The organism is Pseudoalteromonas sp. NJ631 (assembly GCF_000276645.1).
GTDB lineage: Bacteria > Pseudomonadota > Gammaproteobacteria > Enterobacterales > Alteromonadaceae > Pseudoalteromonas > Pseudoalteromonas piscicida.
In genome coordinates, this window is sequence record NZ_AKXJ01000001.1 from 922,745 (window position 1) to 970,668 (window position 47,924).

Annotated in this window: 38 protein-coding genes (1 of these 38 cut by a window edge); 21 read left to right on the forward strand and 17 right to left on the reverse strand. The window is 42.5% G+C overall.

The window, feature by feature from the left end; genetic code table 11:
• The 6 genes from gpmM to A587_RS25385 all read left to right on the forward strand — a co-directional run.
• Positions 1–252, forward strand: partial view of a 2,3-bisphosphoglycerate-independent phosphoglycerate mutase gene (gene gpmM, locus A587_RS0104355; RefSeq protein WP_017216556.1) — the final stretch only. 1,290 nt of this gene lie to the left of the window's left edge; the window shows 252 of its 1,542 coding nt (coding positions 1,291–1,542); the start codon falls outside the window, past its left edge; it ends in the stop codon at positions 250–252.
• Between the two features lie 12 nt (positions 253–264).
• Positions 265–1,410: a murein hydrolase activator EnvC family protein gene (locus tag A587_RS0104360; RefSeq protein WP_017216557.1), complete on the forward strand. Its 1,146-nt coding sequence runs from the start codon at positions 265–267 to the stop codon at positions 1,408–1,410.
• Between the two features lie 38 nt (positions 1,411–1,448).
• Positions 1,449–2,660, forward strand: coding sequence for a S41 family peptidase (locus tag A587_RS0104365; RefSeq protein ID WP_017216558.1), 1,212 nt, complete (start codon positions 1,449–1,451; stop codon positions 2,658–2,660).
• 81 nt (positions 2,661–2,741) lie between these two features.
• The gene (locus A587_RS0104370; protein WP_017216559.1) at positions 2,742–3,485 is read left to right on the forward strand and encodes a divergent polysaccharide deacetylase family protein; all 744 of its coding nucleotides are present in this window, start codon (positions 2,742–2,744) and stop codon (positions 3,483–3,485) included.
• A 9-nt stretch (positions 3,486–3,494) separates the two neighbouring features.
• Positions 3,495–3,968: a GNAT family N-acetyltransferase gene (locus tag A587_RS0104375; protein ID WP_017216560.1), complete on the forward strand. Its 474-nt coding sequence runs from the start codon at positions 3,495–3,497 to the stop codon at positions 3,966–3,968.
• Between the two features lie 111 nt (positions 3,969–4,079).
• Positions 4,080–4,292, forward strand: a complete 213-nt coding sequence (locus A587_RS25385; RefSeq protein ID WP_083838431.1) for a hypothetical protein — start codon at positions 4,080–4,082, stop codon at positions 4,290–4,292.
• Here the strand turns inward: A587_RS25385 and A587_RS0104380 are convergent.
• Positions 4,255–4,908 (reverse strand): DUF2987 domain-containing protein, encoded by a 654-nt coding sequence (locus A587_RS0104380; protein WP_017216561.1) that lies wholly within the window; start codon positions 4,906–4,908, stop codon positions 4,255–4,257. The genes A587_RS25385 and A587_RS0104380 overlap by 38 nt on opposite strands.
• 137 nt (positions 4,909–5,045) lie before the next feature.
• Between A587_RS0104380 and A587_RS0104385 the strand changes: the two genes are divergently transcribed.
• Positions 5,046–5,465 (forward strand): CBS domain-containing protein, encoded by a 420-nt coding sequence (locus tag A587_RS0104385; RefSeq protein ID WP_010378791.1) that lies wholly within the window; start codon positions 5,046–5,048, stop codon positions 5,463–5,465.
• Positions 5,466–5,525: 60 nt separating this feature from the next.
• On the opposite strand, the gene pepB is transcribed toward A587_RS0104385, so the two are convergent.
• Entirely contained in the window at positions 5,526–6,821 is a 1,296-nt protein-coding gene (gene pepB / locus A587_RS0104390) for an aminopeptidase PepB (protein WP_017216562.1), read from the reverse strand.
• Positions 6,822–6,897: 76 nt separating this feature from the next.
• Between pepB and sfsA the strand changes: the two genes are divergently transcribed.
• The 10 genes from sfsA (at position 6,898) to A587_RS0104440 (ending at position 15,098) form a co-directional block, all read left to right on the forward strand.
• Positions 6,898–7,617 (forward strand): DNA/RNA nuclease SfsA, encoded by a 720-nt coding sequence (sfsA, locus tag A587_RS0104395; protein ID WP_017216563.1) that lies wholly within the window; start codon positions 6,898–6,900, stop codon positions 7,615–7,617.
• A gap of 174 nt (positions 7,618–7,791) precedes the next feature.
• Positions 7,792–8,235 carry an RNA polymerase-binding protein DksA gene (gene dksA / locus A587_RS0104400; protein WP_017216564.1) on the forward strand — a complete coding sequence of 148 codons (444 nt, stop codon included), beginning with the start codon at positions 7,792–7,794 and terminating at the stop codon, positions 8,233–8,235.
• A gap of 10 nt (positions 8,236–8,245) precedes the next feature.
• Positions 8,246–9,193, forward strand: coding sequence for a tRNA glutamyl-Q(34) synthetase GluQRS (gene gluQRS / locus A587_RS0104405; RefSeq protein WP_017216565.1), 948 nt, complete (start codon positions 8,246–8,248; stop codon positions 9,191–9,193).
• A 173-nt stretch (positions 9,194–9,366) separates the two neighbouring features.
• The gene (gene pcnB / locus A587_RS0104410; RefSeq protein ID WP_017216566.1) at positions 9,367–10,683 is read left to right on the forward strand and encodes a polynucleotide adenylyltransferase PcnB; all 1,317 of its coding nucleotides are present in this window, start codon (positions 9,367–9,369) and stop codon (positions 10,681–10,683) included.
• Positions 10,684–11,166, forward strand: a complete 483-nt coding sequence (gene folK / locus A587_RS0104415) for a 2-amino-4-hydroxy-6-hydroxymethyldihydropteridine diphosphokinase (protein WP_017216567.1) — start codon at positions 10,684–10,686, stop codon at positions 11,164–11,166.
• 20 nt (positions 11,167–11,186) lie between these two features.
• The gene (gene panB, locus A587_RS0104420) at positions 11,187–11,981 is read left to right on the forward strand and encodes a 3-methyl-2-oxobutanoate hydroxymethyltransferase (protein WP_017216568.1); all 795 of its coding nucleotides are present in this window, start codon (positions 11,187–11,189) and stop codon (positions 11,979–11,981) included.
• An 85-nt stretch (positions 11,982–12,066) separates the two neighbouring features.
• Positions 12,067–12,915, forward strand: a complete 849-nt coding sequence (panC, locus tag A587_RS0104425) for a pantoate--beta-alanine ligase (protein ID WP_017216569.1) — start codon at positions 12,067–12,069, stop codon at positions 12,913–12,915.
• Positions 12,916–12,924: 9 nt separating this feature from the next.
• A complete protein-coding gene (locus A587_RS0104430) occupies positions 12,925–13,155 on the forward strand; it encodes a hypothetical protein (protein ID WP_017216570.1) in 231 nt (76 codons plus the stop codon).
• Positions 13,156–13,485: 330 nt separating this feature from the next.
• Complete coding sequence (locus A587_RS0104435; RefSeq protein WP_017216571.1) at positions 13,486–14,679, forward strand: porin; 1,194 nt, start codon at positions 13,486–13,488, stop codon at positions 14,677–14,679.
• 11 nt (positions 14,680–14,690) lie between these two features.
• Positions 14,691–15,098, forward strand: coding sequence for a phosphate ABC transporter substrate-binding protein (locus tag A587_RS0104440; protein WP_010378767.1), 408 nt, complete (start codon positions 14,691–14,693; stop codon positions 15,096–15,098).
• On the opposite strand, the gene A587_RS25435 is transcribed toward A587_RS0104440, so the two are convergent.
• The 13 genes from A587_RS25435 to A587_RS0104500 all read right to left on the reverse strand — a co-directional run bounded on the left by A587_RS25435 (position 14,988) and on the right by A587_RS0104500 (position 30,410).
• Positions 14,988–15,248 (reverse strand): hypothetical protein, encoded by a 261-nt coding sequence (locus tag A587_RS25435; RefSeq protein WP_083838432.1) that lies wholly within the window; start codon positions 15,246–15,248, stop codon positions 14,988–14,990. The genes A587_RS0104440 and A587_RS25435 overlap by 111 nt on opposite strands.
• A 192-nt stretch (positions 15,249–15,440) precedes the next feature.
• The gene (locus tag A587_RS0104445; RefSeq protein WP_017216572.1) at positions 15,441–17,063 is read right to left on the reverse strand and encodes a methyl-accepting chemotaxis protein; all 1,623 of its coding nucleotides are present in this window, start codon (positions 17,061–17,063) and stop codon (positions 15,441–15,443) included.
• Positions 17,064–17,272: 209 nt separating this feature from the next.
• Positions 17,273–18,241, reverse strand: a complete 969-nt coding sequence (locus tag A587_RS0104450) for a PstS family phosphate ABC transporter substrate-binding protein (RefSeq protein ID WP_017216573.1) — start codon at positions 18,239–18,241, stop codon at positions 17,273–17,275.
• Positions 18,242–18,318: 77 nt separating this feature from the next.
• On the reverse strand, positions 18,319–19,647 hold the full coding sequence (gene phoR / locus A587_RS0104455; RefSeq protein ID WP_010378759.1) for a phosphate regulon sensor histidine kinase PhoR: 1,329 nt from the start codon (positions 19,645–19,647) through the stop codon (positions 18,319–18,321).
• Positions 19,648–19,698: 51 nt separating this feature from the next.
• Positions 19,699–20,388 (reverse strand): phosphate regulon transcriptional regulator PhoB, encoded by a 690-nt coding sequence (gene phoB, locus A587_RS0104460; protein ID WP_010378755.1) that lies wholly within the window; start codon positions 20,386–20,388, stop codon positions 19,699–19,701.
• A gap of 300 nt (positions 20,389–20,688) precedes the next feature.
• Positions 20,689–21,642, reverse strand: a complete 954-nt coding sequence (locus A587_RS0104465) for a porin (protein WP_017216574.1) — start codon at positions 21,640–21,642, stop codon at positions 20,689–20,691.
• A 529-nt stretch (positions 21,643–22,171) separates the two neighbouring features.
• On the reverse strand, positions 22,172–23,236 hold the full coding sequence (gene fba, locus A587_RS0104470; protein WP_017216575.1) for a class II fructose-bisphosphate aldolase: 1,065 nt from the start codon (positions 23,234–23,236) through the stop codon (positions 22,172–22,174).
• A 198-nt stretch (positions 23,237–23,434) separates the two neighbouring features.
• A complete protein-coding gene (locus A587_RS0104475; protein ID WP_017216576.1) occupies positions 23,435–24,613 on the reverse strand; it encodes a phosphoglycerate kinase in 1,179 nt (392 codons plus the stop codon).
• Positions 24,614–24,740: 127 nt separating this feature from the next.
• Positions 24,741–25,751 carry an erythrose-4-phosphate dehydrogenase gene (gene epd / locus A587_RS0104480; RefSeq protein WP_017216577.1) on the reverse strand — a complete coding sequence of 337 codons (1,011 nt, stop codon included), beginning with the start codon at positions 25,749–25,751 and terminating at the stop codon, positions 24,741–24,743.
• Positions 25,752–25,860: 109 nt separating this feature from the next.
• On the reverse strand, positions 25,861–26,478 hold the full coding sequence (locus A587_RS0104485) for a 3'-5' exonuclease (RefSeq protein ID WP_017216578.1): 618 nt from the start codon (positions 26,476–26,478) through the stop codon (positions 25,861–25,863).
• A 3-nt stretch (positions 26,479–26,481) separates the two neighbouring features.
• The gene (locus A587_RS0104490) at positions 26,482–28,320 is read right to left on the reverse strand and encodes a DUF294 nucleotidyltransferase-like domain-containing protein (protein WP_017216579.1); all 1,839 of its coding nucleotides are present in this window, start codon (positions 28,318–28,320) and stop codon (positions 26,482–26,484) included.
• A 90-nt stretch (positions 28,321–28,410) separates the two neighbouring features.
• Entirely contained in the window at positions 28,411–30,135 is a 1,725-nt protein-coding gene (locus A587_RS0104495; protein ID WP_017216580.1) for a sodium:solute symporter family protein, read from the reverse strand.
• Positions 30,136–30,146: 11 nt separating this feature from the next.
• Positions 30,147–30,410 (reverse strand): DUF4212 domain-containing protein, encoded by a 264-nt coding sequence (locus A587_RS0104500; protein ID WP_010607553.1) that lies wholly within the window; start codon positions 30,408–30,410, stop codon positions 30,147–30,149.
• 410 nt (positions 30,411–30,820) lie between these two features.
• On the opposite strand from A587_RS0104500, the gene A587_RS0104505 reads away from it, so the two are divergent.
• On the forward strand, positions 30,821–34,246 hold the full coding sequence (locus tag A587_RS0104505) for a PAS domain-containing hybrid sensor histidine kinase/response regulator (RefSeq protein ID WP_017216581.1): 3,426 nt from the start codon (positions 30,821–30,823) through the stop codon (positions 34,244–34,246).
• 76 nt (positions 34,247–34,322) lie between these two features.
• On the opposite strand, the gene A587_RS0104510 is transcribed toward A587_RS0104505, so the two are convergent.
• Entirely contained in the window at positions 34,323–37,244 is a 2,922-nt protein-coding gene (locus tag A587_RS0104510) for a PKD domain-containing protein (RefSeq protein ID WP_017216582.1), read from the reverse strand.
• A 221-nt stretch (positions 37,245–37,465) separates the two neighbouring features.
• Between A587_RS0104510 and A587_RS0104515 the strand changes: the two genes are divergently transcribed.
• Both A587_RS0104515 and A587_RS0104520 read left to right on the forward strand, forming a co-directional pair.
• Positions 37,466–38,014, forward strand: coding sequence for an ECF-type sigma factor (locus A587_RS0104515; protein ID WP_017216583.1), 549 nt, complete (start codon positions 37,466–37,468; stop codon positions 38,012–38,014).
• A gap of 18 nt (positions 38,015–38,032) precedes the next feature.
• The gene (locus tag A587_RS0104520) at positions 38,033–40,813 is read left to right on the forward strand and encodes a serine/threonine-protein kinase (RefSeq protein ID WP_017216584.1); all 2,781 of its coding nucleotides are present in this window, start codon (positions 38,033–38,035) and stop codon (positions 40,811–40,813) included.
• A gap of 169 nt (positions 40,814–40,982) precedes the next feature.
• Here A587_RS0104520 and A587_RS0104525 read toward each other — a convergent pair whose 3' ends face one another.
• A complete protein-coding gene (locus A587_RS0104525) occupies positions 40,983–46,574 on the reverse strand; it encodes a choice-of-anchor U domain-containing protein (protein WP_017216585.1) in 5,592 nt (1,863 codons plus the stop codon).
• 258 nt (positions 46,575–46,832) lie between these two features.
• On the opposite strand from A587_RS0104525, the gene purU reads away from it, so the two are divergent.
• Complete coding sequence (gene purU / locus A587_RS0104530; protein ID WP_017216586.1) at positions 46,833–47,663, forward strand: formyltetrahydrofolate deformylase; 831 nt, start codon at positions 46,833–46,835, stop codon at positions 47,661–47,663.
• Positions 47,664–47,924 lie beyond the last annotated feature (261 nt).

Below are 47,924 nucleotides of genomic sequence, written 5' to 3' on the forward strand. Positions count from 1 at the left end.
GCGTTAAAAGAAACCGGTGGTGAAGCTCTGATCACAGCAGACCACGGCAATGCTGAGCAAATGCAAAACCCGAAAACGGGCCAAGCTCACACAGCACACACTAGTGAGCCTGTACCATTTATTTATGTAGGTCGTGATGCAGAGCCACAAGCAGGAAAAGCACTAAGCGATGTTGCACCAACGATGCTGCATTTACTTGGTATGGAGCAGCCTAGCGAGATGACAGGCACTCCAATTATGCGTTTAAAATAACGGCCTGCCTGTATGCCGTTAAAAACGACATTTCACTATGCCGCACTTCTCGGTGCGGCATTACTCATGCCAACAGCGCCCGCTGTTGCCAACGAATCTAGAACCAAACAAGACTTAAGCGAAGTTCAGCAACAGCTTAAAGCTAGCCAACAAGCGTTAGAAAAGCAGCGCGGTGAAATTAACAGTCACGAAGCCAAGCTCAAAGCCTTCGAACTTGATATCGCCAAAAGTGCCAAAGCTATCTCACTCACAGAAGTAGGGATCAAAGAAAACCAAACCGAACAGGCCAAACTCAAAAAGCAAGAAAGCACGCTGTTAAACGACAAGAAAAAATTTGAAAAGATCCTTGCGGCTCAGCTAAAAAGTGCCTACATGACAGGCTCTCATGATTATTCCAGAATGTTACTTAATCAAGAGCATGCAACAAAGCTCGAGCGCACCATTGCCTATTATGATTACCTAAATAAAGCACGCATTAAACAACTCGAACAGCTCAAATCTATCGGCCAAGAATTAGCACAGACTCAAGCTGAGTTAGCACGAACACAAGCACGCTTAGAAGCGCTACAAAACCATCAAAATGAACGCTTGGAAGCGCTCAAAAAGGCGCAGAAAGAACGCCAAAACCAGCTTGCAAACCTAAATAACAAACTCAGTGAAACACGCTCTGCTATCGCATATTTAAAAGAAAATGAGCAAACCTTAATCCAAACTTTAGAAGAGCTTGCCAAGGCACAAAGAGAAGCCGAAATACGCTTAGATGGACTAGCCAGACTCAAAGGCAAAATGAGTTTACCGGCCAAAGGTAGAATTAAGCATAAATTCGGCCAAAGCAAGCATGCAGGCATGAATTGGAAGGGCGTCCTCATTGGCGCAAAAGAAGGGGCTGAAATTGCGAGTGTCGCTCCCGGTCAAGTTGTGTATGCAGATTGGTTAAATGGCTTTGGCTGGGTTATTGTGCTTGATCATGGGCATGGTTTTATGAGCCTATACGGCCACGCTCAAACACTGCTTCGCGATGTTGGCGATCAAGTTCGCAGTGGTGAAGTGATCGCTTTGGTAGGACAAAGCGGCGGACAAAGAGATCCTGGTCTATACTTTGAAATACGGCATAAGGGAAGCGCTGTAGATCCGATAAAATGGTGCAGATCCAGTTAACTGAATAACCCGTGCTGCACCTTGATGAGGAGCAGCACATGAATAGACAAACCCGTTTTTACGCGCTTGCAGCGCGCTATGTTGCATTATTAAGCTTCCTGCTTTTGTTAAGCTTTAGCGCTTTTAGTCACGCGTCTACACAAAAGTTTTCGGCTCAAGAAATCGATGAAATCCTGTATCATATCCACACCTATTATGTTGAAGACTTACCTCTCAGTCGCTATAACGCAGGCAACTTGTCGAGTCTCTTTGATAATTTAGACCCCTACTCTAAATACCTCAACGAGGAAGACTTGGAATCCATCTTCAGTGCAGCAAATGGGCGCTACACAGGGCTTGGTATTGAAGTCGAAGAGCAAGATAATTACGTGATTATCTTGGATACCCTGCCCAACTCACCTGCGGCTCAAGCAGGAATAGAGAGCGGTGATAAACTCCACGCAATCAATGGCGCTAATGTCACGGGCAAATCGATAGAAGAAGTGTCTGCCCTACTCAAAGCTGCAAATAAAAACCTCATCAATTTAGTGGTATTAAGACAAGACGAGTTAGTTGCACTTGAGCTTAAACGCCAAGAGATAGTCATTGAAAGTGTCGCCAGTAAACTCTTAAACGACGGTACCGGTTTTTTGAGCGTCAACAGTTTTAACCACCACACCTATCATGATGTTGCAAGACACATAAACCGACTACAAGTACAGTTAGGCAGTCCATTGAAAAAGCTGGTTATTGATTTACGTGACAACCCCGGCGGTACACTTAATAGTGCAGTGGCAATCTCAGATCTTTTTTTAGATAGTGGCACAATCGTCACGACCAAAGGCCGCTTCTATGACGCCAATCAGGCTTACATTGCAAAGCGGGGAGATATTTTAAATGGTGCGCCTATTTTGGTATTAATCAACAATAATTCCGCTTCAGCGGCCGAGATTTTAGCCGCCGCACTCAAGGATAATAAACGTGCCTTAGTCGTTGGCTTACGTTCCTATGGTAAAGGCTCGGTTCAATCCTTGATCCCGATTGGCAATGGTACTACTGCATTAAAGTTAACGACAGCGAGATACTACACACCAGCAGGTACATCAATTGAAGGTAAAGGCATAGAGCCCGATGTATATTTTACCAAACAAGCGCTTTCCCTGTTGGATAAAAGCGCTATAATCACTGGTGAAGAATCAATCAAAACAACAGGTATTGAACAGCTAGCATCGCATTGGCCTAAGGCGCTGGCGTTAGTTCAATCACAGTAAATAAAAAACAGCCCTGTAGGGCTGTAAACTATAATAATAATTTGTGTGCTAAAAAAAATAATCGGGATAATACTGGCCTGCATGACTTTTGCAGTGCCAGCAAAACAGTTTGCCATTGTTATAGACGACATTGGCAATCACCAACGTGACTTAGAGTTGCTGTCTTTACCGGGTGGGATCACCTTTTCGATCCTGCCCCACACCCCTTTTTCTCAACAATTTGCCTTTGCAGCCAGCCGCCAACAACGCGAGCTTTTATTACATGTGCCAATGCAGGCACAAGACACGGAAAAGGCCCTTGGCCCGGGCGCATTAACTATCGATATGGAAAAGTGGCAGTTGCAAATGACACTTGGCAATGCGCTATCAACACTGCCTCAGGTTAAAGGCGTAAACAATCACATGGGCTCAGCATTAACAGAACAAATAGAGCCAATGAAATGGACAATGGAAATACTAAAAAAGCGCGGATTATACTTTTTAGATAGCCGTACCACTAGCCACAGCCAAGCCCAATATGCTGCCAACCTTTACGGCGTAAAAAACGTCGCTCGTCAGGTCTTTCTAGACAATGACATATCCACAAAGGCACTCAACAAGCAGTGGCAACATATGCTTAAGCTACTTGATAATCACGAGCATGTTATTATCATTGCGCACCCATATAAGGAAACCGCCGCCTTTCTTGCAGCCAAGTTAGCTGAGCTTGAAAGTATTGATGCCAAACTTGTTCCCGTGTCTCAACTGGTTGAACAAAAATACGTACGACTTGCAGAGATTGCCGAGCAACACGCTATTTCCGGACAATTAAGACTCCAAGAATAAAGATTAACAATGATTATCATCAGACAATTTCAAAGCGGCGAAGAAGCCGTGTTACGCAAGCTTATGTTTGACACAATACGCTCGGTAAATATACAGCATTACTCAAATAGCCAAGTTAATGCATGGGCACATAGCGACGTTGTCGATAAAGGCTGGCAAGACCGATTAAGGAGCAATCAACCCCTCGTCGCCGTGCTAAATGGTAAAATTGTTGGCTTTGCCGATATCCAAGCTGACGGTCTTATTGATCACTTTTTTTGCCATGCAGAACATCAAGGGCAAGGCATAGGTAAAGCACTTATGCTCGCACTCTTAGAACACAGCAAAATAACCAACACAACGCGTTTATTTTCCCATGTTAGTAAAACGGCTAAACCTTTCTTTGAACATTTTGGCTTCCAAGTGATAAAGGAACAACAAGTGAACGTTCGCGGCGAAGTATTAACCAATTACCTGATGGAAAAGGATATGCCCGCCTACTAGGGCCTGTTGATCTTTCAAGTTTGTTTTTGCAGCAGTTTGATTGGTATTTATACAAGGCTGAGCCAGCGTAGCATAGTCATTCTATGTAAGTCTGGCGATAATACAGTAGAAATGCTAATCAAGCGCTGCCCTTTGGGTTCATCTGAGTGCGCTTTGTTCATTGTTGCTCAACTTTTGCCTAGATTACTAGGCGGCAAGTCGAGCGTCGCGACCAAAACACACTCAGAAGAACAAAAATCAAACAGCAAAGGTCAACAGGCCCTAGCAGGCATACGGACTATCTCCCCTAGTCTATGGGCGCAAACTGCGTTGGTAAGGCACTAAATTGCAAGGATGGATTTTGCTTCATCCACTTTTTCTTATTAGGGATTTGGATCTTAAACTCATCATCCGTCACAAACTTTTGAGTTTTACCCTTCTCATCCACAAACTGAATTGATGCAGGCTCGGTAAATGTAAACTCTAGTTCATCAAAGCTTGGAGCAAACCAAGACAAGCTACCTGCCATCAACTCAACAAAAGCGTCCATATCCTCTAAAAGGATAAACAAATCGCGATACATAACCTGCTGCTTAGTCAACGGCGCTATATCCGTATTGACCATAATCGCAACGGCATCTTTTTCTTGATTGATCACTAAATTAACTTGATCAGCACGTGACTGCGGGAGAATAGGTAAATTAATATTGCCGTCTTTGTCTATGATACCACTGGCAATGATCTTGCCATCTTGCTCCAGCCAAAGTTTAACATCCTCTAGCGCGATATCAGGCTGCTTCACTTCCACTGTAAATTTAGACAAGATATATTGCGACTGCGCTTTGTTGGCGATTAAATCTAGAATTTGATTAATCTCACCATATTCAACACTTCGCTCAGCAGCGAAAACCGAATTGCAAAATAAGCTCGCAACAGCACCTAACATCAGTAACTTTTTCATTGGGTTATCCTTTCTTATTGTTGTCTTCATAAGAGGAGTTCTTCGAGAAATAGTTCAAAACTTGATCTCAATTCCATACATGCCAAATAGATCAGGCTAAACTCAACATAAGCATATGGAGTGAAAAGGAGTAGCAGATGACCCAAACCGTAGCTGATTTAATGACCCCAGATCCGTTCGCAGTGATTGCTGAAAATACCTTGCAAGATGCGCACAATTTAATGAAAGAAAAAAATGTTCGTCACATTCCAGTGATTGACGAAGCAGGAGCCTTGGTTGGTATGCTCACGCAAAAGATTATGATCGCCAAGGTAATGGGAATAATGGCAACCTATGGCGCAAATGCGCTTGCAAGAAAAGAAAAGCAAACAAAAGTACAAGATATTATGGCGACCGATTTTGCGAGCGTGCGCCCAAGCCAATCACTACAAGATGTGGTGCGCTTTTTTGTCGATAATCGCCATGGCTGTATGCCTGTGGTAGACGAGCAAAACAAATTGGTTGGAATACTAACATCATCGGACTTTGTGCGACTCGCTGCTGCACTTTTGTCTTAAACGTGGTAACAAGCGAGTGTATTCCACTGTCTCGCGGAATACACTCAGCTAACGGCATGATTAGGCTTTTTCTTGAAGCGTTCTCGCTACGGTTCTCATACCTAACGTCGTTGCACCTGCAGCCCATTGACCACTAGCGCTATTTTGGAAAGAAGCCGCAAGATCAATATGCACCCAGCCTTGACCTTCATTTGGTACAAAGCGAGACAGGAAACCCGCTGCATTTGATGCACCACCAAAGCCGCCACCTTTTTGGGCTCGGCTGTTAGCTGTATCCGCATAAGGCGATGGACAGTTATTTTGATGCCACTTTTCTAGAGGCAGTGGCCACGCGGCTTCAAATTCGTCACTCGCGAACTGCTGTACATCACCGACAAGCGCTTTGTCTAAACCAAATAGCGCATTGTACTCTTGGCCTACAGCAACGAGCGCAGCGCCCGTTAATGTCGCGGCATCAATAATAAGCTCTGCGCCTGTTTCACCGGCAGCCATCAAGCCATCAGCAAGCACTAAGCGACCCTCTGCATCGGTATTTACGATTTCCACTGTGGTACCATTTTTGTAGGTAAGAATATCACCTAACTTATAGGCATGGCCTGAGATAAGGTTTTCAGCACAACATAGGAACAACTTAACACGACGGTCAAAACCACGTTGAATAGCCAGCGCTAAACCAGCCGTTACGGTTGCCGCACCACCCATATCACACTTCATCGTAAGCATGCCTTCGCTTGGCTTAATCGAGTACCCACCTGAGTCAAACGTGATCCCTTTACCCACAAGTGCCGCACTAACTGGTGCGTCATCATTACCTGTTGGGTTGTAGTCAAGCTCAAGCAACACAGGAGGACGCTCACTGCCGCGTCCCACTTCGTGGATACCAATCCATTGCTGCTCCAACAGCGCGTCGCCTTTAATGATTTGATAGCTAACATGCTCAGGTGCCAATGACTGAATAAACTCAGCCGCTTTTCCAGCAAGGCTTTCAGGATAAATATCTTCGGCCGTCCCGTTGATCATCTGACGCATCCATGTTGCCGACGCTTTTAATGCATCAAGCTCTTTTAGATCTGACTGGTCGTTGTCAACAAACACCACACCATCTAATGCCTTTGGTGACACAAAACCTTGATAAAAAGCCCATTGAGATTCAGTACACCACAAGTCACCTTCTAGATGAACTTGTTTAATCCCTTGTTGTGCGATGCTACGAGCCGCTTTTTGAATATTTTTCAGCGTTTCGTCTTGTTGTAAATGGATAAAAGCACCGTCCTTTTCAAACGACAATGCAGCACCAGCAGATAAATACTCTGGTTTTGCGTCTTCACTCAGTCGTACAATAAATTTCTCTGACATTCTCTTTTCACTCTTGTGCTTGTAAGTGTGGTTAAGTGTACACTAGCCACTAAATACACCCAACCTAAAGCGACCAATGAAGTTTTCTAGGCAATTACAACAAGCAACCTTGCTCAAACGATATAAACGCTTTCTTGTCGACTTACGCGCCCCAAGTGGTGACGAATTCACCGTTCACTGCGCTAATACTGGTAGAATGACCAATTGTGCAGACCCAGGATTTACGGCCTATTACTCCACCAGCGATAACCCTAAACGGAAGTACATTCATTCGTTGGAGCTGACGCAAGATAATGATGGTCATTTTATTTGTGTAAATACAGCGGTGGCCAATAAAGTGTCTGTTGAGGCCATAGAGCAAGGAAGAATAACGCAACTGCAAGGCTACAAAACACTTCAAACTGAGGTGAAATACGGGGCTGAAAATAGCCGAATTGATATTTTGTTGAGCAGCCTCGAAAATGGACAATCCTCGCAATTCTGCTACGTTGAAGTAAAGTCGGTGACTTTGCTCGAGCAACAGCAAGGTTTTTTCCCTGATGCAGAAACCTTAAGAGGTCAAAAACATCTTAGAGAATTAATCCACATTAAACAGCAAGGTCATCGTGCGGTGTTACTGTTTGCCGCGCTCCATACAGGGATCAATTGTGTCAAACCAGCCAGTCATATCGATCAAAAATATGCAGCGTTAGTAAAAGAAGCAATTTCTCATGGAGTAGAAATCATTGCTTACCGAGCACATATTGACGACAACCAAGTACAATTAATTGAAGAAATTCCTTTTGATTACGCTTGACTTTTTTCATGCTGCCCACATATAGCCGTGATAGTTTTCTCCCCCAAATAGTTAAACATTGAAAAAAGTGGCTGACATTTGCAGTAAAAAAGTGTTTGCTAAGGGGTAAAGATTTTGCTATTTATACCCGCCGGCGAAAGCTGGGGTTATGTATTAAGGATTTAGGAGAATGGTATGCCAGACCAGAAAAAACTAGGGTTATTGGCTCAAGCCGGTGTAGAACCTTATCAAGAAAAGCCAGGCGAAGAATACATGAATGAAGCACAACGTGCTCATTTCAAAGCGATATTAGAAGCATGGCGTGCCGATCTACGTAATGAAGTAGATCGTACTAAGACACACATGCAAGACGAAGCGGCAAACTTTCCTGATCCTGTGGACCGTGCAGCGCAAGAAGAAGAGTTTTCTCTTGAACTGCGTACTCGCGACCGCGAGCGTAAGCTAATCAAGAAAATTGAGAAAACACTTCAACTTATCGAAGATGATGACTTCGGCTTTTGTGAGTCGTGCGGTATTGAAATCGGCATTCGCCGTTTAGAAGCGCGTCCAACAGCTGATCTTTGTGTTGATTGTAAATCTCTCGCAGAAATCAAAGAAAAACAACAAGGCAGAGGATAATCTCAGCCCTGTGTCCCCAAGCTTAAAGCAAACTGGGAGCTATCGCGGTCGATTTGCTCCCTCGCCTTCCGGACCGCTTCATTTCGGCTCTCTTGTGGCCGCTTTGAGTAGCTATTTAGATGCAAAAGTCAATCAAGGTAAATGGCTCGTTCGCATCGAAGACATTGATACACCGCGCGTAGTTGTGGGTGCTGCCGACAATATATTAACCACACTTGAAGCATATGGCCTTTACTGGGATGAAGACGTTGTCTATCAATCGCAGCGCCATGCCCTATACCAAGCCTATTTGACGACACTAAAATCAGACTCTCTTGTGTATGCGTGTCAATGTACTAGAAAGCAAATTAAAGCAATGGGTGGGTTTTATAACAATCATTGCCGAGCTTTAGCGCTAAGTTGGCAAGATAATGCTTTGCGCCTACAGCAGCGCTTTCCAGTTACTGAATTTAATGATGCAATACAAGGCATGGTTGTCATTCCCCCTGCAATTGCGCATGAAGATTACATCGTTAAACGCCGCGACGGCTTATTTGCTTATCAATTGGTGGTGGTCGTTGACGACATAGAACAAAAGATTAGTCATATCGTGCGTGGTGCCGATCTGCTAGAACCCACAGCAAGACAAATTAGTTTATTTCGGCAACTCAATCAGCCATCACCTGAGTACGCTCACGTGCCACTGGCTGTCGCAGAGCCCGGATTTAAGTTGTCTAAGCAGAATCATGCTCCAGCTATTGATAATCGCAACCCGTTACCAACCCTTTATGCCGCGCTGCGTTATTTGCATGTGCCAGTTGATTCTCTCCATAATTATCAAGATGTTGACGCATTACTGACTCACGCTATTGATATTTTTAGTCTAGATAGCGTTCCTAAAGTACAGGAAATTCAACTAGACTCTCTAGAAAATGGTGATTTTGCTTTTCGCCCACTGTTTTCAAGTACTTCAATTTAGTCTCATTTGAGTATATGATAGCGAGCCTTAAATGCGACCTGTTTTAAGACAAAAGCAGTGGTTCACAACGACTAGAATAGAAAACTTGATTGCTCAGGAGACGAGTTATTATTTCCAAGCTTGTAAACTTTTGCCGCCAGTTTGTAACTGGAAAAGGCGATGAGACGGTGAAAATGGCCAGCCCGACACCTGCGATAATTCCTCGCAGCGAGCATGGTATATCTCGTAAACAATTTAGCCCTAACGCTATCAAAGTGCTCTATCGCTTAAAAGACGGTGGCTATGATGCCTACCTAGTTGGTGGTTGTATCCGCGATATCATGCTAGGAATTGAACCTAAAGACTTTGATGTCGTTACCAATGCAACACCTGAACAAATCAAAAAGCTCTTCCGTAACTGTCGCTTAATAGGTCGTCGCTTCCGCCTTGCGCACATTGTTTTTGGACGGGAAATTATTGAAGTTGCCACCATGCGTGGCCATCACCAAAGTGATGACTCTTGTGCCACGACAAGTCAAGCCAGCGAACACGGGCAGCTATTACGCGACAATGTCTACGGCAGTATTGAAGAAGACGCCGAGCGCCGCGACTTTACTATCAATGCGCTATATTATTCGATCAATGACTTTACCTTACGCGACTTTGCAGGTGGTGTTGCTGACATTAAAGCGCGTAAAATTGAGCTGATTGGCGATCCTGAAACTCGCTATCGCGAAGATCCGGTACGTATGCTGAGAGCTATCCGCTTTGCAACTAAACTGGATATGGAGATTGCTACCCCGACCCGCACTCCAATTAAAGCATTAGCGCCGTTACTTGGGCACATCCCAGCTGCACGCTTGTTCGAAGAAACGCTAAAGCTATTTTTAAATGGTAAAGCGGAAGAAAATTTTCTTCAAATGCGTGAATACGGCTTATTTGCACAATTATTCCCCGCGCTCGATAAAATCCTAGCACAGCCTGATAATGACTTTGAACGTCGCTTTATTCAGCAAATGTTTGCCAATACGGATAGCCGTATCAACGCGGATAAAAAAGTAACCCCTGCATTTATCTATGCAGCACTTTTATGGTTCCCTATTTTAGCTAAAAGCGAAGCGCTCGCGGCCGAAGGTATGAATGAATATGATGCCTTTATGCAAGCCATTAATCACGTCCTTGCTGAAAATGCTAAACACGTTGCAGTGCCTAAACGCTTTACTTTAGGTGCCCGAGATATCTGGCATATTCAACAACGCCTAGATAAACGTTCAGGCCAGCGTGCATATCGCCTAAGCTTGCAGCCGAGATTCAAAGCCGCATATGATTTCCTATTATTGCGTGTAGAAAGTGGTGAGCAAGAGCAAGAAGAACTTGCAGCTTGGTGGACTGATTACCTAAAGAGTGACGTCACCGGCCAAAAAGACATGGTGCGCAACTTAGGTAACCAAAGCAAACCTAAGCGTCGTTATAATAGACGTAAGCCAAAAAGAAAACCAAAAGAAGATTAAATGAATATTGCGTACATTGGATTGGGTGCAAACCTATCCGAACCGATGGCACAAATACAGCGAGCACTCGATGTGCTCGCCGCCCATCCAGACCTCTCGCTTGTCCAGCACTCTAGCCTGTATGGCTCAAAACCTATGGGCCCTCAAGATCAACCTGATTATGTGAATACCGTAGCAAAACTGGCGACATCATTAACAGCAGAGTCTTTACTCGATGTGTTGCAACAAATAGAGCTTGAACATGGTCGTGTACGCAAAGCTGAGCGCTGGGGACCGCGCACGCTCGATTTAGATATTCTGCTTTTTAATACCGACACCATTAACAGTGATAGACTTACGGTGCCACATTACGGCTTGAAAGAAAGAGAATTTGTCGTCTATCCACTATTAGAGATAACGCCAGAACTCAAATTACCTGATGGCACTGAGCTTGACTCTTTAACACAAAAGTTACCACTTAACGGATTAGCAATCCTCAAATAAACCAATCCAAGGGGTTTACCATGGCAAAAATTTCCGTCTCAACACTTGCCAAAATGAAGCGTGAAGGAACAAAAATAACAGCCCTCACCGCATACGATGCAAGTTTTGCAAAGTTATTTCACGACAATGGCGTAGATGTCATCTTAGTGGGTGATTCTCTGGGTATGGTTTTACAAGGTGGTGAAGACACTTTAGCCGTTACCACGGATGACATTGCCTATCACACCCGTTGTGTCAGAGCTGGTAGTAAAGAGCTATTCGTTATCGCCGATATGCCTTTTATGAGCTATTCAGATCCGCAGTCAGCCTGTCAGAATGCAGCTACCTTGATGCGCTCTGGTGCTAATATGGTTAAGCTTGAAGGTGGTGAATGGCTTTACGACAGCATTGCACTGCTTACTCAGCAAGGGATCCCTGTTTGTGGTCATTTAGGTTTAACACCACAATCAGTGCACGTGTTTGGCGGCTTTAAAATTCAAGGTCGTGAAGAAGCACAGGCGCAAAAAATGATAGCCGATGCACAAGCGTTAGAACGTGCTGGTGCACAAATGATTGTGATTGAATGTGTGCCTTCAGCATTGGCTAAACGTATTACCGATGCCGTGGCAATTCCGGTCATTGGTATTGGCGCTGGTAAAGAGACCGATGGCCAAATTTTGGTTATGCACGACTTAGTTGGTATTTCCGCAGGCTATATTCCTAAGTTTTCAAAGAACTTCCTGCTCGAAACCGGCAACATGCCAGATGCGGTGAAAAAGTTTTGTGCAGACGTGCAATCAGGTGACTTCCCGGGGCCTGATCACGAATTTAATTAAATTTGCGATGAGCAATACTTATCGCTAAGTCCGATTCAAGCGTTTTGTTTGAGTTGGTATTGTTATTATTGAGTTAGAGTACAACATGCAATCAGTTACTGAGATTAAATCGTTACGAAGCCAGATTAAAGCTTGGCGCCAACAAGGATTAAGCATTGCCTTCGTACCAACGATGGGCAACCTTCACCGCGGTCATTTTTCCTTAGTAGAAAAAGCAAAAACCCTAGCGGATAAAGTCGTTGTCAGTATCTTTGTAAACCCAATGCAATTTGGTGCGAACGAAGACCTCGACAGCTACCCACGTACACTTGAGCAAGACAAGCAAGGCCTTGCAGAACTAGAAACCGATATTGTGTTTACGCCTACCGTTGAAACCATATATCCAAACGGACTAAATGCGCAAAGTTTTGTTGATGTACCGGGAGTATCCGAAGGACACTGCGGTGGCACACGCCCTGGGCACTTTCGTGGCGTTGCAACGGTTGTCACAAAACTGTTTAACTTAGTACAACCTGATTTTGCCTGCTTTGGTGAGAAAGACTTTCAACAGTTACAGGTCATCAAAACAATGGTGAAAGACCTGTCTATTCCCGTTGAAGTGATTGGTGTTGCGACTCAAAGAGAAGTTTCTGGACTGGCGATGAGTTCACGTAATGGTTACCTCTCTGAATCTGAAAAAGATACTGCTAAAGTACTCTTTCAAGCGCTAAAAACAGCAGCTGGCGCTTTAGAAAATGGCGAAAAAGATTTTTCGAAGGTAACAAAAAATGCAACAGAAATGCTGCATAATGCCGGTTTAAAGTTGGATTATTTTAACATTTGTCAAAAAGATAGCTTGAAACCTGCTACACTCGAAGATAATCAACTCGTCATTCTTGCCGCAGCTTTTCTCGGTAAAGTCAGACTGATTGATAATATTCAAGTCACAGTCTAAGGAATAATAATGAAAAATGCGTTCGCCTTGTTAGTACTTTCTACCACCCTATTGGGGTGCAGTAACTCTATCTCACCTGAGTTGAATCAGTGCGCACAACAGAATTATCAATGCGAACGCAGCTGTGAGATGCAAAACACACCAGAGACAATGTCTTTACAGATATGCACTGATAAATGTATTGAGCAGTATAATGCCTGCAAAGTACAGGCTGAAAAAATTACCGAGAGCAAACGATAGTTTGCTCTTTTTTAGCAACTTGACCCCTTAATATTCTTTTAAATACAAACACTTTCTAACTCCCGCTGTTATTTTTTATTCACCTTTTTAGAATATTTTGCGATACAATAAACTGGTCTGATGAGATAGACGTACAGCACCAGCTTAACTTGGCTCAATACTTGGTTTACTAAATAATGTAAGCAGTGAGCACTAACTTTTCTTAATAACTTGTTATTTCTGGTTTTTATTCTAATCTCTAAGACAAAAGTAACGCTATTTTTGTGCTCATATCAGCGCTTTGAATTAGCGTTACCGACACGACTCTTTGCAAAGAAAATGGGGATCAATATGAAAAAGTCAGCAATTGCATTAGCGATAGCGCTTGGGACAGTGAGTTTTCACAGCGCCGCTGAAATCAGAATTAATGGTTTTGCTTCCATTATTGGTGGTCAAACGCTAGATAGTGATGACACACTATATGGCTATAACAATGATTTTGATATGGAAAACCGTAGCTTATTCGCCCTACAACTTTCCGCCGATCTACAAGAAAGTCTAACTGCCACAGCACAGATCGTGGGCCGTGGTCAGAATGACTTTGATGCCGAGTTTGAATGGGCATACTTAACCTATGCGATTTCAGATTCTTCACAGATAAGCGCAGGTAAAATGCGTATACCATTCTATCGCTATTCTGACTTTTTAGATGTGGGTTATGCATATCGTTGGGTTAAACCACCTCAATCTGTATATAACCTAAGCTTTAGCACCTATAACGGATTGAGCTATATCCACAACTCAACATTAGGCGAATGGGAAAGCACAGTACAGCTGGCTTTAGGTAGCGTAGATGACGACATTGTTGCTATCACCTACTCAGATGAAGCAGAGTTAAACAACACAGTAGGTATTAACTGGACACTGAGCAGAGATTGGTTTAGTGCACGTGCGGCCTACTTTGCTACCGAAGCGAGCATTAGCGCAGCTAATAGTCCTGAACTCTCTGGATTGTTAGCGGGGTTGACTGGTTATGGACTAACTCAACAAGCGGATGACATCGCAGTCGACAAAGATGATGCTTACTTTGCCGCAATTGGTATTTCTATCGACTATAATGATATCTTGTTCGATGCAGAATACACTCAGTTCGACGTAGACAACAGCATACTTGCTAAACAGCAACAGTACTATGCATCTATCGGTTATCGGATTGATACGTGGACACTCCACCTAACCTACGAACACAATGAAGATAAGAATGAGAACGACGAGTTTAACTCTGTCCCACTCACCATCACCGCTCCAAATGGTGTAACCATTCCTGTCACGACCGATCCAACCAATCCAAATGCACCTTATTTAAGAACACTTGTTAATGGTGCGCTTGCAGGCGCTCGTGCAGAATCAGAAACGTGGAGTATTGGTGCTCGTTATGACTTCCATCCATCAGCTGCGTTCAAAATTGAACTAAACCAATTCGATAACACGCTAACAGATCAAAAAGTTGAGCTGTTGAGCTTCGGTATCGATTTAGTATTCTAACGGAGGCTAATATGATCAAAAAAATAATGACCTTAGGGCTACTGTTAGCCAGCCAGGCAACTTTAGCAGATGTTGCTGTTATCGTGAACTCAGCAAATGCATCGACTGTGGATGACGGTACTATCAAAAAGTTATTCCTTGGCAAAAGCAAATCATTTGCCGATGGTAGTAGTGCGACCCCTGTGAATCAGGATGGCAATGCTGTATTTGACGAATTTAACGACAAAGTGATTGGTAAATCGAGCTCTCAGCTAAATGCTCATTGGTCTAAATTAGTATTCACCGGAAAGGGAACACCTCCGAAGAAGCTAGATAGCGACCAAGCGGTAATCGATTTCGTTTCGAGCAATGCAGACGCAATTGGTTATATTGATGCAAGTAAAGTAACCAGTGCCGTCAAAGTGATTGGTAAATACTAGGGCCAGTTGACCTTTGCAGTTTGATTTTTGTTCTTCTGAGTGGGTTTTGGTCGCGACGCTCGACTTGCCGCCTAGTGATCTAGGCAAAAGTTGAGCAACAATGAACAAAGCGCACTCAGGTGTACCCAAAGGGCAGCGCTTGATTGGCATTTCTACTGTGTTCTCGCCTGACTCACATAGAATGACTATGCTACGCAGGCTCTGCCTTGTATAAATACCAATCAAACTGCTGCAAAAACAAACTTGGAAGATAAACAGGCCCTAATATTCCTTATCAAATAAAAACAGCCACTTAATGTGGCTGTTTTTATTTATCGTTTATGATTTCTCTTTGATAAAGTCCTAGACTCTAAATTTTGAGGTTGCATCTTTCAAGTTGTCGGACAATACATGGAGATTCTCTGCAACGTCTTGTACTTCATTCAACGCTTGCATTGTGTCTTGGAAAGACTGGTGCATAGATGTCACATTATTTACTACCATAGCCGCCACAGAAGTCTGCTCTTCCGTTGCCGCAGCAATTTGACCATTCATGCTATTAATTGACAAGATTTGTGCTGCTATCTGCTCAATCGACTGCCCGGTTTGTGCTGCAGCTTCAGCATTATTAATTGCCATACTGCTTGCACTTGTCATTGCTTTCACCGCTTGATTTGCCGCTTCTGTTAGCACATTTAAAAGCTCTCTTATCTCGTTGGTCGACTTTGCTGTTCTTGAGGCTAATTCGCGGACTTCATCGGCAACCACCGCAAAACCTCGACCTTGCTCACCAGCACGAGCCGCCTCAATCGCAGCATTCAAAGCAAGTAAATTGGTTTGCTCAGCGATTGATGTGATCACATTTAAGATTTGCGTCACGTTCTGCGTATCATCAGCTAGCTTATTGATCGTCTCTGCTGCATGATTAATTTCTTCACTTAATGCTTGTGATTCGCTAACTGACACCTGAATCTGGCGCTTACTCTGTTCAACTTCCTGTTCGGCCAGCTGCGCAGCATCAGACGCCTGTGACGCCGAGTGAGAGATATCACCCACACTTAACCGCATTTCTTCCATAGATTGACGTACCACTTCCGCGTCGTGCGTTTGTTGATTCGTTGCCCCTTCAGCTTTTTCCATCCCCTGAATAAGACGACTTGAGTCTTTCATCAAAGGCTCGACGACACTCATCACCTCGACAACCGCCCCTTTTAGTAACGCAACAAATTCATTGAAGTTTATGGATACTTGGCCAATTTCATCGTGAGAGCGCACATTGAGCGTGGTGGACAAGGAACCCTGTCCTTGCGCTAATAGTTTCAGATTTTGCGCCGCATCCTTAGCTGAGTTACCAATACCTCTTGCAATCACAACCGCTAAGAAAACCAAAACAAGTAAAGAAATAACGGCCACAATCAACATTATCGTGAGCGCGTTTGCTGAGCGCTCTTCGGTATTTTGCAGTAATTCAACAAAACGATCATTCGCATTCGTTTTAGCCTTGGTAAAATCTGCGACTAAGCCTTCGTAGATCTCGGTTTTCTTTTTGGCATCTTCTTGGATACGGGAAAAATCAGCTGTACCATCTATCATTCCTCCAGCAATTTGTTGCGCAATTTTGCCGTATTGTGCAAGTTCGTCGCTATTATCTGAGGGCATAAAGCCACTTTGTACCGACTCAATTTTTTGCAAGTTAGCTTGGATTTGCTGTTGATATTCTTTTGCTTTATCTAGTAATTCAGCATCCCCGAAGGTTACAGCTTGAGTGAATAGCTCATCTAAATTCTGCAGCTTATTTGCGTTTTCTGTGGCGAGGTTAAGAATTTTGTATGTCTGCTCCTCTAATTCGTTTAAGGCCCTTTGGTTAGAACTAATAGCGTTGTAATTAACAAACACGATAACCACAAAAGCGACAACCGCAACGAGCGTAATTGCGTGGATCTTTTTGGTGATACTAAGATCAGCAAAAGCAGTACCTAGACTCATATATACACCTTTTGAAGTAAGACGAGTTCATTATCGACTGATTTATTATAAATTTTAACTAAATATAGAATATTTCCAGCTTTTTTGCCGCTTGAGGATGAAGATTTAAACAAATTATTCAATCTGGGAACATAGAAGTGTGAAAATAAAAAATGCCGCTCAATGAGCGGCATCAATAACAACAAGTAATTAGCGGGTTGAGTAATTGATTAAAGTAAACCTAACTTTTTCAATTCGCGTGTCGCCATTTCGCTAGAAAGAGGGACATAACCGTCTTTCTCAACAATCTTTTGACCTTCTTTAGACAACACCATCTTCAAGAATTCAGCCTCGATAGGTGCTAATTCTTTATTAGGGTGCTTGTTCACATATAGGTATAGGAATCGAGACAGTGGGTATTTACCCTGTGCCACATTTTCTAATGTTGCATCAACGTAGTTCGTGCCTTTTTTCGCTAGTGGTACGGTACGTACGCCTGACGTTTTATAACCGATACCAGAGTAACCAATCGCATTCACTGAAGACGAGATAGACTGTACTACAGACGCAGAACCTGGCTGCTCATTAACATTATTGCGGAAGTCGCCTTTGCACAGTGCTTTTTTCTTGAAGTAACCATAAGTACCAGATACTGAGTTACGACCATAAAGCTGAATATCTTTTGCAGCCCAATCACCCGTTAGACCAACATCACTCCAGCGATTTGCCTGTGCTGCCGAACCACATTTGCGCGTCGAAGAGAAGATTGAATCAACCTGTTCAATTGTTAAGCCTTCAATTGGGTTATCTTTGTGTACAAATACCGCTAGCGCATCAATTGCTACGCGGATTTCTGTTGGCTTATAACCATAACGCTTTTCAAAAGCTTCAATTTCTTTTGACTTCATCTTACGGCTCATTGGGCCGAAGTTTGCCGTTGCTTCCGTTAGTGCTGGTGGCGCAGTAGAAGAACCAGCAGCTTGGATTTGGATATTTACGTTAGGGTAAATTCTTTTATATTCTTCTGCCCAAAACGTCATCATGTTAGCAAGCGTATCAGAACCTACAGAAGAGAAGTTTCCTGAGATACCGCTGGTTTTATTATACTCTGGTAACTTTTCGTCTAAAGCAGATACTTGAGTAGAAACTAATGTAGTAATAGCCACACCCATTGCGGCAACTAAGCTTTTAAATTTCATTGGGGTCACTCCAGTTGTTGGTCCCAGTTATTTTACGCAGCTCATTGTGCAGCGATAAAATGACAATAAAATTACCCTTAAATTACACTTTTATGACTTTCATCGTTTGTCATAAAAATTCGCTTTTGTTTGGGGAAAGCAAACCAAAAACGAGAGCCTTCACCCACTTTGCTTTCAATATGTAAAGCTGAGTCATGGCGAGACAACACATGTTTAGTAATTGCTAAACCAAGGCCCGAGCCACCTGTTTTTCGACTTCGTGCTTTATCCACACGGTAAAAACGTTCAGTTAGTCTGTTAATGTGTTCAGGCGCGATACCATCGCCATTATCGACAACACTAAACGTCGGCAAGTCGTTTTCTAAATACCAACGTACATGAATGTGCCCACCGGGTTTGGTGTAATGAATAGCATTAAAAATTAAATTTGAGTAAGCACTACGTAACTCATCCCCAGCCCCTTTGATATCCAAAGTCGGATCAATATCAAAAATGAGCTCATGGCCCTTTTCCTGATTAAGTGACTTCGCTTCGGTATGAATGAGATCAAGCATGGCAGGTATATTCACGGCTTTGTCATTGTCTTGCTTTCTCGCCCCTTCGATTCGAGACAAGGAAAGAAGTTGATTTACCAGACTATCCATCCGTTTACACTGATCTATCATAGTGCCATGTGCTTTAGCCCACATAGCGGGGGGTGGCATATTATCGCTATCCATCATCTCTAGGTAGCCAGCCATGACGGTTAGGGGCGTCCTTAGTTCATGAGATACGTTTGCGACAAAGTCTTTGCGCATCTGCTCTAATTGCTTTAGTCGGCTAACATCACGCGCCACTAGCATAAGCTGTTCGGCATAAGGCATGACTCGTATTTCCAACACTTGCTCATGTGCAAGCCCAGTCTCAAGCTCTAATGCTTCATCAAAGCGATGTTCATGCATGTATTTTACAAATTTAGGATCGCGGATAAGGTTATCTAATCTTTGACCATGATCTGTAGGCCATTGCAAACCTAACACTTTCAAGGCTAATTGGTTACACCACACAATACTGAGATCTTGTTGCAGTACAACGACAGCGTCAGGGATAGCTTCAGCCCCCTCACGAAAGCGTCGGATCAGTTCAGCGAGTTCATTACGCTTTTTGCGATTACGTTGCTGAAGTTGATAGATCCCTTCAAACACTTGTTCCCAAGCGCCCTTACCTTCAGGTGGATTAAAACTACGTTGGTTGAGCAGCCAGTCGCTCAAACGATAGAGTTGTTTGTAATGCCAAACTAATAAGACGAAAGCACCGATAAAAAGAAACAGAAAAGGTGCACTGACTAAATAGCCAATTAAGGCTAGTGGTAGGAAATACAAAAACAGGCGTCTTGTTAACGCCTGTTTATCAATCACTCGATACATAGACTAAATCCATTTAGGAACCAAATAATTCAGTTCCTCTTGGAATACTAATTACAGTTTACTCGAAAAGCGGTAACCTGCACCACGTACGGTTTGCACTAAGCGATCGTGACCAAGCGGTGCGATAGCTTTACGTAAGCGACGAATATGAACGTCTACAGTGCGATCTTCAACGTACACGTTAGTGCCCCATACGTGATCTAACAGCTGTTCACGGCTATAAACACGTTCAGGGTGTGTCATGAAGAAATGTAATAAACGAAACTCTGTTGGCCCCATATCTAACTCAGTGCCCGCAGATGTCACTCGGTGAGAAATAGGGTCTAGACGTAATCCGTGAACTTCTATCGCTTCTTCTAGCGACGTCGGTGAAACTCGGCGCATTACCGCTTTGATACGAGCCATTAGCTCTTTGGGAGAGAAAGGCTTTGTCACATAATCGTCCGCACCAACCTCTAATCCTTTAACTTTGTCTTCCTCTTCACCTCTTGCCGTTAGCATGATGATTGGGATCTGACGGGTATATTCACTTTGCTTAAACTTTTTAGCAATTTGAATACCACTGCCTCCTGGCAGCATCCAGTCTAGTAGCACCATATCTGGATAAGGCTCTACCATAGCAGCAACTGCTGAATCATAGTCTTCCGCTTCAATTGCTTGAAAACCATTTTGCTCTAGTACGAACACCAACATTTCTCTGATAGGTGCTTCATCATCAACTACAAGTACTTTACGTGACATTCCCAATGTTCTCTCGTTACCGACGTTGTTGATGTCATTATTATGACTAACTGTGACATTTTTATGAAAGTGTAACGTGTAAACGCAAAACAAGCCAAAAAAATCTCTTTTTTGGCTACAAAGGGAATACCTTATTTATTTATAGTCATATGATTTTAAAAATATTTTATGCTAAATATTGGTTTCAAAATAGTGTTTTCGAAATATGGACTAAGACCTCCAAGCCATACAATAAAAGCGACGCTGCAATTCACCGCAAAATCAGCACGCCTTTTGTAAATCGCCTTACGCCTTTGTAAATTAAAAGTCATATCTCAATGTGACCGCCATCGTGTTGTGATCTTCGTTGTTATCCAAAGAAAATTTCGAATACCAAAGATACATACGAGCTTGTTTACTTAAACTTTTTTCCACACCCACAGAGGCTGCATTGCCAGAGTCTTTCAGCTTACCTGCAGCCCCATCCGAATCTTGATACTGGGCAAGTAAGGTATATGACTCAATCTGGTAAGCAGCGCTCACCATAAAACTATCTACTTCCTCATCACTATCTATTGCTTCATTCTGTTGATACATACCACCGAGTTTAAAGTCCCCCAGCTTTCCTTGTACCGTCACGCGATTAATGTCTTGTCCCGCCACTTTATTATCATGGGCAACAGCAACATATACATTGGTTTTCTTGAGTTTGCTATCACCGTAACTTGCCGACAAAGATAAGCCATCTTCGCCGTTTTGTTTGCTGTTGTCTTCGGCAATATAACTCACCGTAAACTGCAAATGATTGATCGCTGGAGTCGTATATTGCACGGTGTCACCAAGGCGATTTTCACCAACAAAGAACGAATTAATATCACCAGAAAAGTCATTCATTAAGTCCACTTTGCCTTGCGACTTTTTCATCGGTGTATCATCACGGCCGATCAGGAGCTGACCATAGCTACCTTTAACCCCAAGATACTGAGAGCGTGCGGTAAGGTTATCACCTGATTTACCATCTTTGTCTTGATCCGTGATCTCTACTTGGAATTCATATTTATAAAAAATCTCAAGTCCTTCTTGCAGCTTTGCAGCTCCCTTTAATCCCATGCGAGAGTTGTAGCTTTCAATTGAAGTATCGCTGTCACCATCTTTATCAGAATTCTGTACACCGACATGAGCTCTACCGTATAGAGATACAGCTTCGTTTGCATAACTGCAGACACTCATAGAGCAAAGGCTTAGAGCAACAAATGGTAGGTATTTCATTTTCATCTTTGATCACCTTGGATAGTATTTGGGCGCAGTACAACAAGGTTTGAGATGCTGAAGCCAGACAGAGAGGAGGTAGCGAACAGATCTCGTATTTTTAAAGTTAGACACTTTTAGCTGGAGATCAAGAAACTGACTCCGGGATCAGTATTTTATTAACTGATAGGGTTCATCCAGTATCAGGATCAGGTTTTTACTAACAAGATCGTCCCAAAGATCATTTTCTTACTAACCTATTGCTGCTTCACGCTGGATCAAGTTGGTATAAAAATGATCTAAGCGAAGCTAACTTATTGATCTGAGTTTTTGAAATATACCTACTTAGTCAAACAATGATCTTTGTTAGTAAAGATCTGATCCCTATTTACCTCGCTAGTAAAATGGCGATCTAAGTATATTTTCACCTTGCAAGCCCTATTGAACATTGGCTTCCAATCAAGGATCAGATACAAAAAAGCCTCTATTTCAGAGGCTTTTTGAAGTATCAAAGTGCGATGCACAATTTTACTTAGTCAAATTTTGATCCGGTAAGTTATTTCACTTTAGGATCTAACTCACCTGTTAGATATCTCAAGTGCATATCATCAAGTGAAATTGGCTTGATCTTAGCTGCTTGACCTGCTGTACCGAACGCTTCGTAGCGCGCAATACAGATCTCAGTCATCGCTTTCGTCGCTTCCGCTAAGAATTTGCGTGGATCGAAATTGCTTGGGTTTTGCGCAAGGTGGCGACGAATAGCACCTGTTGATGCTAAACGTAGATCGGTATCGATATTAACTTTACGAACACCGAATTTAATACCTTCAACAATTTGCTCAACCGGTACACCGTAAGTCTCAGGGATTTCACCACCAAACTCATTGATGATTGCTAACCAGTCCTGCGGAACTGAAGACGAACCATGCATTACTAAGTGAGTATCAGGAATACGAGCGTGGATTTCTTTGATGCGGTTAATTGCTAAGATATCGCCCGTTGGTGGACGAGTAAATTTATAAGCACCGTGTGATGTACCACATGCAATAGCAAGCGCATCTACATTGGTTTTCTTGACGAAGTCTGCAGCTTCTTCAGGATCTGTTAGTAGCTGATCTTCTGTTAATTTACCTTCAGCGCCAATACCGTCTTCTTCACCAGCTTCACCAGTTTCAAGAGAACCAAGTACACCTAGTTCACCCTCAACAGACACGCCACACGCGTGCGCCATTTCAACGGTACGGCGAGTAACGTCCACATTATACTCGTAGCTTGAAGGCGTTTTACCGTCTTCCATTAGAGAGCCGTCCATCATGACTGATGAGAAACCAAGTTGAATAGAACGCTGACATACAGCAGGTGAAGTACCATGATCTTGGTGCATTACAACTGGAATATGAGGCCATTCTTCTGCAGCCGCTAAAATCATGTGGCGGATAAATGGTGCACCAGCATATTTGCGTGCACCAGCAGAACCTTGCACGATAACCGGACTATTTGTCTTGTCCGCAGCTTCCATGATCGCACGCATTTGCTCTTGGTTATTCACGTTAAATGCCGGAACGCCATAACCATGCTCAGCTGCATGATCGAGAAGTTGACGCATACTGATTAAAGCCATATTGCTTTTCTCCAATTGTTGATAGCCACCGCTATCGGTTTGAACGGATAATATGTTTACACCAGCCAATGCTGATAAGGTTAACCACTTTATTTGTTGGCTAACCGGACGCTACGCGTCGTCAAGCAAACATCAAGTATGTGAGAGAGTGATGTTTACCTGATATTAAGAGGCAGCTTAACGCTACCTCAATCAATTTTAGTGTCTAGCTCGCTGCTCAAGCATGGCGACCGCAGGAAGCGTTTTACCTTCTAAGAATTCAAGGAAAGCACCACCACCTGTAGAAATATAAGAGATATCTTGCTCAACACCATACTTATCGATAGCAGCTAACGTATCACCACCACCAGCAATTGAGAATGCTGACGACTTAGCGATGGCATTGGCAATCGCTTCAGTACCATTACCAAATTGGTCAAATTCGAATACGCCCACAGGGCCATTCCAAACCACAGTGCCAGCATTTGCAATGATATCAGCAAGTTGAGTTGCTGTATCAGGACCGATGTCGAAGATCATGTCTTCGTCTGAAACTTCGCTTACATCTTTAATGGTAGCAACTGCAGATTCTGAAAACTCATTACCTACAACCACATCAGTCGGAACAGGAATATCGCCGTCATTCGCTCTGGCAGCAGCCACTAGCTTGTTCGCTTCAGGGATCAAATCCGCTTCATACAACGACTTACCAACAGGGTTACCCGCTGCAGCTATGAAAGTATTCGCGATACCGCCACCAGTCACGAGTTGATCAACAACCTTAGACAATGAATCAAGCACGGTTAGTTTGGTTGATACTTTAGAGCCGCCAACGATGGCCACCAAAGGACGAGCTGGATTATCTAGTGCTTTGCCAAGCGCGTCGAGTTCAGCTGCAAGCAATGGACCTGCACAAGCTACCTCAGCGTACAAGCCAACACCATGTGTTGAAGCCTGTGCGCGGTGCGCAGTACCAAAGGCATCCATCACGTAGACATCACAAAGCGCTGCTAGTTTTTTCGCAAGTACTTCATCATCTTTCTTCTCGCCAACGTTAAAACGCACGTTTTCGAATACGATAACTTCATTGTCTTGTACATCCACGCCGTCAAGATAGTCAGTCACTAAACGTACATCTTGAGATAACGCATCATTAAGATAATCCACAACCGGCTGCATAGAGTATTGTGCATCATACTCACCCTCGGTTGGACGACCAAGGTGAGACATCACCATCACTTTAGCGCCTTTTTCTAGTGCTAATTTGATACTAGGTAGTGCAGCACGGATCCGCGCGTCCGACGCGACTTTGCCATCTTTAATTGGCACATTTAGGTCTTCGCGGATCAACACACGCTTGCCGTTTAAATCTAAATCCGCCATCTTAATGACTGACATTGGACATCTCCTTAAAGAACGATACATTTTGTTATCTACAAGGCAGCAATCGTTTGCCACCTCGGTTTGAATTATTGTTTTAATTTTGTGCAGACAATTTGATTATAACAGCGTCTGAAACAAATGATTAGCCACGCATCATCACGCAAGCGGTATCAAGCATACGATTAGCAAAACCCCACTCGTTATCACACCAAACTAGCAGCTTAACTAAGCGCTTGTGACTCACTCGAGTTTGCGTACCATCGATAATACAAGAATGTGGATCGTGATTAAAATCAACCGACACTAGCGGCTCTTCAGTGTAGCTCAGCACCCCTTCTAAACGACCACCAGCGGCCTGCTTTAGAACCGAGTTTACCGCATCAATTGTGACATTTTCATTGAGCGTAACGCTCAGATCCATCGCCGTAACATTGATTGTTGGCACCCGTACCGCGATCGCCTCAAAACGACCTTGGAACTTAGGTAAAATACGCTCAATACCGCGAGCCAGCTTAGTATCAACAGGAATGATGGATTGGCTTGCCGCGCGCGTACGCCGCAAATCACTGTGATAAGCATCAATCACTTGTTGATCATGCATAGAGGCGTGAATAGTCGTAATAGCACCAGACTCAACACCAAACTTATCGTCTAGCACTTTAATTACCGGAACAATACAGTTTGTTGTGCATGAGCCGTTAGACACAATGGTGTGCTCAGGTGACAATATCTCTTCGTTGATACCGAAAATCACCGTCGCATCAACATCAGCATCCGCGGGGTGTGAAAACAGTACTTTCTTTGCCCCTGCCTGAATATGCGCAAGTGCGTGCTGACGAGAATGATAGACGCCAGTGCAATCGAGCACCACATCAACATCCAGCGCGCGCCAAGGCAAGTGACTTGGATCTGGCTCTGAAAATAGCTGGATCTTATCCTCAGCTACTTCCAAAAAAGATTCTGTTAACGAAACTGGAAAAGCAAAACGCCCATGTGAGGTATCGTATTTTAGAAGATGCGCGATCCCTTTAGGATCCGCCAACTCATTGATGGCTACAATTTGTATTTCGTGGTGACGACCTGACTCATAGAGTGCTCTTACGATATTACGCCCTATTCGACCAAAGCCATTAATTGCAAGCTTGATTGTCATTAAATTGAAAATCCATGAAGTCGCAAGTACGAAAGTTCCCCTTCGTTTTGATGGCGCTATTGTAATCGACCTGAGTGAAATGTGTAAGGGGCTAGGGCAATTTTTTAACTCAAGTTAAATCCGCAATTTTACATTTACCACCAGCACAAATGGCCTGAGATTGCGCCAACAGTAGCTCCGCTGTCGCTAAAGCATCACTAAGCGCATCATGCAATTGATGAGGAGGTAAACCATAACGCATTCTACAAGCGTTTAGTGTTAATGCATCCTGCGCCAACGGATAGCCTTGCTTTAACACGCGACGCTTATCTATCTGCATGGTATCTAACAGCAAGGCAGGTCTTACGTTTAGCTCAAAGCGCTGAAATGCCGCCTTAAGAAACGCCCAATCCATCTGTACGTTGTGACATACTAACACTTTACCGTGGAGCGCGCGCTGAAGCGCCAGCAACAAAGTTTGTAAGGACTCGCCTTCAGCCAATCGACTACTATCAATACCGTGGAAAACTGGACTTTGTGCAAGCGTTCGCACTTCACTGTTCAAGTGATACTGCGCATCTTTCACTTGGATCCGCATATGTTTAATCGGCAACCAACCAGCCGACACTATTTCATGGCGCTTAGGGTCAAGCCCGGTGAGTTCAAGGTCTAGCACCACCAACTCGGCTTGCGCAAACGGCAGATGTTTATAGCGCCACTTAGCAACAGAGTGAGAAAACCAGTTCATTGCTTATAAACTCCCTCGAGCAAACTTAAACGCACTCGCCTGCTGTGCTTGTTTGACTAAATAAAATGCTTCTTTGAGTTGATGGCGCTCAAGAGAAGAGAGGTTTTCTGGGTTAATACAATTTCCTGGTAATCCTTCACGGTTGATTTGGGTCTTTAACCGCAATTGTGTTAAGAATCGCCAGCAGTCTTTTAGATTGTCGATATCCGACTTGGCAAGTAATGGGCTTTTAGTCAGTGCCTCTAGCCGCTCTAATGTGTTAGCCCTTGCAACACCAACCTTTAGCGCATACAACCTAACCACATCGTTGATAATAGCAACCCCACGTTTTTTAAGATCTAAATACTTATGTTTGCTCTTGTCTTTTTCCAGTTTAAATTGTTGAAAGATCCCGATCGGTACCGAATTTGCGTTGATGTCTGTCGCCATTGCCGCATAAAACAGCTCATTCCGACTGATCTGATCCAAAGATTGGCGAAGGGTCGCATAGAGATCGCTGGCGCCATCAATAAAACGCATATCAAAGTAGATCTTGCAATTAAGCATCGCTTTTGGCGTAGGAGACAAGATCCAATTGCTAAATTTGGCGGTCCACTGGGCAACTGTGCCACGGCAATCTATATTACTAGCCATGATATTTCCCGGGCAAGATTGAATACCGCACTCGTTGAGTTGCTCACAGACAAACGCGCCTAAAGCAGCAAAATAACGACTATCGTTTTCGCTGATATTGTCTGGTAGCAATAAACCATTGTCCTGATCTGAATGTAAGGTCTGCTCTTCCCGTGCCTGAGAGCCAAAACAGATCCACGCAAAGCGGCAAGGCGCGGCGCCATGTTGCTGTTGATATAAATAGATTAATCTTGATGTTAGTGCATCAGTGAGGCCGCTTAGTAGTTTGCCAATCAATGAAATATCTTCGATATGATAGGAAAATTGACGTAATAGATCCGGGATCTCTTGAGCACAGCTTTTGATAGCCAAAAGGTTTTGTGCTTTATAGATCCTGCCGATAAGCTGCACTGGATCACTTTTTTGCTGTCTCAGCAGATCGGTGCTGGTCAGCATGCCCAGTGGTTTATATGCTTCATTTAACACTGGCAAATGATGAATATTGTGCTTAAGCATTAAATGCAGGGCTGAAAACACACGATTGTTTTCAAAGATATGCTTTGGCTTTTCCGTCATGATCTCAGCAAGTGGAGCGCTAGGATCTTTGTCTTGCGCTAGAACTCGATTACGCAGATCTCTATCCGTCACAACGCCAACCAAGCGCGCTTGCTCCGTGACCATAATTGATGAAACACGATGCTGGCTCATCAATTTGGCAGCTTCACGAATACTTGCTGTCGGCCCGATAGTAACCGCGTCTTTAGTCATTAGCTCAGATATTTTCCGTTCTGACCAAGTTTCGCTTTGCTGTTTATAACGAGAAGAAAGTAGTCGGTTAGCGTGTGCTCTAACAAAGTATTGCTCAAAAGGTTTGTATTCTCGGCGCAAAAAATCAAAGTTCTGCTCATTGAGAATGTAAACCAAGCCATCTTTTTGAACTTCGATGCGATTTTGAATGGCATCACCGGTTAATAAAGAAGGATAACCAAAGTAGTCTCCCTCACTCATACGACCAATGACCTCGTCTTTAGCTGAGATAAGATCAACCACACCAGAGCGCAGCAGATATAGATTTGGCTTACCATCTTGAAGCCAATCTTGTTGATTCGTCTGGCTAAGATAAACAATTTCGATGTGTTTTGAAAAGTAGCTGGCAGCCGCTTCGGGCAATTCAGAAAACGGGGCTTGTTTATAAACAAACTGAAAGACATCTTGAATTTCTGGCGTCATACCTAACTGTCCTTTTAATCATCTACAATTTTGCACTATCAAAAACAAATTTGCCCAGCACGCTGGCTGGGCAAATTCGATTAGTATTGCTTAGTGTGCGTGAGCAGCGCTAGATCCTTTAGGGTTACGGATCCCATCAACCATCACTTTAACTTCTTCAGGTGTATCCGCAGTCACCTTCATAACCAGTGCAGCTACAACGAAGTTCACTAGCATACCGACAATACCGATCCCTTCAGGAGAAATCCCAAACAACCAGTTTGCTGGGGCATTTAGCTCAGGGCTGACAAACTTAAAGTAAATAATATAAGCCGCAGTGAAACCTATACCCGTTACCATGCCGGCAATCGCACCTTCTTTATTCATTCGCTTAGAGAATATCCCCATGATAATTGCAGGGAAGAAACTCGCCGCAGCCAAACCAAAGGCAAATGCAACCACCGAGGCGACAAACCCAGGTGGGTTTATACCAAAGTATGCTGAGATTGCGATAGCGACCATCGCCGCTAAGCGCGCAGCCAGCAATTCTTGTTTATCGTTGATATCCGGCTTAATGGTACGCTTCAACAAATCATGTGATACCGATGTTGAAATAACCAGTAGCAAACCAGCGGTTGTCGATAGCGCTGCTGCAATACCACCTGCAGCGACCAATGCAATCACCCACGCAGGCAGATTCGCAATTTCTGGATTCGCCAATACCATAATATCGCGGTCAATCTTCACTTCGTTTGCACTTGCAGGATCATCAATCTTGCCTGCAGAGTACTGCATTTTGCCGTCACCATTCTTATCATTGAATACGATAAGGCCTGTTCTTTCCCAGTTTTTCACCCACTGTGGTGCTTCTTCATATACCGTGCCACTACCATCTTTACCGTTAATCGTGTCGATCATATTCACACGAGCGAATGACGCAACAGCAGGTGCAGTTGTATATACGATAGCGATAAACACTAAGGTCCAAGCGGCTGAAATACGAGTGTCTTTTACTCTAGGAACGGTGAAGAAGCGAACGATTACATGTGGCAGACCTGCAGTACCAACCATAAGTGCAGCGGTAATAGCGAACACATCAACCATACTCTTAGAACCTTCGGTGTACTGCGCAAAGCCGAGTTCGGTACTGAGTCCATCTAGCTTGTCGAGTAGATAGGTGCCCGAGCCATCAGCCAACGTTGCACCAAAACCGGTTTGTGGTAGTAAATGGCCCGTCATCATCAGGGAGATAAAAATAGCAGGAACTAAGTAAGCAAAGACAAGTACACAATATTGAGCGACCTGTGTATAAGTGATCCCCTTCATACCACCAAGTACCGCGTAGAAGAATACAATCACCATACCGATGTAAACACCCGTTTCAATATCCACTTCTAGGAAACGAGAGAACACTACACCAACACCACGCATTTGGCCGGCAATATAGGTAAAGCAGATAAAGATAGCACAAAGGATCGCAACCACACGTGCAACCTGAGAATAGTAACGATCACCGATAAAATCCGGTACCGTAAACTTACCAAATTTACGCAAGTAAGGAGCTAAACACAGAGCAAGTAATACATAACCACCGGTCCACCCCATCAGGTAAACACCGCCGTCGTAACCAGCGAAGGAAATAATCCCCGCCATTGAAATAAAGGACGCGGCACTCATCCAATCTGCTGCAGTTGCCATACCATTTGCAACAGGAGGTACACCGCCGCCAGCAACATAGAATTCATTCGTGGACCCAGCTCTCGCCCAGATAGCGATACCGATATAGAGCGCAAAACTAAGGCCGACGATAATAAAAGTTAAAATTTGAACATCCATCGATTAGCTCCTCACTCATCCACGCCATATTTTTTGTCTAACGCATTCATTTTTGAAACGTAGACAAAAATTAACGCAACAAAAGTATAAATTGCGCCTTGCTGAGAAAACCAAAATCCGAGTTTAAATCCAAAAAAACGAACTTCGTTGAGCACATCAACTAACAGAATGCCAAATCCAAATGAGACGACAAACCAAATAGCGAGTAGCTTAAACATCAAGGCGAGATTTTCTGACCAATATGCTTTCGCTTGTTCTTCACTTTTAAAAGCCATTTTAAATCTCCTATCACCCGCTCCAACATAGAGCAAGTTGTGTTAATAGACCTTAATGAGAGTAGCAACGGCTTGATAAGTTGAAATTGAGACCTTAGTCGTAACGGCAAGTTAACGTTTACGTAAACTGCAGATGCATGGTATTCATAAGAATTAAAAAGTCTTTATAAACAAAAAGATAAGTCAAAGTAGGTTGGATGAAGATGTATTTTCAATGAATAGATACAACAGTAAGACATTAGTCTAACTTGAATGGTGAATGAACGCTCTTACTTACCAAATAAAAACCTAACACTTTGATTGTTAATAAGATTAAAAGCTCAAATAAAATTATACAGTAAACTAGACTATGGGTGCCATTTGTTTGCTAAAGTATGACGGTATAAACAACAAAAACTATAACAAACACTATGACTGCCATTTTACTCCTCGTTGCCGCTGCTTATATTGGTGTACTTTTTTGGCTCGCCAACTGGGGAGATAAAACGACCCCCCGCGCACTCAAAATTAGTCATCATCCGTTTGTTTATGCCTTTTCCTTAGGAATTTATTGTACTTCTTGGACTTACTACGGTTCGGTAGGTACTGCGGCCACCAGTAGCTGGCATTACTTCCCCATTCTTTTAGGCCCCATTTTACTGTTTTTGTTCGGTCAGGGGTTTTTACGTAAACTCATATTGGTCAGTAAAAAGCAGAATATCACCACCATTGCCGACTTCATTTCAGCACGATACGGTAAACGCCAAACTACGGCCGTCATGGTAACGATGATAGCCCTATTGGCTACCATTCCGTATATTGCACTTCAGCTCAAAGCCTTGAGTAGTAGCTTCTTGTTATTACAGCAGGACGAGCAAGTGTCTGGCACTGCGCTCGCATTAGCTGGCACTTTAATCATGGCATTATTTGCGATTTTCTTTGGCACAAGAAAGGTGGATGTGACTGAGTATCGCTCAGGGTTGATGTTGGCTGTTGCTTTTGAGTCTATCGTTAAACTGCTCGCGCTCGGTATTGTAGCCGTGCTTGCATGGCAATCCTTAACTCAGGTTCCCGACTCATTTGAAGCATTGAGCGAACATTGGCAATCCTTTGACTTCTTTAACTTCAATTTTGTTGGACAAACGCTCATGGCAGCGGCTGCCATCGTCTGTTTGCCACGACAATTTCACGTTGTGGTGGTAGATAACCACAACACTTCACACTTAAAAACCGCACGCTGGGCATTTACGCTTTATCTGTTATTGATAGCAGCCATGATCATCCCAATCGCTACCGCCGCTATCCACCCCGATATTGGCTATGGTGCCGCACCGGATAGTTTCGTACTCGCTTTACCTATCATGATGGAGCATCCGATCCTCGCTACATTTGTATTTATCGGCGGTTTATCAGCGGCAACCGCTATGATAGTCGTTGCGACTCTCACACTTAGCACCATGCTATCAAACGATGTGGTATTGCCTTTGTTGTTCAAGCGTAAATTTAAGAAGAACATTCTAAACAGCAGTTTTAAGAGTCAAATACTCTTAGTTCGACGCTTTGTTATCGCCGCAATCTTATTACTTTCATATATGTACCAGCAATGGTTTGGTCATGGTGAAGCACTCGCGAATATGGGCTTAGTCGCCTTCTCATTGGTAACTCAGCTATTGCCTGCGATTGTCGGTGGACTCTATTGGCGTAAAGGTCATGCGTATGGCGTGTATGCGGGGCTCATCGCAGGTTTTATCTGCTGGATGCTATTTCTTATGTTTCCAATCCTGGAAGCCGGTGGATTACTTGATTATGAAATGCGCCAGACCCTTATCACCCGAGGAACTTTACTCGCACTGCTCGCCAACATTAGTTGCTATATTAGCTTTTCTATCGGTGCACAGGAGCGCCTAATCGACCGTATTCAGGCCGCAGCATTCGTAAATCCCAAAGATCAGGCTGCTCTCTCTAAACGCTTGAATAAACAAGTTCGCGCTACCGTGTATGACTTTAAAGTGCTACTACAAACCTTCTTGGGGGTTCAGCGCAGTCAGCAATTGCTCGGGCACTATGCTCAAAATAATATTTTAGAAGATAATGACGCGTACCCAGCCCCTGAATTTATCTCATTCTGCGAGCGCGCACTCACGGGAGTGCTCGGTGCTTCATCTGCCCAAGCTCTGATCCGTACCGTGTCATCGGGTCGCCAAATGGCATTTGAAGAGGTGGTTAACTTTTTTGATGAAACCACACAAGCACTACAGTTCAACCAAAACCTACTTTATACCTCATTAGAAAATCTAAGCCATGGGATTTCGGTGGTTGATAAAGATCTAAAACTTGTTGCATGGAACAGGCGTTATCACGAGATGTTCGCCTACCCAGATGGTTTCTTAGAAGTCGGACAACCGATAGAGGAAGTGATCCGCTTTAACGCCGAGCGCGGTGAATGCGGTCCTGGTGAAATTGATAAACACGTCGATAAACGAGTTCAACATCTGAAAAATGGCACTCCTCACCACTTTATTCGCCACCGCCGTAATGGCCAAGTATTTGAGATGACGGGAAACCCGCTTCCTGAAGGCGGGTTTGTGACGAGTTTTTCAGATATCACCACGCATATTGCGACGCAAAACGCACTGGAAGAAATCAATATGGATCTAGAGAACCGTATTGAAGCCAGAACCCAAGAGATCCGCACCATTAATATGGATCTTAAAGCGGAAATAGCCAATCGTCACGAAACAGAGCAGGCACTAATGGCCGCTAAAAAAGAAGCAGAACAAGCAAATGAGAGTAAAACTCGCTTCTTAGCGCTTGCCAGTCATGATATTTTGCAGCCACTCAATGCCGCACGCCTGTACTTAGCAGCGATTGATACCCACAATCTAATAAGTAAAGATCAAGGTAACTTTGAAAAACTCACCGATAGCCTAGACTCTACCGTACACCTAATGAGTGCGCTTTTGGATATTGCAAAACTAGAGCAAGGTGCAATGAAACCAACCCCTAGGCATTTCAACATTGACGATATCTTACTACCACTGGCAAATGAGTATGCCATCATTTCAAAAGAGAAAGGTCTCGAACTTAAGGTGAGAAGCTCCCACAGCATTGTACACAGTGACACCACCTACCTGCGCCGGATCATTCAAAATCTAGTTTCCAATGCCGTTAAATATACCGACAGTGGCAAAGTGCTTATCGCCTGTCGACGCCGTAAACATAGTTTAAGGCTTGAAGTGTGGGATACCGGTCCCGGTATTTCAAACCACGAGCAGAATAAGATCTTTAACGATTTTTATCGTATTCAAGCGGGCGATAATAAAGGCATTGGGCTTGGGCTTGGTGTTGTAAAACGTCTATGCGATCTCTTATCCATCACAATTTCAGTGAACTCGGTTGTCAATCAAGGTAGCCGCTTTGCCATAGACATACCCTATGGCAATGTGGATTTACTCCAGGTAAAAGAAGATATTAGCCAAAAACCGCAAAGCAAAACTCAACTTAATGTCATCGCGGTTGATGACGACCCGAAAAACCTAGAAGCCATGGCGAGCCTGCTAGATAAATGGCATTGCTACTATCAGCTGTTTTACAAAGTAGAAGACGCGCTTGCTTACGCAAAACATAATCCCGCACCAGATGTTATTTTAATGGATTACCAACTTAACGATAACTGTGATGGGATCACTTTGATCAAATCGCTACGCACCGTTTGGCAGGATACGATTCCTGCTATTTTAATTACCGCCGTGAGGGATGAAGAAGTAAAAGTCGCCGCTAAAAGTGAGCAAATCCATTACCTGTCTAAGCCAGTAAAGCCAGCAAAACTCAAGGCCCTGCTCAACCATGGACGGTGATGAAAAAAGCCTAAGTAAACTTAGGCTTTAGTCGCGGATATCAAAGCTTTACTATTATTGTAAAGTTAAGCAAGAACTAGTGTGATGCCAGTGCCTGTAATTGATTTGCAGCTTCTACGAAGTCGCTAACTTGTTCGGCTGTATAAAAGAAGTAATTAAAATCTCTTCCTTCACCGTCAACAGTGACCACTGTACTAAACTGGCTATTATGCTGTGCAATAAACAATTTATTACCGGAAATAATTACACTGCCATCTTCGTTTTGAGCGTAGTCCATCGTCGCTTGTACTTCGCTGAAGTCAGCATCGGCATATACTGTGATTGTTTCTTCATTTACAACAAAGTAAGTAATTACCCAATCACCTTCTTGGCTTCTATCAGCCATAAAAATAGCCCGGCCTTGTAAGTCTTTAAAAGAGGCTACAGGTTCCGTTTGTTTCACCGCCTTTGCATAGCTCTCGGCACTGCCTTTTTGGGTAAAATATGGACTTACATTACCATCAAACCCGCTTAGATAAGTGTTGTCCTGCTCTGCTAAAATAGCAAAATACAAACTACGTTCATCAACCTCTAAACGAACACGGTGATCTGCCTTAAGGTCGAAATCTCCGGTCATATTCTGAGTTCCTGAATAAGTAAACTCTCCACCTTGCTCTAAATAGAGTGAACTGATCACTTGGTTACTCCAGTTATCATGTTCGAGGGTATAGAGCTCTTTATCGATTAATGACTCAACATCAACCAAATTTGGAACATGATGATTAGGCGCAAACTGTGGTAGCACAGTGCCAATCAGTGACTCTGGTAAATACTGGCTTAACGGGCGGGTTGTATGAGCCGTTAAATCAAAGGCTCGATGGACAGACCAACCATCGACATAATTAACTTCTGCTTGAATAGCATATTTATGTGGTGTTTTACTCAAAATAGTAAAGGTACGTGAGTTTAATACTTGGCAGCCAGTAAATGTACAATTGGGATCCGGATAGCTATGAAGTGTAAGTTCACCATTTTCCAGCTCCCAACTACCATAACCTACATCAACCTCATCCTCTGTCAGAGAGCCGTCATAATTGGAGTCAAAAGTGTAAACCGAGTACGACTTACCATCATCATAGAGCTCATACCAAAACGAATCAAAATACCTCCCTGCATACCGTTTACTCCATACGCCTACGATTTCTTCTTTAACCCAGTTAGCTTCCGGTTCTAAATTATGGGCCGTTCCGACGGCAGTACTTGAATCGTTTGACTGTTGTACTTTACCGTAAACCATATACTTACCGGCCTGTGGTGTTAGCAGCTGATATTCAAAGTTAAAGTCTAAAGTCGGTACATCTATTACGACTTTTTGATTTACACCTTGTCCCGAATACTGCCAATTAAAGGAAGCTGTTTCACCTTTCGATAAATGAAGCGTGCCACTATTGCTAGTATCAAACGTGAATAAAGCAGAACTAAACCCTGAATCTTCAGTTAAACTATTATAGCTGAGTAACGGTAAGCTAACCGTTTGACCAACGGTAATATCCATCTTTTGATGGTTATTATTACTATACGCTGCACTTTCTGCGATATAGAAAACATTACGATTTTCCCCTCCTCCGTTTGGATACTCTTTATTCATGCTGATTAACATTTCAGCACTCAGCGCTTTGTGCTCAAGCTCTCTTAAACTAATCGCAATGCTATTCGCCCACTCGACAACAGTCACCTCAGTCTCATTACCTTGCTCACCCAATTCAAAATAGCTATAACTCGACTCCAGCATACGCTCATTTTGCGGGGTAATCGCTATGGAGCCTTCTTTAAATAGCCAATTTATCGAATCATTTAAACCGCCAACCTGAATCGTTCCGGTACCATCAGGGTTAAAGGTTACTTTCGTACCTCCCCCTCCTTGCTGGTACAAGCCATGTGGTAAATACAATGTTTCAGGGGTAGATGAGATCACGCTTAACTGCTCGGTTTCAAACAATTTTGCTTTAGCGTCAGCGTACTCTGGAGCGCCTATTTTTTCCTCCAAGTATTGACTAAACACCTCTGTATCTTTTAACCAATCCAGAGAACTTTGTGGTGTTGGAGGTGGTACCGTATCACTGTCGCTCGCAAGTCCACTGACTGGAGGAGGGGTCACAGTCAAATTTTGCTCATCTAGATATAATTGATAAACAATTGCGCTATTCATCCTATGCCCATGATCTATACTGACCAAGCTTTGTTGCAACTGCTCCAAAGTTTTGATGGTATCGCCATTATGTGCTTCCAATGAAGCTGCGGTAGCACTGCTAAACGGTGATAATTGTAATTGTATAAGTTCATCATCAGACAGTTTGTTGTCATCACCTGCTTGAGATTGTAAAGAGGCAAAGCTTAAGGTGTAGGACTGCAGCTCGATCGCACCTTTGTCATCGACCCCTTGAGCATATAGAGAAACAATAGCGGAGGTTGGTGCGTCATCATCTTGTTTCAACGATACGCTAAACTCACCATCTTCATCAATTTGCGCAACACTGTTGTTTTTATCGTACTGAGCACTGACAGACCCCCCCGCCAAGTCAACGCCTATTACCCTACCCTCTAATGTAACTTGGTCGAACAGCTGATTAATGTTTACGGTTACATCTGTAGTAGCCGTTTGCTCACTCGCATCGGTCACCGTCAAGCGTAATTTTGCCACTTCATTGTCTGTTGTAGCAGGAGCGGTAACATCAAGCTTATTACTATTCGCCCCCTCTAAGGCCAAATCAGGGCCGCTGATTTGTTCCCAAACAAAAGTCACCTCACCTTCATCTTCAACATCTGCTGTAATTGTTGCTGTCGCCTTTTCATCGACTGTAACATCCGAAATGTTTGCTATCACTGGCACCTTATCAGTATCAGTGGTTTTATCTCCTGAATTATCATTATTTGGAATGTCTGAAGATGAATCATCAGAGCCACAACCCGCCAATAGCAAACTCAAGGCAATACAACTCAACGTAAATTTATTTTTCATGGATATCCTTCCTCGGTCCTTTAAAGTAACGCAACACGGTTCTTTACGTGTTTTCATTGCGATGCAGTTACACCTAAGTGATAGCTTCACTGTAGAACAGCCTGACAAAAGTCGTCCTAACGAAAAAACAATGAGATTTTCTCACCCAGTTAGAAATTAATTACATTTGATACCTATTTGTTGCTAGGATAATTAAAGTAATAACAAGATAGGGAATGCGTATGGATATTATTGCACTACTGGCCGACTGGCAAAGAGGCTGCAAAGAAAGTGAAAAAAAGCTTAAAGCTTTAGTTTATAATCACTTAAAAACCGTGTGTAGTTTGCACCTTGAAGCACATAAGAAACAAGTGGACGCGACATTCATCCTGAGCCATTTACCTAATACTACCTGTCTTTTGCACCAATCCTTAATGGAATTGATCCCTCCAAGCTATGGCATTGAGCATAAGACACACTTTAATCGCTACTTAAGCCTTTTTGTACGTAATATGCTACGAGATGAAATTCGAAAATTAAAAGCACAAAAGAGAACACCACCTAATTATTGGATTGAAGAAGCTACAGAGGCACCTCCTGATCAATATCTAGCACTAGATAGTGCCCTTTCACTACTTGCGAAACAACACCCAACAAAAGCAGATATTTTTTCACAGCATTATTTTTTGGGCCTCGAGCCTGAGCAATTGGCTCAACAACTTAATATTTCAACAGCGACTGTTTATAGAGAGCTCAAAGCCGCAAAAGCCTTTATCAGGGTAAATGCGTAAAATAATAAAGGAAGCCCTATGACTTTTAATGATGCGCTCAGCGTATTTGATCACTTACTTGACAATTATTCTCAAAACCTGACCGCGGGTTTAAATAGCATAGCCGAATTGTCGCCACAACTGAGAGATGAAGTAACGGCATTAATCTCAGCACATGAACAAAATGTGCAGCAAACTTTGTTTAGCAATATCATTGCGGCTCAAGTAGATACTTTAGATACAGATAAAGATTTGCTTTCACTCACCGGTGAACAGATCCAACACTTTAAACTCAAAACGCTACTGGGCTCGGGCGGTATGGGAGTGGTGTATCTTGCTGAGCGCTGCGACGGCCAACTAGAACAACAAGTCGCCATTAAAATTATTGCGCCATCAATCACTTTGTTAACCTCAAAAGAACTCGCGTTTAAAGAAGCGCAATATTTGGCCCGCTTAAACCACCCCAATATTGCTAAAGTGTACGACGTTGGCACAACAGAAAGTGGCCTAATTTACCTAATCATGGAATACATAGAAGGCGACCCCTTACAGCAGTTTTGTGCAACTGCGACTAATGATGAAATGCTGAAGCTACTGATTAAAGTATGTGATGCAGTAAGCTACTCTCACCAAAATCGAATTATTCATGGTGATTTAAAGCCCGATAATATCTTGGTGGATAAGCTGGGTGAGCCAAAACTGGTGGACTTTGGCGTAGCTCATACGCTAAGCGAGCAAAGTAACGCAACCTATTCAGCATATATCAATGGGCTAAGTAGAGACTACGCCAGCCCAGAGCAGCTTGCTGGAGAGCCATTAACCACGCAAAGTGATGTGTATAGTTTGGGCAAGATCTTAAAAAAACGATTAAATTCGGAAACTAATAGGGCTAAAGTTAATGCTGATTTACTTGCAGTATTAGACAGAGCAACTTCAGCGGCCTTATCAGTAAGATATAGTTCAATTGCCTTATTGCAGGCCGATCTTCATGCAGTTTATGAAAAAAAGCCTTTATCAGCTACAACCAAAAAAAATACAATTCTTTATAGGTTGCAAAAACGATTCTACCGTCAGCCATTTCTTACCTCACTTTTATCTGTAGCAGTACTTGCAATCATCACAATGACCGCAGCACTGTTTGTTAAAAACCAACACTTAAATGAACAGTATCAGCAAAAGTCGGCAATTGTTAACTACTTAAAAGATGTCTTTTATGCCGCAGATCCGAGATATTACAACGGAGAAAAGCCTGATTATGCACAGCTTCTATATTCTGGTAGCGCTAATTTAGACACTCAATTACCTAAGCAGAACGACGCCAGAATAGAAATTAAAGAAATTATCTCTCGCGCACTATTATCACTCGGAGATTATGAAAGGGCACGAATGCTGTTAGAGTCAGATATAGATAGCAACAAGCTCATTATACCCTTGGCAGAAACCATGTTCTATCAAGGTGCTTATGACCAAGCTGATGAGCTATTAAGCAAACTCACTCTAAGGCATGGTAGTGAAGAGTGGATAGAAAAAATCATCATTAGAAGTGCGATTCAATTAAAGCGAGGCAACAATAAAGAAGCCGTTGAAACGCTAGATAAACTTGCAAACCTAGTTCCAAGCACCGCAAACCAACAAAGACAGCTCATTCAAGCATCAGTAAAAAAAGCCATAGCTTACGATGAGCAGAGCATGTTTCAAGAAGCACTGCAAGAAATACAAAAAGCTTCTAAACTAGCAGAAGCCACCTACCCTGCTGACCATATTGGCCTACTTGATGTTTACAATACTCATGGCAACATTCTAAGTAGCTTAGGTGAGCTTGAAAAGGCCAGTAAGATATATAAAAAGCACCTTAACATTACCAAAAAGGTACTCGGTGAGCAGCACCCTTCCACCGGTAATGCATACAGAAACATCGGCTTTATAGAAGAAATGCAGGATCATTTCGAACTCGCGATCGAGTATTACAAGTCTAGCGAGTCCATTTTTTTAGAAAGTTATGGTGAGGACCATGAACAACTGGCATTTTTATGGAATGACATCGGGATAGCCTCACGCCTACGAGGAGACTTTGAGCAATCAGAGCACTATTTATTGAAAGCAGCTACAACCGCCAAAAAGGTGCTAGGTAAAAACAACCCCAATGTAGCTAGTATTCTAGGTAATCTCGCCATTGCTCAATTTTATTTAAAAAGACACGAGCAAGCTATTAATACGCTAAACTCCGCTTTAAAAATTGATTTATTATCATCGGGAGAGCTTCATAGTCGAACTGGTCATAGATATTTCTGGTTAGGTTTTGTTCATGCAAATATTGGAGAGCTGGAACAAGCAAAAAAATATAACTCGAAATCAGTAGATGTATTTTCGCAGATATATCCTAAGGGAAATAAAACGACCTGGGACGCAATCATGCACAAGTTAACTATACAGTTGTCAAAAAAAGAGTATAAACAACTTGAAGAAAGCTTTATAGCTGCTGAAGAGTTTATACGAAGTTCAGCTGAACAGACTCGTTTTTCAAATGATATAAATAAGGTAAAGGTGCTTAGTGCGTTAATTAGAGGAGATATTCAACAAGCGAAAATAGCATCATCTAAAATTGATGTAACGGTTTCGCATGATAGTAGCGAGGCATTACTTAATTTTTGGAAAAATATTCCGCATAAAAAATACACAGATTTATCTAAGGCTAAACAACAAACCTATAATCACCGAGGAGTCAGACGAATAGAAGAACTTCATAGCTTGCAAAACTGCTACATTAACAAGCCTATTTCTGAGTGCAAAATAGCAAGTCCAGTGCTACTTTTGCTCTAGTTTTCCAGAATAATGGTAATTTTTGGCAGAGCGTTGGCAGGACGCGATAGCGGTGTTTAACTTGCTTTTCTTAGTTCAAAATTGGTCAATTAATTAACGCTATTGGTATTAAAGCCAGACTCAATCTTTAATAATTGAGCCTGGCTTACTAGTTCGTTTAAGCCATTGGCTAATGGGGGTAAACCTTGATAAAGCGCGTGTCATCATTGACTTCGATGACCATATAAGACTTACCGTAGTAACCCAGTTCTGCATAGTTGCCATCAACACCATTCGCTAGGTTTTGGTGGTTCAATACGTTGCTTGTAATGTAAGTTTGATACAAGTTTCCATTGTGATCCTTAACTGCATCAATGTGGGCATACTCATTGTCTTCGACCATGATGACGTAATATCTATAAGAACCATAAAACTTTCTGGCTGATGCTGAATCGGTATCACCAATTTTTTTATATCCGTGCTCTAGCGGAGTAAGCCACTCATTATGATTAGCAAGCCTATTATTGCCGGCAAAAACAGAATATTTATGCCTGCCTGGCGCGGCTTGTATATATTGTCTTGCTAATTCTCTGTCATAAAAGAAGTACTCTTCTGCCTCACCAGAACAATTATTGAATGCATCTCTTCCCCAACATAACAACAACTTGTCTGGCTCTGAGCGATAAATGCCTATGTAATCAACATCGGATCCATCATCAATTCTGATGAAACCATCAACGATTGTGTATTCTAGGGTGAAGGTTCTTCCATTTACTACAGCGCGAGCCTCTCTGTCACTAAAGGTAATCTCTGTTAGCTGAAACGATTTGTCATTTCCTGAAAAATAAACATTGTACAAGGTTTTCCCATTCAACCATGAAGAACTAAATTTGGATATATTACCCTGCTGTTTTGGATAAACTCTGAAATAAATCTGATCACTTGTTCTAGCACCCTCGTTATCTCTTACTTCTAGATAGACCGTGAGTATTTTCTCTTCATCGGTTTCTGGAATAGTGAAGGTTGCCATACTATCAGATACGCTAAATGGTAAATATTGCTCACCCATCTTAACATACCAACGCCGACTCTGAATATAACCATCGGGGTCATTGTAATGTGCTGGCAAAGAAACATTTTCTCCAGAAGTAAGCTTGTTACTAACCGGGCTGATTATTGCTGCATAAGGAGGAATATTTGACTGGTTTTGAATAAAGCTTACCTTAAACTTTTCATCTTCAAGTTTGTTATTCTCCGTCTCGATCGACAGTTTATAATCATAGACTTGAAACTCAGGAGAGACGTTATGCTCACCATTACATGTAATTGTTGAATTATCTGAGCTGACACAAGCAAGTAACACTTTATTTTTGGATTCAGTTTCTATATTGACAATTAACTCATCAGCTTCAACGCTCGAAACTTCGTCTAATAACAGCGAAAACTTTATGGAGTCTAATTCTTTAATTTCACTATTTGAGACTTTGATTTCTGTTTTCTTAGTGAAAAGCCCAAACTCATGAGATGTATTGAAGACTTTAAAATCAGCAATGTTTACAGATTCGTCGTTAATTTTTCGTATGTGTTTATCAGCGCTTAAGATAATATCTAGCATTCTTCCATCTTCAGCTAAAATTTGTGGGTCACTGAAAGTTTGTTTTAGGTTGCCAGTTGGCTCCTGACCAGAAACTGCTAATTTATATAGTTCATATCGTTGTAAGAACAGATCAAGGTTGACCCAAAAAGCCCTAACTTCCTCTGGTTCAGTAATTAACCCAGGAGGAATTTGACTTCTAGAGTTAGTAAGAAAACCATCTTGTATACCATAACCGTTATAAAGTACATCACCATTATCATCATTGAGAGTCGTTTGTACTGCACTAATAAATTCTTCAAAGTTGAATCCCCCGTTATTTCTTAATGACGCGTACCTCTCTATTTGGAATCCTAGAATTTTGTCACTTACCTCCTCAATTTCCTTTATCGGTTTGGTGATTACGGCTTCTAGATACCAAGACACAAAGTCTGTAGGTAATATACCAGTAGCGCCATTTATTAGTCCTGTTGCTCTAGTAATATTACTAAGCGTACTGACATCGAAAAAATCGAAGCCGAATTCAGCGGCTTCTACAACTAACTCCGCATCGTCTATAAAGCCCGTGAATGAAAAACCGGCTTCAGCAAGTTTTTTATATTGGTTGGCTAAAGTATTGGTATAAATTTCCTCTTCTTTAAACTGATCAAATGAATCTGCTAAATATGTGTAGTATGCACCTGTGTTACCATCTGTTATTGCAATTAGATCGTTATAAATTGATTTTCCTAAATACCACGATGAGTAGATATCAAAAATTGTAATTTCTGATTCTTTATTGCTTTTTCCATTTAGGTTTAAAATTTCTACCCATTCGTCATCATTGAGGTTGTAAAGCCTTTCACAATCTTCTTTTGTAAGGCTGCTATAATTTTTATTATCACATGCATCCTTTACCATTAACTCAAGGTTATGGATTACCTCTTCGGATTCACTTTTTCCAAAAATGTCTTTTTCAAGTATGAAATCGGTAAAGTGTGTGGTCTGAAAATATGCATGTTTAGAAGAAGTGTCTACATATATTGGTTTTATGCTTTCAATAACATTTCCTTGTGATATTCGTGTCGCTATAATGCTTTCAGGATCAATATCACCGCGATACGCTAGTTTTATCGTGACAGGTATATCGAAGGTCGTACCGGAGGGCTCTAAAGTTAATATATCACTCTTTAGTACTCCATTAACACCATGAGTGCTTTCTGCAGAGCTTAGCTTTGCTGATATCGTAAGGTCTCCTCCAGATGAGCCGACGGGGAAATAAACTTCTGAGCTAGTGTTAGTATTATCAACAAGGTGCAACGTATTGTCCTGATCAGCAACAATGGTTGCTACTTCTACAGCTTCTTGCTCAAGGACGGTTAGCTGTCTATCAGTTTTATAGAAAACCCCGCTCTCTGTAGACAATGATATTGATACTTTATTAATGCCGCTTTGTTGTAGCTGTAGGCCTTCATTAGCATTCACAAAATCTGAGTTGTTTAAAGAAATTCTGACACTGGTGCCAAGGGGCTTTTCTGTTAAATTTGGATATATTTTATCGCCTACATTAAAATAGCTATCATTACTAATAACTAGTTTGCTTTCAAGCTGCTTGAAAACGAAATTAAGCTTTTCAAGGTAGTTGGCTTTGTTTTTATAATCACTTAAAAGGTACTTACTTTCCCCCATGAAAGTACTTTCTAGATCTTTATGAAAGTAGGAGATATCACGATAAGATATAGTACCATCGCTATTTAGATCATTGATTAGAATATTTGCAAAGTGTGATAGTTGCTCATTTAGGTTGTTATTTCTAATATCTTGAGCGACCGCTTGGTAGATAATGTCAGAGAGAAGCGAGATAGCCATACCATTATCGAGTATATCGTGGTTGAAAACTAAACCATACTCCACAGCGTTTTGACTTTCCGAGTTGTTGATACTCCCAGATACAGTGACGTAATAAAGCTTATCTTTCTCTATTCTTATTTTTTCAAAGAAAGCTGCTTTTGAATTTTCATCGAATTCGCCTGTGCTGATTCGAATACCTGGGTTTTCAGTATGAAATACAGCAACGTTTGTAACAGTTAAATCATCAATCAGAATAGGGACTTCAATATTTTGAGTTACTTCAACTTTTACTCTATCTCTGGCTTCATTTCCCGAATCATCACTAACAGTGATTTCTAACTCAGCATATCCATAGAATGGTAAAGAAGGTAGCTCAACCAATGTCTCTAAACTATTAACGTTTTCAATCGCTACTGTGGGGCCACTTACTTGTTGCCACCTAACAGCTTTAATTTTACTTTGTGTATCTACGGAAGGTCTTAAATTTACAGTATTACCCGACACACCCACTATATCTTCACCAGCATCAACTGAAAGCTCTGGTTTTATCTGAGAAAACTCAGCTTGGACGAAGCAAGGCTCTCGAATTTCTCCCGTAGAATAAACGTAATTATTAAGGCTTCCTGAGCAACCACTCGCTTCACTAATTTCAAAGCCCTCACTAGGAATGAGGGTAAAGCTGACGGTACCACCATAAGCTACCGTTTGCGTGCTAGGTGAAATGATACCGCCTTCACCAGCATTCGCATCCACAGTAAAGGATTTTTGGTTAAAACTTACACTGACTTGGCAAGCAGAAGTAATGGTACCAGTGATGTAAGTGTTGCCAACAAGTGTACCATTACACCCAGTAACTCCGCTTATCTCATAACCTTGATCCGGTGTTAATGTAAAGATAGCGCTATCACCATAGCTTACCGTTTGTGCGCTGGGTGAAATACCACCGCCCTCACCTGCACTAGCATCCACAATAAAAGTTTGTTGACTAAAACTAGCATTGACTTGGCAAGCTGACGTTATCACGCCAGTGGTGTAGGTGTTGTCAGTAAGTGTGCCGTTGCATCCTGTTACTTCACTTATCTCATAGCCTTCATTTACCACAAGAGTAAAAGTGGCTCTATCACTATAGCTTACCGTTTGTGTGCTGGGTGAAATACCACCACCCTCACCTGCACTAGCATTTACGTTGAAAGTGTGCGGACTAAAGCTAGCGCTGACTTGGCAAGCAGAAGTAACCATACCGGTAGTGTAGGTGTTGCCCGTCAGAGTACCACTACATCCTGTAACATCATTTATCCCAAAGCCCTCATCAGGCGTAAGCGTGAAAATCGTTGAGTCGCCATAGCTAACAGTTTGTGTGTTAGGTGAAATACTACCACCTTCATGAGCAATGCCTTGTACTATTATTTTTTGTAATTCTGCTATCCCCCCAGGATCTTTAATTATGCCATTGGCGACTCCATCAGTATCACCATAACCACCATCTTGAAGATGTAAAACAATACTACGTTTATCAGCAGCAAGCTGGGCGAATTCGGTAGGCATAAAATACCACGCTTCCCCATCACTCTTAATGTAACGAGATTGCTCTGGAACTGCACTTGGGTAAGTTAGTTCAACTAAGACATCTGCACCCGGTGTTGTTGCAATATCTATCGCAAGTAACTGGAATGGCAGTACAATATCGTTACTCATCGCAGGCAAGTTCGGTTCATCTTTTGAGATAATTCCTTGGCTGCTTGTAGCAATAACCCCAGCATTATCTAGAACCTTAACTTGAAGTTGCTGACCGCTTTTTTCATCAGTAAACGTTCGTTTTGGTGTTAAGGTTTTGAGTGATATTTCGCAACTTTCTACAAGTTTAGCTACTTGATAATACTCTCCGACTAATTGACCTTGACAGCCAGTTATACTCTCTACTTTATGACTAGCATCCAATATCAGTTGAGCAGAAAGACTATCACCGTAAAAGTAGTCAGATTTATCCAGCGTCAAGCTTGCACCTTCTGGAAGATTTGTTTTTATAGATAACTTTAAAGGTTTGAATGAAACTTCAATACTGCAACTTTCATTCACATTATTGACATGATAATCAAGTTTCTCCTTGTCCAAAAGACCGTGACACCCCGTAGCATCTGCAAGGTAATACCCTTCGTCAGGCTGTAACTCAAAGGTGGCAGAGGAACCCGGTTCTATAATTAGACTCTCAGGAACTATCGACCCAGCCCCAGTATAAGTTGTGACCACTTTATAACTTATTTTAGTGTTTTGTTCATTTTTTCCTGGATTAGCGTCATTGCATGCAGATAAAAAACCACAAAGTAGTAATATATAGAGGCAGAATGTAAAAGTTCTCATCTAATATCCCTGAGGTAGTAAAAGCAACAAAAAGTTGCAAACGAATTCACGATTAGTCACCACAGTAATACCAACCTTAAAAAGGTTGATCACGTATTTTGAAGTGAACTTTCTCAACACTTAGTGCTTTTTTTAAGACGTGACATTTTAGTTGTCGTGGTCAAATAAAATTGACCAAAGTTTTTTGTCGGTAGGCATTTATCTCACTGCCAATTCGCAGTATTCTGAAAGTTCGCTTAGACGAATTGGAGTGAGGAAATGAGCTACATACTAACAACAGAGTGTAAAGATGACATAGGACTGATCGCGAAGATCACTAGCCTTTGTCATGTGCACGACCTAAACATCACGCGCAATAATGAGTTTGTAGATAAAGAAGGACAGCGCTTCTTTATGCGTACAGAGCTCACAGGCACACCCAGTGATAACTTTCTGGCACAACTTCGTCAGTCATTACCAACTGGCGCCAAGTTAAACCTATACGGGCAAGAACGAACAAAAGTAGTGCTACTTGCGACGAAAGAAGCGCACTGCTTAGGCGGCGTGTTGCTTAAACAATACGAACAAGCATTCAATATTGAAGTACAAGCAGTTATCGCAAACTATGATACGTTGGAGCCCCTCGTTAAAGGCTTTGGTATTCCTTTTCATCTAGTATCACATGAAGGGCTGAGTAGAGCAGAACACGACAGTGCAATGGCCGATTTAATCGAACAATATGATCCTGATATTGTTGGCTTGGCAAAGTATATGCGGATCTTAACACCGGAATTTGTCTCATGCTTTGACGGGAAAATTATCAATATTCACCACTCATTCTTACCTGCCTTTATCGGTGCAAAACCTTACCACCAGGCATTTGAGCGTGGTGTAAAAATTATCGGAGCAACAGCTCACTTTGTTAATGATGAATTAGATGAAGGGCCTATTATTGCCCAAAATGTCACGCAAGTTAGCCATGCTCAAAATGCTGAAGAAATGGCAAAAATCGGTAGAGACATTGAAAAAACAGTATTTTGTAACGCGTTACAATTAGCCTGCGAGCATAAGCTTTTCATTAACGGCAATAAAACTGTCGTCTTTTCATAATCAAGTTCAGAACCGCAGTTTAGCAACTTAGGAAATGAACAGCATGGATGCGTGCACTCCCACAATGCTGTGTATTCGGTGGTAGGAGCGAGTTTACCTCGCGAGATTTTCTAATTTTCTATACCTCAAATAGCAAAAAAACCCGTTGCATTGCTGCAACGGGTTTCTCTTATTTGGCCCTAGCTCGCTACGAAGTAGGATGTTCCACTTTCACATGGGTAATCCACACTATCATTGACCGGGGCCGACCCTTCGGCTGTT

Excerpts from the sequence above, each read along its gene's own strand:
- A587_RS0104360 (WP_017216557.1), top strand. The coding sequence starts at position 265 with ATGCCGTTAAAAACGACATTTCACTATGCCGCACTTCTCGGTGCGGCA.
- A587_RS0104365 (WP_017216558.1), top strand. The coding sequence starts at position 1,449 with ATGAATAGACAAACCCGTTTTTACGCGCTTGCAGCGCGCTATGTTGCA.
- A587_RS0104370 (WP_017216559.1), top strand. The coding sequence starts at position 2,742 with ATGACTTTTGCAGTGCCAGCAAAACAGTTTGCCATTGTTATAGACGAC.
- A587_RS0104375 (WP_017216560.1), top strand. The coding sequence starts at position 3,495 with ATGATTATCATCAGACAATTTCAAAGCGGCGAAGAAGCCGTGTTACGC.
- A587_RS25385 (WP_083838431.1), top strand. The coding sequence starts at position 4,080 with ATGCTAATCAAGCGCTGCCCTTTGGGTTCATCTGAGTGCGCTTTGTTC.
- A587_RS0104380 (WP_017216561.1), bottom strand. The coding sequence starts at position 4,908 with ATGAAAAAGTTACTGATGTTAGGTGCTGTTGCGAGCTTATTTTGCAAT.
- A587_RS0104385 (WP_010378791.1), top strand. The coding sequence starts at position 5,046 with ATGACCCAAACCGTAGCTGATTTAATGACCCCAGATCCGTTCGCAGTG.
- pepB (WP_017216562.1), bottom strand. The coding sequence starts at position 6,821 with ATGTCAGAGAAATTTATTGTACGACTGAGTGAAGACGCAAAACCAGAG.
- sfsA (WP_017216563.1), top strand. The coding sequence starts at position 6,898 with ATGAAGTTTTCTAGGCAATTACAACAAGCAACCTTGCTCAAACGATAT.
- dksA (WP_017216564.1), top strand. The coding sequence starts at position 7,792 with ATGCCAGACCAGAAAAAACTAGGGTTATTGGCTCAAGCCGGTGTAGAA.
- pcnB (WP_017216566.1), top strand. The coding sequence starts at position 9,367 with ATGGCCAGCCCGACACCTGCGATAATTCCTCGCAGCGAGCATGGTATA.
- folK (WP_017216567.1), top strand. The coding sequence starts at position 10,684 with ATGAATATTGCGTACATTGGATTGGGTGCAAACCTATCCGAACCGATG.
- panB (WP_017216568.1), top strand. The coding sequence starts at position 11,187 with ATGGCAAAAATTTCCGTCTCAACACTTGCCAAAATGAAGCGTGAAGGA.
- panC (WP_017216569.1), top strand. The coding sequence starts at position 12,067 with ATGCAATCAGTTACTGAGATTAAATCGTTACGAAGCCAGATTAAAGCT.
- A587_RS0104430 (WP_017216570.1), top strand. The coding sequence starts at position 12,925 with ATGAAAAATGCGTTCGCCTTGTTAGTACTTTCTACCACCCTATTGGGG.
- A587_RS0104435 (WP_017216571.1), top strand. The coding sequence starts at position 13,486 with ATGAAAAAGTCAGCAATTGCATTAGCGATAGCGCTTGGGACAGTGAGT.
- A587_RS0104440 (WP_010378767.1), top strand. The coding sequence starts at position 14,691 with ATGATCAAAAAAATAATGACCTTAGGGCTACTGTTAGCCAGCCAGGCA.
- A587_RS25435 (WP_083838432.1), bottom strand. The coding sequence starts at position 15,248 with ATGCCAATCAAGCGCTGCCCTTTGGGTACACCTGAGTGCGCTTTGTTC.
- A587_RS0104445 (WP_017216572.1), bottom strand. The coding sequence starts at position 17,063 with ATGAGTCTAGGTACTGCTTTTGCTGATCTTAGTATCACCAAAAAGATC.
- A587_RS0104450 (WP_017216573.1), bottom strand. The coding sequence starts at position 18,241 with ATGAAATTTAAAAGCTTAGTTGCCGCAATGGGTGTGGCTATTACTACA.
- phoR (WP_010378759.1), bottom strand. The coding sequence starts at position 19,647 with ATGTATCGAGTGATTGATAAACAGGCGTTAACAAGACGCCTGTTTTTG.
- phoB (WP_010378755.1), bottom strand. The coding sequence starts at position 20,388 with ATGTCACGTAAAGTACTTGTAGTTGATGATGAAGCACCTATCAGAGAA.
- A587_RS0104465 (WP_017216574.1), bottom strand. The coding sequence starts at position 21,642 with ATGAAAATGAAATACCTACCATTTGTTGCTCTAAGCCTTTGCTCTATG.
- fba (WP_017216575.1), bottom strand. The coding sequence starts at position 23,236 with ATGGCTTTAATCAGTATGCGTCAACTTCTCGATCATGCAGCTGAGCAT.
- A587_RS0104475 (WP_017216576.1), bottom strand. The coding sequence starts at position 24,613 with ATGTCAGTCATTAAGATGGCGGATTTAGATTTAAACGGCAAGCGTGTG.
- epd (WP_017216577.1), bottom strand. The coding sequence starts at position 25,751 with ATGACAATCAAGCTTGCAATTAATGGCTTTGGTCGAATAGGGCGTAAT.
- A587_RS0104485 (WP_017216578.1), bottom strand. The coding sequence starts at position 26,478 with ATGAACTGGTTTTCTCACTCTGTTGCTAAGTGGCGCTATAAACATCTG.
- A587_RS0104490 (WP_017216579.1), bottom strand. The coding sequence starts at position 28,320 with ATGACGCCAGAAATTCAAGATGTCTTTCAGTTTGTTTATAAACAAGCC.
- A587_RS0104495 (WP_017216580.1), bottom strand. The coding sequence starts at position 30,135 with ATGGATGTTCAAATTTTAACTTTTATTATCGTCGGCCTTAGTTTTGCG.
- A587_RS0104500 (WP_010607553.1), bottom strand. The coding sequence starts at position 30,410 with ATGGCTTTTAAAAGTGAAGAACAAGCGAAAGCATATTGGTCAGAAAAT.
- A587_RS0104505 (WP_017216581.1), top strand. The coding sequence starts at position 30,821 with ATGACTGCCATTTTACTCCTCGTTGCCGCTGCTTATATTGGTGTACTT.
- A587_RS0104510 (WP_017216582.1), bottom strand. The coding sequence starts at position 37,244 with ATGAAAAATAAATTTACGTTGAGTTGTATTGCCTTGAGTTTGCTATTG.
- A587_RS0104515 (WP_017216583.1), top strand. The coding sequence starts at position 37,466 with ATGGATATTATTGCACTACTGGCCGACTGGCAAAGAGGCTGCAAAGAA.
- A587_RS0104520 (WP_017216584.1), top strand. The coding sequence starts at position 38,033 with ATGACTTTTAATGATGCGCTCAGCGTATTTGATCACTTACTTGACAAT.
- A587_RS0104525 (WP_017216585.1), bottom strand. The coding sequence starts at position 46,574 with ATGAGAACTTTTACATTCTGCCTCTATATATTACTACTTTGTGGTTTT.
- purU (WP_017216586.1), top strand. The coding sequence starts at position 46,833 with ATGAGCTACATACTAACAACAGAGTGTAAAGATGACATAGGACTGATC.